Annotated in this window: 54 protein-coding genes and 2 pseudogenes (1 of these 56 running past the window's edge); 26 read left to right on the forward strand and 30 right to left on the reverse strand. The window is 65.0% G+C overall.

The genetic code is table 11. The annotated features are described in order from the left end of the window. Window positions 1-428 precede the first annotated feature (428 nt). The 11 genes and pseudogenes from CXY73_RS15625 (at window position 429) to CXY73_RS15670 (ending at window position 10,421) form a co-directional block, all read left to right on the forward strand. Entirely contained in the window at window positions 429-968 is a 540-nt protein-coding gene (locus CXY73_RS15625) for a hypothetical protein (protein ID WP_146071780.1), read from the forward strand. A gap of 68 nt (window positions 969-1,036) precedes the next feature. Beyond that, the gene (locus CXY73_RS15630) at window positions 1,037-1,345 is read left to right on the forward strand and encodes a hypothetical protein (RefSeq protein ID WP_104178209.1); all 309 of its coding nucleotides are present in this window, start codon (window positions 1,037-1,039) and stop codon (window positions 1,343-1,345) included. A gap of 242 nt (window positions 1,346-1,587) precedes the next feature. Then, window positions 1,588-2,250: a GntR family transcriptional regulator gene (locus tag CXY73_RS15635; RefSeq protein WP_104178210.1), complete on the forward strand. Its 663-nt coding sequence runs from the start codon at window positions 1,588-1,590 to the stop codon at window positions 2,248-2,250. Window positions 2,251-2,310: 60 nt separating this feature from the next. Continuing rightward, window positions 2,311-3,273, forward strand: coding sequence for a tripartite tricarboxylate transporter substrate binding protein (locus CXY73_RS15640; protein ID WP_104178211.1), 963 nt, complete (start codon window positions 2,311-2,313; stop codon window positions 3,271-3,273). 2 nt (window positions 3,274-3,275) lie between these two features. Continuing rightward, window positions 3,276-3,767, forward strand: a complete 492-nt coding sequence (locus CXY73_RS15645) for a tripartite tricarboxylate transporter TctB family protein (RefSeq protein WP_104178212.1) — start codon at window positions 3,276-3,278, stop codon at window positions 3,765-3,767. Further along, entirely contained in the window at window positions 3,764-5,272 is a 1,509-nt protein-coding gene (locus tag CXY73_RS15650) for a tripartite tricarboxylate transporter permease (protein WP_199185402.1), read from the forward strand. Before CXY73_RS15645 ends, CXY73_RS15650 begins: the two co-directional genes overlap by 4 nt. Window positions 5,273-5,278: 6 nt before the next feature. After that, complete coding sequence (locus tag CXY73_RS15655) at window positions 5,279-6,160, forward strand: dihydrodipicolinate synthase family protein (RefSeq protein ID WP_104178213.1); 882 nt, start codon at window positions 5,279-5,281, stop codon at window positions 6,158-6,160. A 2-nt stretch (window positions 6,161-6,162) separates the two neighbouring features. Beyond that, window positions 6,163-7,869 (forward strand): dihydroxyacetone kinase family protein, encoded by a 1,707-nt coding sequence (locus CXY73_RS15660; protein WP_199185403.1) that lies wholly within the window; start codon window positions 6,163-6,165, stop codon window positions 7,867-7,869. A gap of 270 nt (window positions 7,870-8,139) precedes the next feature. Beyond that, window positions 8,140-8,661 (forward strand): annotated as a pseudogene (locus CXY73_RS22920) (GntP family permease); the annotation flags it as partial. Window positions 8,662-8,848: 187 nt separating this feature from the next. Then, window positions 8,849-9,592, forward strand: coding sequence for a GntP family permease (locus CXY73_RS22925; protein ID WP_369831255.1), 744 nt, complete (start codon window positions 8,849-8,851; stop codon window positions 9,590-9,592). A gap of 4 nt (window positions 9,593-9,596) precedes the next feature. Then, window positions 9,597-10,421, forward strand: coding sequence for a DeoR/GlpR family DNA-binding transcription regulator (locus CXY73_RS15670; protein ID WP_104134900.1), 825 nt, complete (start codon window positions 9,597-9,599; stop codon window positions 10,419-10,421). Window positions 10,422-10,432: 11 nt separating this feature from the next. Here the strand turns inward: CXY73_RS15670 and CXY73_RS15675 are convergent, their stop codons facing one another. From CXY73_RS15675 to CXY73_RS15690, 4 genes are all read right to left on the reverse strand, one after another. Further along, a complete protein-coding gene (locus CXY73_RS15675; protein WP_104178215.1) occupies window positions 10,433-11,890 on the reverse strand; it encodes a four-carbon acid sugar kinase family protein in 1,458 nt (485 codons plus the stop codon). Further along, window positions 11,887-12,660, reverse strand: coding sequence for an SDR family NAD(P)-dependent oxidoreductase (locus CXY73_RS15680; protein WP_104134898.1), 774 nt, complete (start codon window positions 12,658-12,660; stop codon window positions 11,887-11,889). The genes CXY73_RS15675 and CXY73_RS15680 overlap by 4 nt, the downstream gene beginning before the upstream one ends. A gap of 82 nt (window positions 12,661-12,742) precedes the next feature. After that, window positions 12,743-13,447 carry a FadR/GntR family transcriptional regulator gene (locus tag CXY73_RS15685; RefSeq protein ID WP_104178216.1) on the reverse strand — a complete coding sequence of 235 codons (705 nt, stop codon included), beginning with the start codon at window positions 13,445-13,447 and terminating at the stop codon, window positions 12,743-12,745. 255 nt (window positions 13,448-13,702) lie between these two features. Then, on the reverse strand, window positions 13,703-14,200 hold the full coding sequence (locus CXY73_RS15690) for a hypothetical protein (RefSeq protein WP_104178217.1): 498 nt from the start codon (window positions 14,198-14,200) through the stop codon (window positions 13,703-13,705). A gap of 529 nt (window positions 14,201-14,729) precedes the next feature. On the opposite strand from CXY73_RS15690, the gene CXY73_RS15700 reads away from it, so the two are divergent. Both CXY73_RS15700 and CXY73_RS15705 read left to right on the forward strand, forming a co-directional pair. Beyond that, the gene (locus CXY73_RS15700) at window positions 14,730-15,110 is read left to right on the forward strand and encodes a HipA N-terminal domain-containing protein (RefSeq protein ID WP_104178219.1); all 381 of its coding nucleotides are present in this window, start codon (window positions 14,730-14,732) and stop codon (window positions 15,108-15,110) included. Further along, entirely contained in the window at window positions 15,067-15,501 is a 435-nt protein-coding gene (locus tag CXY73_RS15705) for a HipA domain-containing protein (RefSeq protein ID WP_233198402.1), read from the forward strand. The genes CXY73_RS15700 and CXY73_RS15705 overlap by 44 nt, the downstream gene beginning before the upstream one ends. A 108-nt stretch (window positions 15,502-15,609) precedes the next feature. Here CXY73_RS15705 and CXY73_RS15710 read toward each other — a convergent pair whose 3' ends face one another. Continuing rightward, window positions 15,610-16,278 (reverse strand): nucleoside/nucleotide kinase family protein, encoded by a 669-nt coding sequence (locus CXY73_RS15710; protein WP_104134893.1) that lies wholly within the window; start codon window positions 16,276-16,278, stop codon window positions 15,610-15,612. 149 nt (window positions 16,279-16,427) lie between these two features. Here CXY73_RS15710 and CXY73_RS15715 point away from each other — a divergent pair, with 149 nt between their 5' ends. The 9 genes from CXY73_RS15715 (at window position 16,428) to CXY73_RS15755 (ending at window position 26,433) form a co-directional block, all read left to right on the forward strand. Next, complete coding sequence (locus tag CXY73_RS15715; protein WP_104178221.1) at window positions 16,428-17,702, forward strand: sugar ABC transporter substrate-binding protein; 1,275 nt, start codon at window positions 16,428-16,430, stop codon at window positions 17,700-17,702. A gap of 13 nt (window positions 17,703-17,715) precedes the next feature. Next, on the forward strand, window positions 17,716-18,672 hold the full coding sequence (locus tag CXY73_RS15720) for a carbohydrate ABC transporter permease (RefSeq protein WP_199184238.1): 957 nt from the start codon (window positions 17,716-17,718) through the stop codon (window positions 18,670-18,672). Further along, on the forward strand, window positions 18,669-19,499 hold the full coding sequence (locus CXY73_RS15725; RefSeq protein WP_104178222.1) for a carbohydrate ABC transporter permease: 831 nt from the start codon (window positions 18,669-18,671) through the stop codon (window positions 19,497-19,499). Before CXY73_RS15720 ends, CXY73_RS15725 begins: the two co-directional genes overlap by 4 nt. Further along, complete coding sequence (locus CXY73_RS15730) at window positions 19,496-20,977, forward strand: glycoside hydrolase family 3 N-terminal domain-containing protein (RefSeq protein ID WP_104178223.1); 1,482 nt, start codon at window positions 19,496-19,498, stop codon at window positions 20,975-20,977. The genes CXY73_RS15725 and CXY73_RS15730 overlap by 4 nt, the downstream gene beginning before the upstream one ends. Then, a complete protein-coding gene (locus tag CXY73_RS15735; protein WP_104178224.1) occupies window positions 20,974-22,221 on the forward strand; it encodes an anhydro-N-acetylmuramic acid kinase in 1,248 nt (415 codons plus the stop codon). The genes CXY73_RS15730 and CXY73_RS15735 overlap by 4 nt, the downstream gene beginning before the upstream one ends. Further along, on the forward strand, window positions 22,218-23,180 hold the full coding sequence (locus CXY73_RS15740; protein ID WP_158254143.1) for an N-acetylglucosamine kinase: 963 nt from the start codon (window positions 22,218-22,220) through the stop codon (window positions 23,178-23,180). The genes CXY73_RS15735 and CXY73_RS15740 overlap by 4 nt, the downstream gene beginning before the upstream one ends. A 1-nt stretch (window position 23,181) precedes the next feature. Further along, window positions 23,182-24,153 carry an N-acetylmuramic acid 6-phosphate etherase gene (gene murQ, locus CXY73_RS15745; RefSeq protein WP_104134916.1) on the forward strand — a complete coding sequence of 324 codons (972 nt, stop codon included), beginning with the start codon at window positions 23,182-23,184 and terminating at the stop codon, window positions 24,151-24,153. After that, window positions 24,146-25,027: a MurR/RpiR family transcriptional regulator gene (locus tag CXY73_RS15750; protein WP_104134886.1), complete on the forward strand. Its 882-nt coding sequence runs from the start codon at window positions 24,146-24,148 to the stop codon at window positions 25,025-25,027. Before murQ ends, CXY73_RS15750 begins: the two co-directional genes overlap by 8 nt. Before the next feature lie 407 nt (window positions 25,028-25,434). Continuing rightward, window positions 25,435-26,433: a leucine-rich repeat domain-containing protein gene (locus CXY73_RS15755; protein ID WP_158254144.1), complete on the forward strand. Its 999-nt coding sequence runs from the start codon at window positions 25,435-25,437 to the stop codon at window positions 26,431-26,433. 12 nt (window positions 26,434-26,445) lie between these two features. Here the strand turns inward: CXY73_RS15755 and CXY73_RS15760 are convergent, their stop codons facing one another. The 8 genes from CXY73_RS15760 to CXY73_RS15795 all read right to left on the reverse strand — a co-directional run bounded on the left by CXY73_RS15760 (window position 26,446) and on the right by CXY73_RS15795 (window position 34,561). Next, window positions 26,446-26,769, reverse strand: coding sequence for a hypothetical protein (locus CXY73_RS15760; protein ID WP_104134884.1), 324 nt, complete (start codon window positions 26,767-26,769; stop codon window positions 26,446-26,448). 248 nt (window positions 26,770-27,017) lie between these two features. Continuing rightward, on the reverse strand, window positions 27,018-28,022 hold the full coding sequence (locus CXY73_RS15765) for a hypothetical protein (RefSeq protein ID WP_104178227.1): 1,005 nt from the start codon (window positions 28,020-28,022) through the stop codon (window positions 27,018-27,020). After that, the gene (locus CXY73_RS15770) at window positions 28,022-28,651 is read right to left on the reverse strand and encodes a low molecular weight phosphatase family protein (protein ID WP_104178228.1); all 630 of its coding nucleotides are present in this window, start codon (window positions 28,649-28,651) and stop codon (window positions 28,022-28,024) included. The genes CXY73_RS15765 and CXY73_RS15770 overlap by 1 nt, the downstream gene beginning before the upstream one ends. Further along, entirely contained in the window at window positions 28,648-30,084 is a 1,437-nt protein-coding gene (locus CXY73_RS15775) for a polysaccharide biosynthesis tyrosine autokinase (protein WP_104178229.1), read from the reverse strand. The genes CXY73_RS15770 and CXY73_RS15775 overlap by 4 nt, the downstream gene beginning before the upstream one ends. Window positions 30,085-30,191: 107 nt before the next feature. Further along, window positions 30,192-30,716, reverse strand: a complete 525-nt coding sequence (locus tag CXY73_RS15780; protein ID WP_104134880.1) for a hypothetical protein — start codon at window positions 30,714-30,716, stop codon at window positions 30,192-30,194. Between the two features lie 50 nt (window positions 30,717-30,766). Continuing rightward, the gene (locus CXY73_RS15785; protein ID WP_104178231.1) at window positions 30,767-32,566 is read right to left on the reverse strand and encodes a DUF4012 domain-containing protein; all 1,800 of its coding nucleotides are present in this window, start codon (window positions 32,564-32,566) and stop codon (window positions 30,767-30,769) included. A gap of 8 nt (window positions 32,567-32,574) precedes the next feature. After that, window positions 32,575-33,024 (reverse strand): hypothetical protein, encoded by a 450-nt coding sequence (locus CXY73_RS15790; RefSeq protein ID WP_104134878.1) that lies wholly within the window; start codon window positions 33,022-33,024, stop codon window positions 32,575-32,577. Between the two features lie 103 nt (window positions 33,025-33,127). Then, window positions 33,128-34,561: a polysaccharide biosynthesis tyrosine autokinase gene (locus CXY73_RS15795; protein WP_104134877.1), complete on the reverse strand. Its 1,434-nt coding sequence runs from the start codon at window positions 34,559-34,561 to the stop codon at window positions 33,128-33,130. A 132-nt stretch (window positions 34,562-34,693) separates the two neighbouring features. On the opposite strand from CXY73_RS15795, the gene CXY73_RS15800 reads away from it, so the two are divergent. After that, complete coding sequence (locus CXY73_RS15800) at window positions 34,694-35,665, forward strand: CPBP family intramembrane glutamic endopeptidase (protein ID WP_104178232.1); 972 nt, start codon at window positions 34,694-34,696, stop codon at window positions 35,663-35,665. A gap of 321 nt (window positions 35,666-35,986) precedes the next feature. Here CXY73_RS15800 and CXY73_RS15805 read toward each other — a convergent pair whose 3' ends face one another. The 5 genes from CXY73_RS15805 to CXY73_RS15825 form a co-directional block, all read right to left on the reverse strand. Next, complete coding sequence (locus CXY73_RS15805; RefSeq protein WP_104134875.1) at window positions 35,987-36,517, reverse strand: hypothetical protein; 531 nt, start codon at window positions 36,515-36,517, stop codon at window positions 35,987-35,989. Between the two features lie 225 nt (window positions 36,518-36,742). After that, window positions 36,743-37,372: a thymidine kinase gene (locus CXY73_RS15810; RefSeq protein WP_104178233.1), complete on the reverse strand. Its 630-nt coding sequence runs from the start codon at window positions 37,370-37,372 to the stop codon at window positions 36,743-36,745. Next, window positions 37,372-38,781, reverse strand: coding sequence for a hypothetical protein (locus CXY73_RS15815; protein WP_104178234.1), 1,410 nt, complete (start codon window positions 38,779-38,781; stop codon window positions 37,372-37,374). The genes CXY73_RS15810 and CXY73_RS15815 overlap by 1 nt, the downstream gene beginning before the upstream one ends. Beyond that, on the reverse strand, window positions 38,778-40,103 hold the full coding sequence (locus CXY73_RS15820; protein ID WP_146071782.1) for a sensor histidine kinase: 1,326 nt from the start codon (window positions 40,101-40,103) through the stop codon (window positions 38,778-38,780). Before CXY73_RS15820 ends, CXY73_RS15815 begins: the two co-directional genes overlap by 4 nt. 316 nt (window positions 40,104-40,419) lie before the next feature. Next, window positions 40,420-41,631 (reverse strand): Rv2578c family radical SAM protein, encoded by a 1,212-nt coding sequence (locus CXY73_RS15825; RefSeq protein WP_104178236.1) that lies wholly within the window; start codon window positions 41,629-41,631, stop codon window positions 40,420-40,422. A gap of 142 nt (window positions 41,632-41,773) precedes the next feature. On the opposite strand from CXY73_RS15825, the gene CXY73_RS15830 reads away from it, so the two are divergent. From CXY73_RS15830 to CXY73_RS15840, 3 genes are all read left to right on the forward strand, one after another. After that, window positions 41,774-43,066: a DNA topoisomerase IB gene (locus CXY73_RS15830; protein WP_104178237.1), complete on the forward strand. Its 1,293-nt coding sequence runs from the start codon at window positions 41,774-41,776 to the stop codon at window positions 43,064-43,066. Between the two features lie 89 nt (window positions 43,067-43,155). Further along, complete coding sequence (locus tag CXY73_RS15835; protein ID WP_146071783.1) at window positions 43,156-43,584, forward strand: hypothetical protein; 429 nt, start codon at window positions 43,156-43,158, stop codon at window positions 43,582-43,584. Window positions 43,585-43,599: 15 nt separating this feature from the next. Then, window positions 43,600-43,827 (forward strand): hypothetical protein, encoded by a 228-nt coding sequence (locus CXY73_RS15840; protein ID WP_104134868.1) that lies wholly within the window; start codon window positions 43,600-43,602, stop codon window positions 43,825-43,827. Between the two features lie 286 nt (window positions 43,828-44,113). Here CXY73_RS15840 and CXY73_RS15845 read toward each other — a convergent pair whose 3' ends face one another. The 12 genes and pseudogenes from CXY73_RS15845 to CXY73_RS15895 form a co-directional block, all read right to left on the reverse strand. Then, a complete protein-coding gene (locus CXY73_RS15845; protein ID WP_104178239.1) occupies window positions 44,114-44,422 on the reverse strand; it encodes a hypothetical protein in 309 nt (102 codons plus the stop codon). A gap of 426 nt (window positions 44,423-44,848) precedes the next feature. Then, a pseudogene (locus CXY73_RS15850) lies at window positions 44,849-46,378 on the reverse strand (malate:quinone oxidoreductase); the annotation flags it as partial. Window positions 46,379-46,405: 27 nt separating this feature from the next. After that, the gene (locus CXY73_RS15855; protein ID WP_158254145.1) at window positions 46,406-47,104 is read right to left on the reverse strand and encodes a SpoIIE family protein phosphatase; all 699 of its coding nucleotides are present in this window, start codon (window positions 47,102-47,104) and stop codon (window positions 46,406-46,408) included. A 76-nt stretch (window positions 47,105-47,180) separates the two neighbouring features. Beyond that, on the reverse strand, window positions 47,181-47,348 hold the full coding sequence (locus CXY73_RS22055) for a hypothetical protein (RefSeq protein WP_158252961.1): 168 nt from the start codon (window positions 47,346-47,348) through the stop codon (window positions 47,181-47,183). A gap of 62 nt (window positions 47,349-47,410) precedes the next feature. Continuing rightward, window positions 47,411-48,487, reverse strand: a complete 1,077-nt coding sequence (locus tag CXY73_RS15860) for an aspartate-semialdehyde dehydrogenase (protein ID WP_104178241.1) — start codon at window positions 48,485-48,487, stop codon at window positions 47,411-47,413. A gap of 244 nt (window positions 48,488-48,731) precedes the next feature. Continuing rightward, on the reverse strand, window positions 48,732-50,009 hold the full coding sequence (locus CXY73_RS15865) for an aspartate kinase (RefSeq protein ID WP_104134294.1): 1,278 nt from the start codon (window positions 50,007-50,009) through the stop codon (window positions 48,732-48,734). Window positions 50,010-50,223: 214 nt separating this feature from the next. Then, window positions 50,224-50,823: a recombination mediator RecR gene (gene recR, locus CXY73_RS15870; protein ID WP_104178242.1), complete on the reverse strand. Its 600-nt coding sequence runs from the start codon at window positions 50,821-50,823 to the stop codon at window positions 50,224-50,226. Window positions 50,824-50,826: 3 nt separating this feature from the next. After that, complete coding sequence (locus CXY73_RS15875) at window positions 50,827-51,234, reverse strand: hypothetical protein (RefSeq protein ID WP_158254146.1); 408 nt, start codon at window positions 51,232-51,234, stop codon at window positions 50,827-50,829. A gap of 37 nt (window positions 51,235-51,271) precedes the next feature. Further along, complete coding sequence (locus CXY73_RS22930; RefSeq protein ID WP_104178244.1) at window positions 51,272-53,554, reverse strand: DNA polymerase III subunit gamma and tau; 2,283 nt, start codon at window positions 53,552-53,554, stop codon at window positions 51,272-51,274. A gap of 333 nt (window positions 53,555-53,887) precedes the next feature. Then, window positions 53,888-55,093, reverse strand: a complete 1,206-nt coding sequence (locus CXY73_RS15885) for an acetate/propionate family kinase (protein ID WP_104178245.1) — start codon at window positions 55,091-55,093, stop codon at window positions 53,888-53,890. After that, entirely contained in the window at window positions 55,090-57,306 is a 2,217-nt protein-coding gene (gene pta / locus CXY73_RS15890; RefSeq protein WP_104178288.1) for a phosphate acetyltransferase, read from the reverse strand. Before pta ends, CXY73_RS15885 begins: the two co-directional genes overlap by 4 nt. 109 nt (window positions 57,307-57,415) lie before the next feature. Then, window positions 57,416-57,671, reverse strand: partial view of a phosphoketolase family protein gene (locus CXY73_RS15895; RefSeq protein ID WP_104178246.1) — the 3' portion only. Its footprint extends 2,216 nt past the window's final position; the window shows 256 of its 2,472 coding nt (coding positions 2,217-2,472); the start codon falls outside the window, past its right edge; its stop codon occupies window positions 57,416-57,418.

Raw genomic sequence — 57,671 nt, forward strand, 5'->3', positions numbered from 1 at the left:
CGCACCACCGCTGGCTCTCTTCGGCACGAACGGTGGCTCTGAACCGCACGATCGGGTGGCTCTCACCGCATCAAATACTCATTTACGACTTCAGTCCAACGCCACGCCAATGAGCGCGGCGTTCCGCGCCTCGTTCGAACCGCTCGTGTGTACACGTTGATTTTCTCGAAAATTGAGGACGATTTACAGTTCCGATCGACAAAACGGGCAGGAATCCGGGGAGTCAGAGCACAACCCCACCGTCCATGTCCACACCCCTGGTGTCAGCGAGATTTCACTCGGTGCCCGCCATCAACCATCGCCTCACCAAAGATCTGCACAATATTGACAGATATAGTCCCATATGGGACTGTATCTGTATGCATTTATCCACGTCTCAGGCCGCGACGGAGCTGGGAGTTACCGCCCGGCAGGTGAGGCGAGCGGTCGTGAGTGGTCGCATAGTTGCCACGAAGTACGGCACCTCACACGCAATCTCCCAGCGTCAGGTTCAGGCCCTGGAACGCACAGCGCACCGAGGTCGCAACTGGACAGATGCGGTTCAGAAGGCCGCTCTGGACCTGCTCGCCACGGGGAAGACTCCCGAGCTGAGCAGCACCGAACGAAGCCGACTGAAAAACCGCATCCGGAGCTTGGACGTTGGCGCGCTCGCGGGCCAGATCCTTCGGGGCCGTGTGTCGCTGAGACGAGCTGCAAGCGACGAGGCCACGAGGCGTTTCGTTTCCGTGCTGGCCAGTGAGCTTGGCCTCTCCGCTGGAGGTGGACTGGGCGTATTGGTCACACATGACGCCAGCCGCGTGGTCAGAAGGTCTCGTCTGGGCCTCGATGACTCCGGCGATATTGCTGTCGTTGAAGGCGACGAGGTGCACCGCCGAGTGCTTGAGGCCCTAGCTCTGTACACCTACGGCGATGCGCGCGAATGCTCAGCCGCGACCCAATGGATCACATCTGCCCAGGAAGCCGTATAAACGACCGCCCGCTGTTCGGAATCCCCGGAGGCACCCGCGCACTGCAGCAGACAATCAACATTGATGTATTGACCGAAGCAGACACGGTCAGGCTCGTTATCTCGACTGTCCGTGGCGCGCTGGTGCTCAAAGGAGCTGCCTATCTGGAAGACTCCCGAGATCGAGGCCGTCACGCTGAAGACGCAGTGGTGCTTCTCGCCTGTATGGATGATGCCCGCGAGGCGCTGATCGGGCTGAGCCAACGAAGCCGCCGACGGGTGCGAGCACTTGTCAAAGCACTGACCGAGCAGACAGGTCCCTGGGCCAACCATGATGACGTCGTTCAGGCGCTCGGACGGGAAACCCTCGACGAGTTATCGGAACTGCTTGGCAAGTAGTCAGGCGTGAAGCTGCACGGCATCGTCGGTGTACGCCTCACTGCATGGTCGACAGGGATCGACGAGGTCTCGGCAGGCTCGACCGACGGTCGGGGTATTTCGCAGGAGCGCTTGCCGTGGCCTGAGTCTGAAGAACGCGCCTCGACCAGCCACAGGGCCCCGGCGCTCGATTGACACCGACGCAGCGAGTACGTAGACTTCGATAACCGTTTACTGTTTACTGTAAACAGATCGAGGAATCAATGACGCAACCTCTGCTCCCGCAGCGACCAGCCGGACTCGGCGACCAGGTCGCCAATGAATTACGTCGGCAAATTATCACCCAGAGTCTGCAGACGGGTGTACTCCTCGTTGAGGAGAAACTGGCGACGGATTTCGGCGTCAGCCGGGGGCCCATTCGTGACGCAATTCGCATCCTCACGCAGGAAGGCCTCGTCATCTCGACCGGCCGCAGCGCCAGCGTCGTGGGCCTCAGCGCGGCCGACATTGACGAGCTGTTCACGTTGCGAGCCTCACTCGAACTTCTCGCTTTGCGGGTGGCGCTCGGCGAGCATGCAGATGAACTCGACCAAAACCTGGCTCGGTCGCTCGCGGCCATGACTCGTGCGGCCGAGACTGGCGACACGGCCGCATTCACTCGAGCCGACGTGCAATTCCACAGCTCATTCTACGCAGCGTCACATCACCGCCGACTGTCAGACGTTTGGTCGCAGTACCAGCCGACCATTGAGAATTTGCTCCTCGTGGCCAACCTGGAGCACACAGGCCTACCGCTCGCCCTGCAGAGTCACGTGTACCTCGCCGGACTCATCCAAACACGGGCTTTCCAACCAGCATCCATCGAACTCGAGTCTCATCTCGACCGCTCAAGACTGCGCGTACGTCGGGAATACGCCGGAGGGTAAGGCTCGTTTCACCAGTTTTTTCTCGCATGACCAAAGACACAATGACGTGAAAGGAACACCATGAAAAAATTCATCATTCCCATCGCTACTGGAGCTGCAGTTCTAATGACGCTCTCCGGATGCGCCAACCGCGACGCCACGACAGAACCCAGCGAAGATTATCCGACCAAGTCCATCACGCTCGTGGTGCCCTATCAGGCTGGAGGCGCTTCGGACCTCTCGGCACGCACCCTGGCCGCTGCGATGGAAGAGTCTCTGGGCCAGTCCATTATTGTCGAGAACCGCACGGGCGGCGCCGGCTCCGTCGGGCTGTCTTTCCTCTCCGGTCGCCCCGCCGACGGCTACTCCATCGGCTATCTGCCGGTCGAAACCGTCATGCTGCAGTACCAGGGCTATGACTTAGACCCCGCCGCGTTCGATGTACTGGGCCAGATCGTGGCCGTGCCAGCAACGATCGCCGTGAGCGCCGACAGCCCTTATCAAACCTTGCAAGATCTGCTCGATGCCGCCGAAGCCAACCCCGGCACGATCACCGTCTCCAACTCCGGCGCTGGATCTATCTGGCAGGCCGCTACGACAGCCCTCAACGACGCCGCCGGAGTTGAGCTCAAGGCCGTTCCATTCGACGGCGGCGCTCCCGCAGTCACCGCGGCCATCGGCAGCCAAGTAGATGCCGTGATCGCCGGAATCTCCGAAACCTCCGTCGCAGCGTCCGACGGGCGTCTGCGCGTTCTCGCGATTCTCGATACCGTCGCCTCCGATGCCCTCCCTGGCGTGGAGACCGCTCAGGATCTCGGCATCGATGTCACGATCGGCGGCTGGGGCGCCATCGGCGCACCGGCCGGGCTGCCGGCATCCGTTCGAGAAAATCTTGCTGCAGCCGTCAAGATTGCCGCCGAATCTGACGCCTTCCGCGACATCATCAATGCCTCGGGCAACCTGCCGGTGTACAGCGCACCGGATGAATTCTCGAGCTTCTATAACGCTGAGTCCGAGCGCTTCTCGAATCTGTTCGCGGAGTAGTTATGACAGCCTCCGAAGTGCAGGTTGGAGCACCCGCTCCGGCTGACGGCACTGGGCGATTTCACCGACTCATCGGCCCGGGCGTTGGATTGGTGATTGGACTCGCCATCGTCGCTCTCGCACAGCACATCGTGGAGCCCTCGATCGCCACGAGCTTTAGCCCGCGGTGGTGGCCCCAGATTCTCGGAGGCATCGTCGCCGCGCTCAGCTTGAGCGTGCTGGTCAAGGAGGTCGTGGCGCCCAGCGCCGCAGACGACGAACTCGAGCGCCCCACCACAGCTGGGTCCGTGCGGGTGATTGCCGTCTTCGTGGTCATCGCAGCCTATGGCGTCATGTGGTATTTCATCACCTTTCCGATTGCCACCTGCGCGCTCTTCGTGGCGCTCGCCTGGTTGCTCGGTGCCCGAGGATGGAAGCCACTCACCATATTTCCGATCGTCTGCACGACCGTGCTCTACGTTCTGTTCGGACTACTACTGAAGGTGCCCCTGTGAACGCGGTTGCAGAAGGACTCGTCCAAATCGCCGATCCATTCGTCTTGCTCTGCATTCTCATCGGTGCGGCGATCGGGATGCTCGTGGGCACCTTCCCCGGTGTCACAGCCACAATGGCCGTCGCCCTGGCCAGCAGCTTCACGCTGACCATGGATCCGGTTCCCGGCCTGGCCGTGCTGCTCACCATCTATGTGGCGGCGAACTTCGGCGACCGGGTACCGGCAATCCTGGTGAATACACCGGGTACGCCGGCATCCATCGCCACAACGTTTGACGGCTACCCGATGGCCAAACAGGGGCGTGCGGGAGTGGCGCTGACGACCTCAGCATTTTCCTCAGCCATCGGCACCTTCGGCGGGCTTATTCTCCTTGTCTTTGCCGCGATTCCGCTCGCCAGTGTGGCCCTAAAATTCGGTCCGGCTGAAATGTTCGCCCTCGTCGTTTTCGGCCTCACCATGATGGTCGGCGTCTCCGGGGGCACGATCGGCAAAGGCCTCATCGCCGGCGCGCTAGGGCTTGCCCTCGCTACCGTTGGACGCGACCCGATCACCGGCACCGACCGCTTCACCTTTGGCGTGCTCGAGCTGAGTGACGGCATCCCCTTTATCGCCGCCATTATCGGGCTCTTCGGCATCGCCGACGTTCTCGACCAGATACTCACGCATCGTCCCGAGAAATTCGCCGCCATCACGCAATTCGGGCGCTGGTGGCCGAACATGAAGGAACGCCGTTCCATGATCAAGCCGCTGGCACTCGGTACCGGCGTCGGCGTCGTGGTGGGCGCTGTGCCAGCCGCTGGCGGTGACATTGCCGGCATCATGTCCTGGGCTGCGGCTAAGAAGGCGTCCAAGCACCCCGAGCAGTTCGGTAAGGGATCACTCGAAGGCCTCACCGCCTCCGACACCGCCTCCAATGCGACGCTTGGACCATCCGTTACGACGACTCTCGCCCTCGGCATACCGGGCGACTCGGTCATGGCCGTGCTCATCGGTTCGCTCGTGGTCTGGGGCATTCAACCAGGACCAGCGCTGTTCACCACCCGACCAGATCTGGTCTATACGATCGCGGGAATCATGGCCGTCGCGACCCTAATCGCCCTGGGTCTCAGCCTGCTTCGGCTGCGCGGCGTTACAAAGATTCTCGAGCTCAAGCCCGCTTTTCTCTGGACCGTCATCATCGTGTTCTGCATGGTGGGCACCTTCGCCGTGAACAACAGCATTTTCGATGTGGGCATCATGCTCGTTTTTGGAATCGTGGGCCTGTTCCTGCGCCGCCACGGTTTTCCGGCCGGACCTGTCGTGCTTGGGCTCATTCTCGGCAAACTCGCGGAGGGCAACCTTCGACGAGCCCTCGAGATCGGTGGGGTCGAAAATATCCTCACCAGCCCGATCGCCATGACGATCCTGGTCATCAGTTTGAGTGCCATCACGCTGCCCCCATTGCTGGCTCGTCGACGTCGCAAGGTCGCCGTATCCGCCGCTCCCAAATCCCTCATCAGAAAGTAGATCTCTATGACTGTTCCCAGCCTGCCCCTCGTCATCACCGCCACCCCCACGCTTTTCAAAGCGGATGAATCGCTCGACATACCCGCTATTCGCGCGCACCTGAAATGGTTGCAAGCAAAGGGTGTCGACGCTCTCTTCCCGGCTGGCACCACTGGGGAATTCCCGAGCCTGACCAATGACGAACGCATCCAGATATTGGACCTCGCCCTCGAAGTATTTCCGGCCGACAGCGTCTACCTGCATGTCGGCGCGGCAACGGCGCGTCAGGCCGAGGACCTCGTTCGGCGCGCGGTCGAGCATGGCGCAACCCGCCTGGCAGCAATCACTCCCTTCTTTCAGCCGGCCCCCGAGAACCAGGTCGTCGAGTACTATCGTCGCCTGGTTTCCGCTGCCGGCACCGCTCAGGTCTTCGCCTATCTGTTTGAAGAACGCACCACCACCGTCTCAAACGCGAGCATTCTTGCCCGGCTGATCGAGGTCGGTGTGGCCGGCGTCAAGCTCAGCGGAGAAACGGATGCCTCCGTACAGACCTATCTGGACGCCGCGCCCGAAGGTTTCACCGTCTTCTCCGGCAACGATGTCTCCTTCGGCTGGCTGGTCGAAGCCGGCGGCCACGGCATCATTTCGGGTGTGTCTTCCGCCTACCCGGAGCCCTTTGTGAACCTGCGGGACGCCCTGATCGCGGGAGACGCAGACCAGATCGCGCTCTGGCAGCCCCGTGTAAAGGCGGCCGTCGCTGCGGTCAATGGCGGCAGCCTGACGCATCTGAAGGACGCGATTGCGTCCCGTGGATTCGAGGCCAGCCCGGTGCGTTCGGCCGTGGCGTCGGCGAGCACCGCGGAGCTTGACGTAATCAACGCTCTCGGCAGCTCGTACAACGAGAGCTGACCATGCGCAAAATCATCAACGACCCCCAGGCTTTCGTCGACGAGGTGATGGAGGGCATCTTCGCCGCTCACTCGGACGAGGTTCGTCCCGCGACAACGGACAATCGCACGCTCGTTCGCGTTGACGCTCCGGCTCCGGGTCGGGTGGGCATCGTCACGGGCGGAGGCTCCGGCCATCTCCCCTTCTTTCTGGGGTATGTTGGCCGCGGCTTGCGCTCGGCCGTCGCGATCGGCAATGTCTTTTCGTCGCCATCGTCAGCGCAAATCTATGCGGCCTCGCGAGCCGTCGCATCCGATGCTGGTCTGCTGTATCTCTACGGCAACTATGGCGGCGACGTCTACAACTTCGATCTCGCTGCCGACCTGTGCCGGGCCGATGGTCTCGAGGTCGAAACGGTGCTCGGCACTGACGACCTGCCGTCTGCTCCCCTGAACCAGAAGGACTCGCGCCGGGGTGTCGCCGGACTCGTTCTTGTCTATAAAGTCGCCGGGGCCGCCGCCGATCGGCTGTGGTTGTTACCCGAGGTAGCCCGCGTCGCGCAGAAGGCCGCGGATAACACCCGCACGATGGGCGTGGGTCTCTCCGCAACTATCCTGCCCGCTGCGGGCGAAGCCACGTTCACGCTCGGCGACGGCGAGATGGAAATTGGCGTCGGGATTCACGGCGAACAGGGCACCCATCGCGGGCCGCTCGAAACCGCGGACGAAATTACGGACCGATTTCTCACAGAGCTGGCCACCGAGATTCCCCTCGTGTCGGGATCTCGGGTTGCAGTATTGGTGAATGGACTTGGGGCGATTCCGCTCGAGGAACTGTATGTGATGTATCGCCGGGTGCACTCCGTTCTCGCGGCGAAAGGGGTGACCATTGCCCGGCGCTACGTCGGCGAATATGTCACGAGCCTTGAAATGGCGGGGGCGTCACTGTCGATCATGAACCTTGATGACGAGCTCGAAGAGCTGATCCACGCGCCGGCTTCGTCGCCGTTTTTTCGGCAGGGGTCGTCCGAGCCGGTCGTCACCGCGGGCGCTGCGCCGGAGTTGGTTGTCGCTGCGCCACCGGCGTTGGTCGATGGCTTCGCGCTGGTCGTCACTCTGATGGCCACACCGAGCCGGTTGCGAACTGTTCTCCTGGCGAGTCTCCCCGACATGCAGTCGCACATCGCCGAGCTGCGCGATCTTGATGCGGCGGTGGGCGACGGCGACCTGGGGATTACCGTGGGCGCGGGTAGCCTAGCCGTCATCGACGCGCTGACCGCGCTCCCCGAAAATGCCGATGACGCCAGCGTGTTGCGCGCTGCCGGTGAGGCGTTTTCATCGGCGAATCCATCGACCTTCGCGGCGCTCGTGGGCAGTGGGATCCTCGGCGGCGCCGCGACGCTGGCGCCGGAAGCCGAGTTCACCGCCGCTTCGACCGTGCCGTTTCTGCAGGCCGTTTTCGACCGAATCAGCGAGCGCGGCGGCGCTGCCCTGGGCGACAAGACGCTGCTGGATGCGCTTCACCCGGTGATCACCGTTCTGCGCCAGGCACCGGCCGGTAGCGATTCGCTGAATCTGGCACGGTCTGCTGCGTTGGCGGGCGTCGAGTCGTCCACCGCTCTGCGGGCAGCGCGCGGACGTGCCGCCTGGCAGGGCGACCGCACAATCGGGCAGCAGGACCCCGGCGCGGTCGCGGTACTGCGTTTCATAGAGAGCCTGCGCCTCGACTAGCTATGCCGATCGAGGAACGAGTTTGGAGCGATCGAGATTCAGAAGTTGGCGGGCCGCGATCGCTCACCCCGAACTTGCGTAAATAATCCGATTTAGTGGACGAAATGCGCAATACGACCCATTAAGTCGCTTGCATTGCGCATCTTCACCCGACATACTGAAAAGGTCCGCGCACTGCTGCCCGGGCTTCGCCCTGCTCAAGGAGATATCACCGTGGATATAAGACTCATCACCGCTCTCGTTCTAGGGATTGCGACGATCATCGTTCTGGTGCTCCGCACCCGCTTGGACGCCTTTGCGGCCCTCCTCGCGGCGGCCCTGGTTACCGGCTTCGTTGCTGGTCAGCCGGCCCTCGAGATCGTCACCGCCATCACCACTGGGTTCGGCAATACACTCGCGTCGATCGGCATAGTGATCGGTCTGGGAGTCGGAATCGGCAAGATTCTCGAAGTCTCCGGCGCGGCGAAATCACTGGCACAGGCATTCCTCAAGCTCTTCGGAAAAGGCCGGGAACCCTGGGCCATGGGCAGCGTTGGCGCCATCGTGTCGGTTCCCGTATTCTGCGACGCGGGCTATGTCATCATGAACCCGCTAGCCCGTTCAATCGCGCGGGTCAAGCGCGGGGGCTATGTGACCATCGCCCTCGCCCTCGGCGCCGGCATGACGCTTACCCACCACCTTGTGCCCCCCACCCCCGGTCCCCTCGCGGTCGCCGGCATTCTGGGCGCCGATCTCGGTATGGTGATCATCGTCGGCGGCATCTTCACAGTGCTACTGCTGCCCGTCGTGGTTATGTATGCCAAGTGGGTCGGTCCCAAGCTTGAGTCCGCGGTGACCCCGGCGGTTCGCCAGGCCGTGTACGGCACTGCGGCCGTATCACAGCAGTTGCACGGCGGCAGCGCGACCACGACCACCGCGACACTCGACCGTAATGCCGACTCGACCGACGCCGACTCACTCTTTGCTGACCTCGACGCCGATGAAGAGCCCGACCTCGGCACGCCGCCCGCCGGCGCCAAGCCGCATCGCGTCAACGCTCTGCTCGCTGCGCTCCCCCCCCCCCCCCCCCCCCCCCCCCCCCCCCCCCCCCCCCCCCCCCCCCCCCCCCCCCCCCCCCCCCCCCCCCCCCCCCCCCCCCCCNGACTACACGCCCTCCGACTGGGTCATTCCCCTCGCCTTCATCGGCAACCCCGTGATCGCACTCATCATCGGTATGCTGCTCGCCGTCTACGTGCTGCTCCCCCGCTGGACGCCGCGCGGCAAGGTCAACGGCTGGCTCGCCGAGGCCGCCGCATCCGCTGGACTCATTCTGCTCATCACGGGTGCCGGCGGCGCACTCGGCCAGGTTCTGCGCACCTCCGGAGTCGGTGATGCCCTCGCCGAAGCAATCGGTTCTACCAACCTGCCGGCCTTCCTCATCCCGTTTCTCATCGCGACCGTCGTGCGCATTGCGCAGGGTTCCGGTACCGTCGCCATGATCACCGCTGCAGCCGTCTCCGCTCCGCTGGTCACTACCCTTGGCATCGACCCGGTCATCGCCGTCCTGGCCTGCACGGCCGGTTCCATGGTGTTCAGCTACTTCAACGACTCCTACTTCTGGGTCGTCACCACCTTCACCGGCCTGGAAGGCACAAGCGCACTCAAGGGCTGGTCGGGCATCACCACCGCCATATGGGCCGGATCCATCCCGCTCTTGTTCCTCGCGAACCTGATCCTCGGCTAGCACTATGGCGACCAGGCACAGCAAAACGGATGCCCCGGCGCCGACCGATTACCGCCGCGGCACCCGGGCGAGGCACGAACGACTCCTCGCCCTAGTGCGCGCCGGATCGACGGGGGTCGACGAGCTCGCGACCGCACTCCAGATCTCACGGTCCACCGTGCGGCGCGATCTCGCCCACCTCAACACCACCGGGGCGATCACCCGCACCTATGGCGGCGCCAGCTCTGCCCCGCCGTTCAGAGAGCGTGAACTCAGCGACCGCGTCACCGTCGAGCACGCAGCAAAAGTAGCAATCGCTGCCCGCGCCGTCGAACTCGTGCCGCCCGGCGCGACCATCTTTCTCGATGCCGGGTCTACCTGCGGGGAAGTCGCGCGGCAGCTCTGGCACACCGAAGGACTCACCGTGGTCACCCGCAGTCTCGATAGCGCGCTGTATCTCGCATCCGCTCCCGGCGTCGATGTCGTCGTCACCGGCGGCCGGGTGGCCCGCACCAGCCACGGGCTCGTGGGGCCACTCGCAGATCTCGCCCTCGGACGCTACATGGTGGACGTCGCCTTTCTCGGGGTCGATGCCGTTGACCCCGTCGATGGCGTCGGCGAGCCGACCCTCACTGAGGCTCAGGTGAAAGACACCGCGGCCCGCCGTGCGCGCCGCGTCGTCGTGCTCGCCGATGCGAGCAAGCTCGCCCGCGGGGCGGTGCCAGCCTGGGCGCCACTGCCGCACGGGTGGACCCTCATCACCAACGAGGTCGACGACGACATCCTCGATCGTTACCGATCGGAGGGCGTCGCCGTCATCTCGGCCGAAGTGCGCGCCGAGCCTCGCTGATCGAGGCGGGATTACTCCGGCGCCACACCAAACGCGCTGAGCGTGCGTACGACGGCGAGGAGTGACGCATCGTCGCCGACGTTGCCCGCGAACACGATGTAAGGGATGCCGGCGGCCGGGCCATTCACCGGCTGCCAGAGTGACACGATGCCGGGCAACATGGGCCCGCGCACGATCGCGTGGCGAATCTGAAGGCCGAGCGCGGCGACATCCGAGGAGGTAATACCGCCCTTGGCGATGACGAACCGCGGACGGGTGCGCGCAACCACGCTCTGCACGACCTCGACAACCGCGGCGGAGACCCTTCGGGCGATCCGCAGACTGTCGGCCGGGTCGGTCGAGCTCACGAGTACCCGGCTCGTCTGCAGGATGACGTCAGCGCCCGCAAGGGCGTCGACCACACGAGCGACAACCACACCCAGGTCGGCCGGCGAATCGGGCGAGAGGAGCCCGGCGACGTCAATCTCAACCACCTGGGCCGCCGAGTGCGCACTCGTGAGGGCGTCTAGCTGCCGAGTGGTCATGGCTACATGCGAGCCCACGACGACCAGGCCGCCCGCACGGACCGGGCTAGCGTCGCCAAAGGCATCCGCTGCGCTGAGCGGTTGGCGTACGTCCTGGCCGATGCGCGCCCGCACGAACGGCGGGCCCACCCGGTAGATCAGTCTTTTGCCGCGTCGCTCTGCCTCGTCAAGGCCGAGGGCCAGCAGGCGCAGGTCGTTTTCGGTGGCAGCGTCGACGACGATTGGAGTTTCATCGGTGGCAGGCTCGATCGCGGCTGCGATCGCCCTGGGGCCGGCGCGCAGAATCGCCAGGTCGATGCCGATGACAGTCGAGGCCCGCAGCCGGCCGCCGCTCTTTTCTTCCACATAGTCGGCCAGACGCGAGTGCGCGAATGCGAACGTTGCGTCTCGGGCGAACTCGGTATCGGCGATGGGAGTGAGCTCGTCGGCCGCGGATCGCATGTAGTGCACCCCGCCGATGGTCACTCGCCCGGCATCGGGAAAAGCGGGAACGATCACCACACCATCGGTCTGTAGTCCGGCTCGGCTCCGCAGCGTCTCGGCGATGACGTCGGGTTCGAGCGGAAAGTGACCACGCAGGGTTGAATCCCCCCGACTGACGAAAGCCAGCGCGGCCCCGTCGGCGGCGGCGAGCGCATTGGTGACGACTTGGCGGTTGCGTTCGGCAGCCTCGCTGGGTTCGAGGCTGCGCGTATTGGTCAGCACATAGATCGCCCGCGCCCCGAGGCCGAGTGCCCAGCGAAAGTCCTCGGGCTCCCATTGGGTGAGTACCGGCAGGTCGGCTACCGACTGGGTTCCGGTGGGGTCGTCATCGAGCACGATCAGAACGCGACCGGTTGCGGCCACCGCGGCCGCGACATCCTGAGCCAGCACGGGCACTTCAGCGGGAAACCCCGCCAGCAGCTCCCTGGAGAGCTGCCGCCGCACACCGTCGGCGGGGCTCATGAAACCTGCAGCCCGCCGTTGATGTCGTAGGTCGCTGCGGTGATGTAGCCGGCGTCCGCACTCAACAGAAAGGCGATAAGCGCGGCGACGTCGTCGCGGGTGCCAACGCGTCCCATGAGAATATCGGCGGACATGGCGCTTTTGCGCTCGTCCGAGAGTGTGCCGCCCATAATATCGGTGTCGATCGGGCCGGGAGCCACCGCGTTCACGGTGATGTTGTGCTGACCCATTTCGCGGGCCAGGGCGCGCGTGAAGCCGATGATGGCAGCCTTGGAGGCACTATAGGCGACCTTGGAGTAGGTGCCGCCACCACGCTGGGCGGAGATGGAGGAGATGCTCACTATGCGGCCGAGTTGGCGCTCGATCATGCCGGCAAGCACGCGCTGGGAGACCAGGAACGAGCCGCGCATGTTGATCGCGAAGACGCGGTCCCAGGCCTCAACGGTTTCGTTCATGAATTCGGTGGGCGAGCTGATGCCGGCGAGGTTCACGAGGCCCACGATCGGCGGCATCGCTGCCTCGATTTCGGTGATGGCCGCGTCGACCGAATCCTTGTCCGAGACATCGGCAGCTACGCCGATCGCACGGATGCCGCGAGCCGCCGTAATCGCGGCGGCCGCTACTCGCGCTGCATCGCCGTCAATGTCGACAATGGCGATCGACCAGCCGAGCGAGGCAAGCTTATCGGCCGTTGCCCGGCCAATTCCGCGTTCGGAGGCGGCACCGGTCAAGACTGCGGTGCGGTCGGTGGGAAAAGTGACGTCGCTCATAAGGGCCATTCCTTCGGTCGAGGGCCCACCTCTGTGTGGACCGCATCACCAGTCTAATAGATATCTGACGTCTGATGTCTAGTTATGACTGCGCCTGGATGAAGTGCTCGTAGTCCGTAAAGGTCTGCTGAATATGCGCTTCCATAGCGCGCCGCGCCTCATCGGGGTTGCGGCTCGCAATTGCCGAACGCACGATTTTGTGATGCGCGATGGCGTGTTCCTGCACCTCAGTGAAAGCGGATGTTTCCCGGCGCAGCGTATAGAGCAGCTGCCCGAGTTGTCCCACCAGAGCGGGCACGAAGGGATTGCCGCTGGCCGCGAGGATGATGTTATGGAACGCGAGATCGTTCCGGGTGAGGCGGTCGAGGTCGCCGTCCACGTAGGCGGCTTCCATTTCGGCGATCGTCGCGTCAAGCGACACGAGGTCGCTGTCCTGGTGGTTGCGCGCTGCCAGCTCGGCCGAGCCGGTTTCCACCATGCGCCGCACCTCGAGCAGCCGCAGCGGCACCTCGGAACTGCCCAGGTCGTGCGCGGCGGCGCGCAGGATCGCGTCGAGGCTCGACCAGTCCGAAGATGGGTTGACAAAGGTGCCGAGCCCGCGCCGGACTGAAAGGATCTTCTGTGCTTGAAGGGTCTTGATCGCCTCGCGGGCCGTCAGGCGGCTGACGCCGGCTTCCTCGGCCAGAACCGCCTCCGGAGGAAGCATCTCATGCGCCGCGAACGCCCCCCGCAGGATCCGGTCGAGGAGGCTTTCCACCAGGTCATCGACCAGCGATTTTCGACTCATGAAACCTATTCCTTCGTCCCGGCGCGGCGTCGGACTCTCGGTTCAGTGTATCGAGCCCTCTGAATGCTCGTCGATCGAGGCGCGCGCTTGCTCCCCCAACATGCAAGGCTGGCCTCGACCAGCGGAGGGGGCGTTTCGCAGGCAGGGTCGCGTTGACAGCGGGAAGGCGTCGGACTGCCACGATTGGTGTCTGTTGCCGGGGAGCATGGGCCTTCGGGAATCGTGGCGGCGGCACCATCTGGAGGGTGGCATCCGCTACCGGAAGTTTTTCATTCTTGACCGGCCTCGGAACGGCGATGCCTCCTTTTTCGGCCATTTACGGTCGATCAACCCGGACCGGCGCGGTGAGGAATTCGATCGGCCCCATCGGTTGTATGCCCATCGCGTAAGCCACGGCGGTCTCCTTCCATTCCTGCTGCGCACGCAGCAGGCGCTCGAACGTTCCCAATTCGCTGGCCGCAGGACCAGCCGCTCGATCTGCGCGGCGTAATCGGTGAGTTCGTCAGCGCTAAATTCGCCAGCCCAGGCAAAGAGGTCGGTGAGAGCTACGGTGATGTTGCCCTCGTTTCGGCCGATCGCCCGGATCAGCTGACTCGACAGCGCAACGCCGTCTTCAAGAATGGCCAGATCGTGACCGCGCAGGATCACAAGATCATCACCGTCTCGGCGCGTGATGTGCACCTGGCCCTCGTCAATGTGAGCCAGAACTTGCTTGGGCTTGCGCAGGAGGTCGGTAAAGGTTGCTGTACTCATGCACACACTGTTCATCAGATAAATAACAGATGTACGGGTGGGCCTGCGGCGTTTGTAGGGTGCGATTCCCCGGCCGGGTCGCTCTGGTCGATGGCAGTTTTCTTCGCGCCTCGACCAGCGGTGCGGAGCGAGGCAGCGCAAACCGGAACGCCGCATACGGCAATCGGGTTGTGATGGCAACCCGGAATAAGGTGCCCGCGGTCCCGAGATTCGGGGTGTGCACGATCATGCACTTGCTGAATTATGGATGATCGTCCACTGAGGCGGTTGCAATGTTTACACGCTCCGCACAGGATCTTGGCGCGCTGGCGCACGCGAGACCTTGGGACTCCCCCAGCAACACGTAGCCGACCGCGCGAAGGTTTCTCGGGAATGGCTCGTCAATTTCGAGTCCGCCAAAATAGGCGTATCCCTCTTTCGCGTTTTCGACGTACTGCAATTCTTGCAACTCGCTGTAGACGTCAGTGACCGGAAACCAGAACCGCACAATGTACTGAACGATGTCTTCACCGATCTGGGGCAATGACCGGTGAGCTCTGAGCTGTGCGTATTCCTCGACGGCGAACGTGTCGGCGCCCTCGCCCAGACCAGGCGGGGCAATACAACCTTCACCTACGACGATCGCTACCGACTCGATAGCCGATCAACTCCCCTTTCGCTCTCCATGCCGCTGTCGAGGAGCCAGCATCCCTCACAGGTCGTCACGGCCTTTCTGCAAGGCCTTTTGACCGACAGCCCAACCAAGCTGGCCGAGCTGGCCGCCCCCAACAATGCCGACCACGCACATTCTGAAGCCGGCTATCGCGCCGTATTCCAATCACGACGGCGGCCCGGGCGTAAGGACCATAGCGCAGCTGCTGGGCAGGCTGCCGTTAAGCGATCGGGAGTCAAGCCAGAAGCGCTTCTTTGATGCCCTCGTGTTCAACGTTTCGGCCGCTTGCACGGAGGCGCACGCTAAGAACTTTTCGATCCTGCTGCGTGCAGACCGTGCCACGCTCGCCACGCTGTATGATCTCGGGACCCACGCGCCATACCCGGCAATCGGTGCGCTGCGCTCAGCCATGAAGGTCGGCAATGAATACCGAACGGATGCCATCGGTCTGCGCGATTTTCTCACGGTGGCCACGAAGCTGCAGATCGCCGAGGGTTACGCCGAGGAGCGCGTGCTACACATTCGCAGTAACCTGGCCAGCGCGTTCGCGGATGCCGCAGCGGGTATCGGTGGCTCTTCTAAAGATCAGGCGTTCGCAAACACGGTTTCGAACTCGATTTCCAGCCTTGTGCACGAACGCGGTTGGTGACGCTGGCTGGGCTTCGCCGATCGAGGCGCGAGCTTGCGAGCGATCGAGATCCCGGAGTTGGCGGGTCTCGATCGCTCGTTCCTCGCGCCTCGACCAGTGGCGCGGGGGCTATTGGCCGAAGATGATGCGGGTGGCTCGGGATCGGGTGGCCTCGATGAGGAGGGCGTTGGTGCCGTCAACGGACTCGGCCCAGGCGAGGGCGGCCTCGGGGCTGCGGCCGTGACGCTCGTGCCGGTCGACGAGGCGGCGGAGGCGCTCTGGCTCGCTGGTTTCGCAGAACCAAGATTCGACGAGGAGTGTGTTAACCTCTGCCCACGGGTCGGTGTCGGCGAGCAGATAGTTTCCCTCGACCATGACCACGCGAGCGCTCGGCAGCACGGCGATCTCGGCCGCGATACCCTCGTCGACGTTGCGGTCGAAGCTTGGCGCGTAGACCGTGTGGTCTTGTTCGGCGAGGAGGCGGCGGAGCAGGGCGACGAATCCCCAGCCGTCGAAGGTGTCGATAGCCCCCTTGCGATCGTGCCGGCCGAGGTGATCGAGGGTGGCGTTGGCGAGATGAAAGCCGTCCATGGGCAGGTGCACGGCGAAGGCTTCGGTGCCGAGCAGCTCGTTCACCTTCGCGGCGACCTGCGCGGCGAGGGTGGTTTTGCCGGCGCCCGGACTGCCGGCGATTCCCACCAGGATGCGGCCGTTCTCAGGCAGGAGCGCGATGACGCGGCGCGCGAGTTCGGTCAGTTGAGCGGATGCCGGCGGATCAGTCAGCGTATTGGTCGGCATAAGACGACTCTAGGGCGGTGAGATGGGCGGGGGTTGCCGGAGGCGGGCGACATGTTAGAAAATGATTTGCATCTGACTGAGGGTTGATGGATACTGATTTTCAAGGACAAGGCTGTCTGGCCTTGTGACATTTTTCTTGAGGGGACTCCATGAAGAAGCGTTATTTGCCGATTGCGATGTTTGCGATCGCTGCACTGGGCCTCACCGCTTGCTCCGGCGGTGGCACCGATTCGCCAACGGACGACACCCTGGACGTCTGGATTATGCAGGGCACCAACCCCGACACCGAGGCCTTCTTCGACACCGTCGGCGATGCCTTCACCGAGAAGACCGGCGCCACTCTCAACGTTGAGTTCGTGCAGTGGGCCGACGCCCACGACCGGTTTGTCACCGCCATCGCCGGCGGCACCACGCCCGACATCGCCGAGACCGGCACGACCTGGACCGCCGAATTCGCCGACTCCGGCGCACTCGCGCCAATCGACGACTATGTGGCAGAAGCCGGCCTCGAAGACGACCTCGTGCAGGGTCTCGTCGACTCCGGCACCTACGATGGCAGCCTCTTCGGCATGCCCTGGTACGCCGGCGTTCGCTCGATCATTTACCGCACCGACGTGTTCGCCGAGCTCGGCCTTGCCGCTCCCACCACCTGGCAAGAGATCGTCGACGCGGCCACGGTGATTCAGGCCGAACGCCCCGATCTCATTCCCTTCCCAGTACCCGGTGACGCCGAAATGCTCACCTACCCCTGGGTGTGGGGCGCTGGCGGCGAGGTGTCGACGCTCGAGGGTGACCAGTGGGTCTCCGGTCTCGACGCGGACGAAGCGCGCGAGGGCATCCGCTTTTATACCGGTCTTGCCACCGAGCACGGTTTCTCGTCGGCTGGCGCGACCACCTGGAAAGAGACCGACCTGCTCGACAACTTTTCCCAGGGAACGGTAGCCATGGCCATTTCGGGCTCATGGACCCCCGCGACCGTGCTGGAGAAGGCGCCAGAGCTCGAGGGCAAGATCGGCGCGATCGCGATTCCCGGCCAGAACGGTGGAATCAGCCCGTCGGTGCTCGGCGGTTCTCACCTGAGCATGTTCGAGGGCTCCGAGAATAAAGACCTCGCTTGGGACTTCATGGAACTCATGACGACCGGCGACTTCGCCCAGCAGTGGGCAGACCAGACCGGCTACTTCGCCGGCACCGAGTCGCTGCTGCAGCCCACCATCGAGTCGGATGACCCGCTCGTGCAGCCCTTCGCCGAGCAGATGGTTGACGGTGGCGCCTCGCTGCCGGTCACCCCGACCTTCGGCGCAGTGCAGGCCAAGAAGACCACGAACGCGATGATTCAGTCCATTCTGTCTGGCCAGAAAACGGTCGACGAAGCCACGACCGATGCCGCGGCCGAGATGAACGACATCATGAACGGCAACTAGAACCGTGACCGTATTGCTCGAACGAGAGGCCAAGAAGGGCACGGCACCGGCCCGACCGCCGCGACGGCGTTCCCGCGCGCTGGTCATTGCCCAGGCCCGGCCGTGGCTGCTGCTGACGCCCGCGCTGATTCTGCTGGGTGCGCTGCTGCTCTGGCCTCTCGTTCGAGTGTTTTTATTCTCGCTGCAGGACTACGGCCTGCGCGAGATCGTGAGCGGGGACAGCAACTACATCGGTTTCGGCAACTACGCCGAGATCTTCTCCAACTCCACCCTGTGGACCGTCGTTCTGCCGAACACCGTTGGCTTCGCCCTCGTGTCGGTCTCGGCGACCGTCGTGTTCGGCACCCTCGTGGCGATGCTCATGGCCTCGCTCAGCCCGGTCTGGCGCACCATCGTGGGCAGCGCCGTCATGGTCGCCTGGGCGATGCCCGCCGTCACGGGCACCTACGTGTGGATCTGGATCTTCGACGCCGATCAGGGCCTCGTGAACGAAACCCTCAAGAGCCTTGGCCTCATGAACGAGTCGTTCAACTGGTTCACCAACCCGTTCACCTTCTATGCCATCGTGGCGTTGAACATTGTGCACCACGGTTTTCCCTTCGTGGCCATCACCGTGCTCGCCGGGCTGCTCGGCGTACCCAAGGAGATGCTCGAAGCGGCAGAAATGGATGGCGCCGGCCCGGTTCGCCGGTTCTTTGCCATCATCTACCCCACGCTCAAACCGGTCTTCTCGGTCGTGATCATTCTCTCGACCATCTGGGACTTCAAGGTCTTCGCGCAGATCTACCTGATGCCCGGAGGGTCTGGCTCAAACCGTGAAGTGCTCAACCTCGGCGTCTGGTCCTACGTCGAATCGTTCGGGCAGAACCGGTACGGCTTCGGCGCGGCGATCGCCGTGCTGCTCACCGTGCTGCTGCTGATCATCACCGCGATCTATGTGCGCACCCTGTTCAAGGAGGAGAAGGAATGAGACGGACTTTCGGGCCGCGCACCCTCGGAAAGGGCCTGCTGGTTGCGATACTGCTGATCTTCACCCTGTTTCCCGCCTATTGGATGATCTCCAGCTCATTCGACGCCCGCGCCTCCAGCGGTGGGCAATCGCTCATTCCGCAGGAATTCACCCTCGACAACTACCTCTTCGTGTTCGAGGAAGGCCAGTTCGGGTTGTTCCTGAAGAACTCGGCGATCGTGGCGTTCTTCACCGTGCTGATCTCAGGCATCGTGGCGCTGCTGGCCTCGGTGGCCGTGGCCAGGTTCAAGTTCAAATTTCGTACGGCGGTGCTTATCTTGGTGCTGACCGTGCAGATGGTGCCGCTCGAAGCGCTCGTGATTCCGCTGTTCGTGCAGGTGCGTGACCTGCAAATGCTCAACACGCTGCTCGGCCTCGTTGTGGTGTACCTCGCCTTCTCGTTGCCCTTCGCCATCTGGATGCTGCGCGGCTTTGTCGCCGCCGTTCCGGTGGAACTCGAAGAGGCCGCCTACCTCGACGGCGCCAGTTGGGGCCGCATGTTTCGCTCGGTGCTGCTGCCATTAGTGGCGCCAGGGCTGGTGGCCACGAGTATCTTCTCGTTCATCGTGGCCTGGAACGAGTTCATCTTCGCCATGACTCTGCTGGGCGGCGCGGCCGACAAGTACACCGTCGCCATTGGGCTCAAACAGTTCTTCGGCGTGCACTCCAACGACTGGGGGCCGGTGATGGCCGCCTCGACCATCATTACCATTCCGGTCATGATCTTCTTCATTCTGGTGCAGGGCCGCCTCAGTGGCGGGCTAGTCGCCGGGGCGGTCAAGGGATGAGCGCGGCTGACCCCGGCCTGCTGCGGCTGGTCAACGCGGTGCTGTGGCCGGGTTTTCTCGGTACCGAGGTGCCGTCGTGGCTGGCCCACGCCCTGGATGACGGCCTCGCCGGTGTCGTCTACTTCGCCCAAAACATCGACCAAGCAGATGCCGACCAGCCGGCCAGGCTGTCGGCGCAGCTGCGCGGCATCCGCTCTGATCTGCTAATTGGCAGCGACGAAGAGGGTGGCAACGTCACCCGGCTCAATGCTTTTCGCGGATCGCCGCACCCGGGTCACGCCCAGCTGGGCCGGGTCGACGACCTCGCAGCGACCCAATCGGCCGGCCGGGCGATCGGCGCGGCGGCCCTGGCGGCGGGCGTGAACGTGGTGCTCGGACCGGTGGCCGATGTCACCACCCAGCTTGCGAACCCGGTGATCGGCATGCGCTCGTTCGGGTCGTCGACCGAACTGGTCAGCCGGCACGTAGCCGCGATGATCGACGGGTTGCAGGGGGCCGGGGTTGCCGCCTGCGTCAAGCATTTTCCGGGGCACGGCGACACCCACACCGACTCACACCTCGCGCTGCCGCGGCTCGATTTGTCGTGGTCCGAGGTAAAGCGCGTGCACCTGCCGCCGTTTCTGGCAGCGGTGCAGGCGGGCGTGCGCGCCGTCATGACGGCGCACATCGTGGTGCCCGACCAGGGTTCAGCGCCGGCGACCCTGAATGCGCGGGTGCTTTCTAGCCTGCGATCCACCGGGTTTACCGGAACCATCGTGACCGACGCGTTGGATATGGCCGCGATTCGCGAGACCGTTGGGGCGGGCCCAGGCGCGGTGCAGGCGTTGCTGGCGGGCGCAGAACTGCTGTGCATCGGCAACCCGGCGAATGTCGGCGGGGCCGGGCAAGACCTCGTCGACTACCTACAGATTCGCGACGCACTGCTCGCGGCGGTGGCAGACGGCGTTCTCGGGGTTGACGTGTTAGAACTGGCCGGGGCGTCGGTTGCGCGGTTGGGGGCTGGGCTGGGAGGTGCGCCGACTGACTATGTTGCGGCTTCGAGTTCGGGGGCGATCGTGCGGGCGGCGATCACGGTGCGCGGCGCCGTGCAGCTGCCACAACGCTCGCTGGGCATTCTGGATGTGCGTGCGCGCCCGTCCCTCGCGGTGTCGTCGATGTTCGACCCGTTCTCGCAGGAGCTCGCTGCGTCATTCGACATTGAGCGGCTGACTCCTGGGCCGTCGGCGAGCGCCGCCCGCGCCGCCGCGATCTCGATTGGCGCCGACGCCGGCGTGGTCGTGCTCGCCGATCGCATCGCCACGCCGGGTGCGCAACGCGATGCTGTCGAGGCGATTGTCGCCATGCGCTCAACTGCTGTCGTGGTGAATGCGGGGCTTGCCGCGCCCGAGCCGGGGTCGTGGGCCGGGATTGACGCGCTGGCCGCCTCCCGGGTCACGGCGCAGGTCGTGCGGGATCTGCTGAGCGGTGGCGCGCGATGAGGGTTCTGGCGCTGCAGTCGGGAACGTCGGCTGACGGCATCGACGTGGCCATCGTCGATGTGCAGGCCGAGACAAATGTTCCCGAGCCGTGGCTGACCCTGCGTTGCGTGCTCGCACGCACGGTTCCGTGGCCGCCAGCCTTGCGGGAGCGTATTCTTGCGGCCGCGTTGAACTCCCCGGTGACGGCCGAAGAGATATGCCAGCTCGACACCCTGCTCGGGCAAGAATTCGCCGCAGCAGCCCGCTCAGCGCTCGACTCCCTCGGCGGCACCGTCGACCTCGTAGTCTCGCACGGGCAAACCGTGCATCACTGGGTGAGCGATGGGCGGGCTCGTGGAACCTTGCAACTCGGGGAAGCCAGCTGGATCGCCGAGGCGACGCGTGCCCCCGTGCTGCGCAACCTGCGCGCGGCCGACATTGCCGCCGGCGGCGAGGGCGCTCCGTTCATGGGTGTGTTCGATGCGGCCTGGCTGGGTGAGTGCGCCGCCGCCAGCGGGCGGCCGCAGGCCACCCTCAACCTCGGCGGAATCGCCAACCTCTCGGTCGTCGATCCCGACGGCAGCGTGCGGGCCTGGGACACCGGCCCGGCCAACGCGCTCGTAGACGCGGTGGTGTTCCGCGCCACCGACGGCGCCACGGCCTTCGACGACGGCGGGCAGTTGGCGGCGGCGGGCACGATCGACGCTGGCCTGCTGCGGGAGTTTCTGGGGCATGCGTTTTTTGAGCGGTCCGCTCCGAAATCAACCGGTCGGGAGACGTTCGGCCTCGCGATGGTCGATGCCGTTACCGGGAGCACTCCCCCGCTGCTGGCCGATCTGGTCGCGACGCTGACGCGGCTCACGGCCGAGACCATCGTCGCCAGCCTGCGCGCAGAGTGCCCGGTGCTGCCCGAGCGCGTCATCGTGTCTGGCGGAGGCGTACACAACGCCACTCTGCTGGCCCTGCTGCGTTCGCTGCTGCAAGCGGATGCCATCACCCTCGTTGCCAGCGACACCGTCGGCATCGAAGCGGGCGTCAAGGAGTCGCTGCTCTTTGCCCTGCTCGGTTTTCTCACCTGGCACGGCGTGCCGTGCACCTTGCCAGGGACCACGCCCGGACAGGCTCGGCTGGCCGGGCAGCTGGTCTTCGGGCCAGACCCCGTTGTCTTCGCGCCGCGCCTGACTGGAATTCGCGGGCTGACCGTTGTTGGTTCGGCCATCGTGCCTGTTGGCGCGTCACTCGCCGGTGCGCGGGTGCCCTCGTGAACGCGGCGCCGACGACGCTGGCCGTGGATCTCGGCAAGACCTCGTGCCGCGTTCGTGTGAGCACCGGCTCGGTCGTGGTCAGCGCGTTCGACGGCGCGGGGGCTCCTGGCCTCGCCGACGATGACGGTGTCGACCTGGCTTTTCGGGCCATTCTTGGGGCCGTCGCTGGTCTCGGCGCCGGTCTCGGCGCCGGTCTCGGCGCCGGTCTCGGCGCAGGCCTCGGCGCCGGCCTCGGCGCCGGCCTCGGCGCCGGCTTCGCTGGTATCTCGCAGTTCGGGGTCGGCGCTGCCGGGGTGGAAGCTGCGCCTGAGGCGGCTCGGCGATTGCTCTGGCTAGTGCGCGAGCGCTTTGGCGTGCCAGTGGCCATGATCTCGGACGGACTCGCCGCACACCTCGGCGCCTTCGACGGCGGGCCGGGAACCGTGCTCATTGTGGGCACCGGCGCCGTCGTGTTCTCGGTCGACGCGCAGGGCGTTCGGCAGGTAGATGGGAACGGCCCGTGGCTCGGCGACGACGGCAGCGGCCGCTGGATCGGGCAGCAGGGTCTGCGCGCCGTCCTGCGCGCCCATGACGGCCGCGGGCCGGCGACCCTCCTCACCGGCGAGGCGGCGCGCCTGGCCGGCAGCGTTGAGGCCCTCCCCGGCTGGGTGAGCGCCGCCGGCACTCCCGCTCGCACCCTGGCCTCTTTTGCTCCGGTCGTGCTGAACTTCGCCTCGGCCGGCGACGCCGTGGCGATGGCCATAGTCGAGGAGGCCTGCCAGTTGCTGGCTGCAAGCTGCGCGGCGGCCGGCTCCTTGAGCGTCTGCGCCGTCGGCGGCCTCACCGCCCACCCCTACTTTCTTGAGCGTTTGGCTTCTGGGCTGACGCTGGTCCCTCCTCTCGGGGACGCACTCAGCGGGGCCGCGCTCATCGCCGGCCGCCGCGATCTACTGCACGAAGAGAGGACCATTCGTGGTTAATCTGCCCGTTTCCGTCGGCTCCGCTGCCTCCCCCGGCGCGCTCTCGCCCGACGCGGCCCTGCGAGACGTGCTCGCGACGCTGTCGACCGAGCGGGTGAACACCAACTACCCCGACCTCGACCTGCTCACGACCGCTGAGCTGGTCGCGGCGATGAACCGCGAGGATGCGACCGTGGCCAGCGCGGTCGGCGTCGCTCGCACGTCGATCGCGGCGGCGGTCGACGGCATCGTCGACCAGCTCAGGGCCGGTGGACGCCTGCTCTACATCGGAGCGGGCACGGCCGGTCGGCTCGGAATTCTCGACGCAAGCGAGATTCCGCCGACTTTTGGCACCGACCCGGCCTTGGTCGTCGGGCTGATCGCTGGTGGGCCGGGGGCGATCCAGACGGCGGTTGAGAACGCGGAAGACGACTTCGCCGCCGGCGCCGCCGATCTGCAGGCGCTCAATTTGGGCGGCCATGATGCGGTCGTGGGGATCTCGGCATCCGGTCGCACACCCTACGTGCTCGGGGCACTCGCCTATGCGCGGAGTCTGGGCGCGTTCACCGTCGGGCTCGCCTGCAATGCCAACTCGCCGCTCAGCCGCGCCGGTGACGTCGCCATCGATGTGGTCGTCGGGCCGGAGATTCTCACCGGGTCGACACGGCTGAAGGCCGGCACCGCGCAGAAAATGGTGCTCAATATGCTCAGCACCATCACCATGGTTCGGCTGGGCAAGACCTATCGCAACCTCATGGTAGATCTGAGGGCCACCAACGAGAAGCTGCGTGCACGGGCCGAACGAACCGTTATTCTGGCAACGGATGCGGAACCGGCCATTGCCGTCGAGGCGCTCACCGCAGCCCACGGCTCGGTGAAGGTGGCGATTCTGATGATCTTGACCGGGCTGGATGCAATGACGGCCGATGTCGTGTTGGAGCAGCACCGGGGCAATCTTCGGGCTGCCGTTACTGAAGGAACCCCGCATGGCTAACGCCCTTCTCACGCTGCGCCAGGCCCTCCCCGGGCTGAGCGCCGCCGAGTCACGCATCGCCCGCGCCGTCATCGATGACCCGCTGCTCGTGGTGGATCGCACCATCAGCCAGCTGGCGAGTATCTGCGATACCTCGGCGGGAACGGTCGCGCGGTTCTGCCAAAAGCTCGGCTTCGCCGGATTTCGCGAGTTTCGGGTGGAAGTCGCTGCTGCCGCCAGCCGGGAGCAATCGGAGCGCGATCGTTTCGCGGTCGCCGACGGCGAGATCGGCCGCACCGATTGCGCCGAAGAGGTCGTGGCGAAAATCGCCTACCAAGAGGTTCTAGCGATCGAAGAAACGGCCAAGTCCCTTGACCTGGTCACCCTGGACCGTGCCGTCGGCGCGATTGCGGGGGCGGGGCGCATCGACATTTACGGGTTCGGTTCCAGCGGACTCACCGCCCAAGACCTGCAGCAGAAGCTCTACCGCATCGGTTTGTCCGCCACGTACTTTGCCGACACGCACCTGGCCGTGGCCTCAGCCGCCCTACAGAAACCCGGCGGAGTCGCCATTGCCATCTCGCACTCCGGGCTGACCTTCGAGACGAATCATGCGCTCGAGGTGGCACGCCTGGCCGGGGCGACAACCGTGGGCGTGACGAACTTTCCAGATTCGCCGCTCGCGGCCCACTGCGATTTTCTACTGACGACGCAGGCACGGGAGAACCGGTACCGGTCGGGCGCCATGTCGAGCCGCATTGCGCAGCTGGCCCTGGTGGACTTTCTGTTTGTGCGCATAGCGCAGTCTATGTACGACGACGTGACCGAGGCGTTGCGCCGCACCTATGAGGCAGTGCAGCATCGACGACTGCCGGTCGCTGAGTCAGGCGAGTAGACGGGTCTCGAGGCTCGGAGTACACGGGCGACGATGGCCGAATCAGCGTGCCGGCGAAGATGATGATGCCGAGCAATCCCACCCACGCGAGAATGGGACGCACTCGGGCCCGCATGTGGTCGAAGATCACGGCCCCACGACGGCGAGCTTGTAAGCGATTGAGATCGCTGAACTAGCGAGTCTCGACCAGCGAGGCCCCGGGGCACCGTTGGTTAAGCAGCCACCCAGTAGCCGATCGAAGTGGCCTACAGAGAACCCAGCGTTTCGCCGATGAATCTCAGTGTTGCCACCACCAACACACGTGTACATCACGAAGTAGAATCAAAATTCGGCGTCTGCCGCGGTGCTTCTGACCGCGGAAACCAGCCGCTGTGCGAGCAGTCGAAGTCAACTACTGGGAGGACACCGTGTCTACAGCTTGTTCTTCTCCGCCAGAAATTCCGTCGGGGGTGACGGCGGCATCCTTTGTGGGCCTGCCAGTCACGTCTCATGGCGCGCCGACAGCCGGAGCGTTTTTCACCGCGCACAACGGCATCACCTATGCGTATGGCACGGAGGACGGCACGGTGACTGCCGTCGGCTATAACGGCCCCTCGACGGTTGTCGTGCCCGAGACGGTGTCGAACGGCGTCGACGAGTATCTCGTGACCGCCGTCGCTGATGAATTCTTCAGTTCGATTGTTTTGGACTCGGTCTCGATCGGCGAGAACGTGACGAGCATCGGTAGCTGGTGCTTCGTCAATGACAATCTGACGACCATAGTGTTCGCGAACACACTGACCAACATTGGGCAGGGTGCGTTCGCCGGGAATGCCCTGACGACAGTCGATATCCCAGAGTCGGTCACGACTGTCAACGATGGCGCATTTGCTAGTAATCCCCTCACGTCGGTCAAGCTGCGGGAAGGACTCACCGAGATTGGCGCGTATGCGTTTGAACAGACCGAGCTGACATCCATCTCCATTCCGGCATCGATGACCACCATTGGACGAGGTGCGTTCTCCGGCGCGCCACTCACCTCGGCCACGTTCGCTGGTGCTGCGCCGTCGATCCATCGATCACTCACTTCCGACACACCGACTTTCGATGCCGAAAGCGGTCTGGTCGTGCATTACCTGTCGCAATTCGGAGTGGAGGGAGGGTTCACCTCACCGACCTGGCTGGGTTATGACAGCGTGATCGATCCGATCGTTTCCTTCGAATTAAACGGACACGGCACAACCGACGAGCAACGGCTCGTGGCCGGCAATTCTCCCGGCCAACCTGTTGCCCCGGAGGCTGCGAACGTTGTGTTCTGTGGCTGGTATCGGGATGCCGCACTGACTGTGCCGTTCGATTTCACGGCAACCGTACCTGATGACGTGACCGTGTTCGCGAAATGGGCCGCCAACCCAGTTGCTACCTGACAGCGCTTCCGATCAACGAGAGTTGCGGGGCGGCCAGGTGCCGTCGCATCCGTTTTGGAGACAGACGAACCGCCAGGTCTCTTCGTCGGGAACGGCCTCCATGCGCATGAGGCAGCGAGGACAATTGGGCGGGCCCAGCTCGAGCGGAGCATCGCTGGCCAGCTCGGCCTCAGAATAGGGAGGACCGAAGTAGAGCTGCGTGCAGCCGAGGTTCGTGCAGCCGTAGTCGTAGCCGTCACCGTGCCAGGCGACCTCCATGGCGTCCCCGCACTGCGGGCAGAGGCGCGGACGCTCCACATCTTGCTTCTGGAACAGCCACGAGACGTTGTCGTCCATGAAGTGAGACTAGTCCAGCTGGCAGGGGTGTGCTGCGGATTCTTTGAACTGTGGAGAAGTGGGCGCGCGCATACTCGAGGCCCCGTTCATGACGGTGCGGAGATTCGGAGGCCGTGGGGTCGCTACAGCGATTTTTCGAACGTTGTCGAGCGGGAATCTTCGCAGTTGTTCGGCGGGTGGCGATGCAAGAAGCGGGGCTGAACGGCGGGTGGCGGGGCGAGAACTATGACCGGCCAGCGTCGGTGGAACTAGAGCCAGGATTGCCCGGCGTCGGTGGAACGCAGGGTGAGGTCGCCGATCCAGAGCCAGAGGGTGTTCTCGGCGGATGCGACAGCGATGTTTGCGGCCAGCTCGGCGGGCGTTTCGTCAGTGGCGTAGCAGCCCGTGGTGCTCGCGCTCAGCGCAGCGGGTTCGGCGGCAGGATCGATCACGCTGACATCGACGACGCTGAGGCCGAGGCACGCGACCGAGGCGGTCTCCGCCGACGAGGCGGCCGGGTGCCCGGCGGCCACGGCGATGTAACCCAGGTCGCTCGCGGTGAGGGTGAGCACTCCCGGGACGGTCAGGGGCGCTGACCAGGAGGCGGCGGCCTCCGTTGTGGCGAAGATGCGTGCGTCGGCGCAGAGAACGGCGGCGGAGTCAGCGTCGGCCGTGCTTGCAGCGAGGGCGACAACCGCGTCGCACGGCGCCGCGGCGAGGCCATCGGGCCCGTGCACGGCGGCGCGGTCGGCCGGGTCGACGTACCACGTGTCGACGAGCTCGTCGGGGTAGCTGGCGTAGTTATCTCCGGCGACGAAGGTCTTGATGAACTGCGGGGCGCAGTCTTCATCGAGGCCGATGAACTCGGCGACCGATTCGCTCTGGGCTGCGATGGATTGCAGGGCGGTGACTCCGGAGCGGCCGGTGGCGTCGGTGGCGTTCCAGCTGGTTCCGGAGTCGGTGCTGAGTTCGGGTGCGGCCGGTGTCGCACAAGGTCCGGTGCTGGCCCGCCAGGCGGCGGTGGCCGACACCGCAGAGAGCAGACGGGTGGCCGGCACGGGCATCACTGCTGGTGCGGCTGTTGGCGAGGCTGTCGGGGTGATACTCGGCACTGGAAAAGCGGATGCCGTAGCGGCCGGCTTCGAAGATGCGTCGACGGCAGCGTCGACCGAGGTCGACGTGAGTGCGCTCGTGATGAGCACGGCGTCGATGAGAAGGAAGAGTGCGATAGCGGAGAAGGCGATGATGCGACGCCGGCGGGGCTGCTGGGTCATCAGGCTCCCGCCGCGATCAGGGCGGCGGTGATCGTGGCGACGGAGGCGTTGATCGCGGCGGCGGCGCGGTCGTAGACGGCCGCCGACTGGCGGTAGGGGTCCTCGACGTCGTCCAGGGTCGGCGGGTTGGGCGAGGGGTGGAGTCCGCGGGTCGAGGCGACGGACGCGATGAAGGCGGAGAAATCGAGGGGTGGCCGGGTGGCCGAGGTGGGTTTCGACACCGGGATTGCGGTCTCGGCAGGCTCGACCAGCGGATGGGCGTCTTCGGCATCGGCCGGGGCCACCAGGCGGGCGAACTGATTAAGCGTGAAGGTGTAGCGGGTGGCTTTGGGCAGCAGAGTGACGACATCGCGACGGTGATCGCGGGTGGCGGTGAGCACGAGGTCGGCGTCGGCAATGAGCTTCTCGGTGAGCTGCCGTGCGACGTGCTGGGTGTTTGACGCGCCGTATTGCGTTGACAGAGCGGCGGCCTCGGGCGTCATCGCACTACCCGTCATGGCGTGGGTTCCGGCGCTCGTGACCACGGCGTCGATACCGGCACTGCGCAGGTTTTCACGCAGCAGCTGCTCGCCCAACGGCGACCGGCAAATGTTTCCGGTGCAGACGATGAGAATGCGGGGGGCCGTCATGTTCGGGCCCTCGATCGGCGGGAGTAGGCGGGAGCGATGACCTCGGGGGTCGGACCGGTGTCGCCGTAGGTGTGTCCATAACCGTACTGGCCGTAGTGGCCGTAACCGTAGGCATCCGGTCCCTTGGTCGGCAGCATCGTCATGACGACCCCGCTGATCGGAGCGCCGACCTTGTCGAGCGCTGCGATGGCCCCGGTGAGCTGGTTCTTCTGGGTGCGGCCGGCGGCGACGATGAGAATGGCGCCGCCGACGCTCTTGGCGAGGATCGCGGCATCCGTTACCGGAAGCAGCGGCGGGCAGTCGAAGATGACCACGTCGAAGGTGCGGTTGAAGTCCTCGATGATTTGCGCCATGCGCGACGACCCGAGCAGCTCGCTCGGGTTCGGCGGAATGTGCCCGGCGGGCAGCACGAACAGCTGGCCACGGCCCCAGGGCTGAATGACATCCTCGAGTTCGGCGCGGCCGACGAGCACGTCGGTGAGGCCGACACCGCCCTCGATGTTCATATATTCGGCGACGCGGGGTTTGCGCAGGTCGGCGTCGACGAGCAGAACGCGAGTGCCGGCATCCGCTAGTGAAATAGCCAGGTTGGCGCTTGTAGTGCTCTTGCCCTCGCTGCCGATCGAGGAGGTGACCACGAAGGAGCGGTCCAGGCGCTCCACGTCGAGGTACTGCAGGTTGGTGCGCAGGGTGCGAAAGGACTCAGCGCGCGGGCTGCGCGGGTCGGCGTGCACGATGAGGGGCCGCTCGGAGGCCTGCGGATCGAAAACGATGCCGCCGATGATGGGCAGCTCGGTGATCTGTTCCACATCGCGCTGACTGCGGATGCGAGTGTCGAGCGTTTCGCGCAGCACCGCGAGGCCAACGCCGAGGGCGAGTCCCACGAGCGCACCGAGGGCGATATTGAGGGGCACGTTGGGGGACACCGGCACCGACGGCACGCTCGCCACCTGCACCCGGGTGAGTTTCACGGAGGGGCCCCCGGTGACCGCGTCACGCTGCTCGATCTGCTGCACGCCAACGGCGAGGCTCTCGGAGACCGCGTTGGCGATGTCCGCTGCGCGGCGTGGGTCGGCGTCGGTGACGGCAATGCCGATGATCGAGGTGTCGAGGGTTGCCGACACCTCGATATTCTTGGCCAGTTTGGCTGGCGTCTGGTCGAGCTGGAGGGTCTCGATGACCGGCAGCAGCACCAGCGGTGTGATGGCGATACCGGAGTAGGTTTTGACCCGAGCCACCGTGAAGCTCGCGCCCTGCACGAGATCGCTCGCGCTGCCGCTGGACTGAATCGATACGAACACCTTGCTGGTTGCGCTGTAGGTCGGTGTTTTCAGAATCGAGAAAACGGATGCCGCGGCGACGGCCACGAGGGTCAGCGCCACGATGAGCATCCAACTCTTTTGCAGAATGCGGATGTAGTCGCGGAGTTCCACGCTGCTACCTTTCGTTGCGATACAAAGTTGCCAGCACTTAGCTTGCCACAGGTGGTTGGTGCATTTGGTGGAGTACGCGGCCCGCGATCAGGGGACCGGCAGTCAAATCAGGCAGTGGCGGCGCGGCGACGCAGGGTAACGCGCAGGGTGATGACGAGGGCCAGGCCGAGCAGCAGGGCGCCGGCAGCGCTGTAGATGAGGGCGATCGGAACGTCTAATCCGGCGGTGGCGAGGCCGGTTCCGTCGGCGGCGACGACCGTGAACGTGACGGTGCCGATGTTTTGCGAGTTGCGTCCGATAGCGGTGAGTGTGTAGGAGCCGGTCGCGTCGCTCGGCAGGGTGACGGTGAGGTCGAGGGCGCCGGCGCTCGTAGCGGTCTTTTTGGCGTTGACGGTTGCAGCCTGCAGTGCAGCCAGGGTGGCCGAACCTTCACCGGAGACCGCGAGAGAAACCTGTTCGCTGTCGGTGAAGGCGCCGTCGTCAAACACGACGCTGACCGTGCTGCCGGCGGTCTGGCTGCCGGAGATGGTGATGAGATCGGCGGCCACATAGCCGGCAGCGTGGGCGGCAACCGGGCCGCCCAAAACGGCGACACCAACGAGCGCGAGCGTGGCAAGAAGTTTTCTAAGCAAGGTAAATCCCCCGGAGTGCATTGTGTGGCCTGATCGCTGCGGGCGAACCCTTAGCACTTGAAGTCTAGTGATGATGTGTCGTGCAACGCGATCAGTGGCGTACTGCGCAGCTCGAGCTCGCCGCTGAACGGCTCCGGGCCGAGCCAGTTGAAGCGCAGCACGGTACTTTCGCCGGGCGCCAGTTCGATCGCGATCGTGCTCACCGGATAGGTGGCATCGGTGGCCGGATGGTACGGGGCCTCTGCACCGTCACGGGTGAGGCCGAGGTTTTGCAACTCGGGGGTGCCGTACGCCGAAACCACGGTCTTGATGCTGCCGAGGGGCACGTCGTACGCGCCGCCGCCGGTGACATACGCGGGGAGGCTGGTGGCGGCATCCGCTGGTGCGGTATTGCTGAGGGTGATCTCGAGCGCGTACTGCGGGCGCAGGTCTTTACGGCAGGTCTGCTGGCCGAGGGCGGTGGCGACGTCGAGGTAGAGGTCCATTTTGGCGCCGGTACCGTCGTTGAGAAAGAGGCCGAACCGGTTGGTCTGGTCGTCGCTGACCGGTCGGGCGCCGGCCAGGGTAGTGCCGGCAAGAACGGTCTGCTCGGCCTCATCGGCGTTCCAGATCAGCACGCGATGTTCAGCTCCGGCGCGGGCGAGCGCGGCGATGAGCTTGGTCGGGTCGGCGCGGCCGCTCTTCACGGCGTCAAACACGGCGCCCGCCGCGACCGCGAAGAAGGCGTCCTGCTGGGCCGGCACCTCATAGCGCGCGTACACGTCGCTCAGCAGAAGCTGCACCGCGTTGTCGGCGGTCAGCTCGTCGCCGGTGGCGAGGGTGATCGGGCCGGTGGCATCGAGCAGGTAGCTCAGCGCAACCGGGTCGACCGAGAGCACGCCATTGGCTTCGAGGCCGAATTCGAGGCGCCACATTTCGCGGGCGAGCGCCCCGGTCTCTGCGAAGTCTGGGGTCATCGTGACGTTTTGAATGAATTCGCCGGTGATGTCGCCGTAGATGGACCGGGTGGCGTCGCTCAGCGGCAGCACGGGGGCTTCGTACTGCGGAAAGGAGCTCGAGCTGGCCTGTTGGGTGAGTTCGATGCTTCCGTTGTCGGTGTGCAGCAGGGCGAGCGCGCCGGGGATGCCGCCGGTGGAGCGCAGCTCGGCGGGGTTCTGAAACAGCAGAATGTAATCGCGCGGTTCGGTCGTGCCGAGCATGGCTGGCAGCAAGGTGACGGCGCGGTCCATGACGTCGAGTGTGACCGCGGTGTCGTCGGCAACGGTTTGCAATCGGGTGACGGCGTCGCGCACGGCGTCGTGCACACCGTCGGTGTTGATGGCATTAACGTCTTCTGTGGCGCGGGCCAGAGCGGCATTGGCCTGCTTGACTGGCGGCTGCGCGTCGAGCAGGGGTTGCAGGGCGATCGATCCGTCGACGGGCTTGAATGCGTTCAGGTCGAGAGTGCCGGCCAGCGTGGCCAGCGGGGTGACGGCGTTCTGCGCGACATCATCGACGACGGTAGAGAGTTCACGCACGGCCGTGAGATTCGGTCCGAGAAACGGCAGCAATTCATAGCCGCGCCAGATCGGGTCGCTCGTGCGCGACCGCGCTGTTGCCGCGAATTCGGCAACGTCGGCGGCGGTCTTGGCAGCTTGGTCACCGTCACCGGCCAAGATTTGGTCTTGGATGGCCGATGCGAGCGGCACGGCAGCCTCGAGGGCGTCCTTGGCCTGCAGACCGCGAATGCCGACCCAGGCGGTGGCCGCCACGACGAACACGAGCAGCCCGAGCACGACCAGCCCGACGATGGTTCGTGCCTTCTTTGGCTTTTTCACGGGTGCGGCGTGCGCGGAACGGGACGAAGACATTGCCCTATTCAAGCAGAGTGCACCATCCGGTTAGCGCCCGCACAGTGAATCGCGAGCCCGGGGCGTAGTCGACGCTCACAGCTGAGGTCGAGCGAATCGGTCTCGTGCAGCGCGATTAACGGTGTGCTGCGCAGTTCGAGATCACCGGTGAACGGCGCCGTGCCGAGCATGGCCGGCAGCAGGGTGACGGCGCGGTCCATGACGTTCAGGCTGCTCGCGGTCTGCTCGGCGACGGTTTGCAGCCGGGTGACGGCGTCACGTACCACGGCGAGTACGTTGTCGGTGTCGATGTCGATCGCAGTGACATCTTGTGCGGCGCGGGCCAGGGCTACGTTGGCCTGCTTGACTGGCGGCTGCACGTCGAGCAGGGGTTGCAGGGCGATCGATTCGTCGACGGGCTTGAACGCGTTCAGGTCGAGGGTGCCGGCCAGCGTGGCCAGCGGGGTTCTGCGCGACATCGTCGACGACGACGGCCAGTTCGCGCACGGCCTTGAGATTCGATTCGAGAAATGGCAGCAATTTGTAGCCGCGTTAGATCTGGCTGACTGGCTGGCTGGCTGGCTAAGCCTTGGCGCGCGTGCCACGGGCGCGGGCCGGCTCGGCGGGAATCGAGGGCGTGATGGCCTCGGGGTCGCCGTAGCTGTAGCCATAGCCGTAATGGCCGTAGCCGTAGGCGTCCGGTCCGCTGGTGGGGAGCATGGTCAGCACGAGCCCGGAGATCGGCGCCCCGACATTGTTCAAAGCGGCGATGGCTCCGGTGAGCTGGTTCTTGTGCGTGCGGCCGGCCGCCACAACGATGAGGGCGCCACCCACATTTTTGGCGAGGATGGCGGCATCTGTTACCGGCAAAAGGGGCGGTGCGTCGAAGATGACCACGTCGAAGGCCCGGTTGAACTCGTTGATGAGCTGCGTCATGCGGGTGGAACCAAGCAGTTCACTCGGGTTAGGCGGCACATGGCCGGCCGGCAGCACGAACAGCTGCGCCTTACCCCAGGGCTGAATGACGTCGGCCAGGTCGGCGCGGCCGATGAGAACGTCGGTGAGGCCGACAGCGCCCTCCACGTCCATGTAGTCGGCGACCTTGGGGCGGCGCAGGTCGGCGTCGACGAGCAGCACGCGCGATCCGGCGTCGGCCAGGGCGATGGCGAGGTTGGCGCCCGTCGTGCTCTTTCCCTCACTCTCGATCGAGGAGGTGATGACGAAGGAACGGTCGACCCGCCCCACGTCGAGATACTGCAGGTTGGTGCGCAGGGTGCGGAACGATTCGGCGCGGGGGCTGCGTGGGTCGACGTGCACGATGAGCGGTCGTTCCTTGGCCTTGGGGTCGAAGACGATGCCGCCGAGAATAGGCAGGTCAGTGAGCAGCTCAACGTCGTGGGTATTGCGGATGCGCGTCTCGAGGGTTTCGCGCAGCACTGCGATGCCGATGCCGAGGGCCAGCCCCACGAGCGCTCCGAGGGCGATGTTGAGCGGCACGTTGGGACTGACCGGCGCGATCGGAACCGTCGCTTCCTGCGTGAGGGTGAGCTTGACCGGCGAGGTCGCGTCAGCTATGTCGGGAGTTTCAATCTCTTCGACGACGAGGGTAAGGCTGTTCGAAATGGCGTTGGCCGTGTCGGCGGCCCGAACCGGGTCGGTGTCGGTGACGGTGACGTCGATGATCGAGGTTTCGAGCTGCGCGGCGGCGGCAACCTTCTTAGCCAGCTCGGCGGCGGTTATGCCCAGATCGAGGCTGGCGATGACGGGCAGCAACACGATCGGGGTGGTCGCGAGCTCGGCATAGGTCTTGACGCGCGCGACCGAGAAGTTGTTGCCCTGGGCGAGGTCGGCAGTGGACCCGCTGGACTGCGTCAGGGTGACCACCTTGGACGTGGCGCTGTATTGCGGCGTCTGCAGAATTGAATAAGTGGATGCCGCGCCAACGGCTACCAGCGTGCACAGCACGATGAGTACCCAGCTCTTGCGCAGAATGCGAATGTAGTCGCGAAGTTCCATGCTTGGGTGATCCCCTCATGTCGAGGAATACAACCCGTACTTCACCGCACGAATGCGCGGTTCCCCTCTTCTGAGGGTACCGAACTTTGGGGCTCGTGCCGACCGGCGGTGGGTGCCGGTAGATTGGGATTTATGGGGAAAGTGGTTGCGCGACAGTCCGTGAACGTTCTCATGCCGACGGGCTTCGGTCTTGTGGTGGCCATTGTGCTGCTGGAATCGGCTAATTCCACGTCGTTTGGGGACGCGAATGTGGCCAATTTATTGGGCTATCTGTGCGTGTGGGTGCCTCTGTTGGTGGCGATTGGGGTGGCCGGGGGTGGTGTGGCGCGCGGCGGCTGGGGCTCGTCGCTTGATGGGCCGGGTGCGGCGATTCTTCACGGCTCGGCTGCGACTGCTGGGGTGAGCGGCGCTGGATCAAGCTCGGTTCTGACTAGCCCCGACTCGGTATCTGGTGGAGACTCGGCTGCTGCCGGTTCGGTTTCAAACCTGGCGCTGGGTAGCGACCGTGCTCCTGACCGTGCTCCTGACCGTGCTCCTGACTGTGCTCATGCTGGATCTGTCGACGACGACGCGGGGAACGGCATCCGCTCTGGAAAAAGCCTGCTGCGGCTGTCGATTCGGCCGATCGACCTGGTCTGGGGGCTCGGGGTCGGTTTGCTGGCTCGCACAGTGGCGAGCCTGATCGAGATCTTGGGCTACGGCAGCATCGGAACTGCCGGCGCCACCTTCGGCGAGACCGTGCACGACGGCTGGTGGCTGTTCAGCGCATTGCTGGCCCCGGTGCTGCTGGCTCCGTTCGTGGAGGAACTGTTCTTTCGCGGGCTCGTGCTGCGCGGCGTATACCGGCAGGTTACAACGCTCGGCGCCGCGCGCTGGGCCGGGCCAATCGCGGTCGGAGTGAGCGGGCTGACGTTTGCACTCATGCACCTCGTGACAATCGACCCGGGAAATACTTCGACCGTGGTCGTGGTCGGAGTCTCGACTTTGATTTTTGGGCTCGCCGCGGCCTCGCTCGCGCTGGCGACCGCACGAATCGGCGGCGCAATCGTGGCGCACGTGACGTTCAACGGGCTCGTCATTGTGCCGGCACTGCTGGGTTTCTGAGCCTCTCAGCTTTGAAGCACTGAGGTCCCCAGCCTCTGAGCTCTCGACACGCGACGGGACCGCTGGCGAGTCGAGTGGCTAACGCCGGAAATTGGCGACCCTCCGGGCCCGGCCTCGGGTCAGCACGGCGTGTCCCAGATTTACCGGCACTGCGTACCGGGCCGACCTGGCACTGGGCGCAGGCTGCGCGGCACAGAACACAGGCACACGCCACGCACTTTCGCCCTTGCGGGCGGGCTCGGGGATACGCGAAACGCCCCAACACCGAAGGGTGATCGAGGCGTTTCGGTGAGCGGCCCGGAGGCTACTCGAGAAAGCTAATTACGCAGCAGCGTGCTGACGACGAACCGAGACGCGCACGAGAACGAGTGCGAGGCCGAGAACGAGAACGCCAACGGCACCCCAGATGACGAGGACCGGAGTGTTGAAGCCGGTGGAGGCGAGGCCCTTGTCGGCGGCATTCGTTGAAGCGGCAACGATGTCCAGGGTGACGGTGTAGGCCTGCGTCGCGGACTTAGCGGTGACCGTGTAGTCTCCGGTTGCGTTGCTGGGAATTACCACGTTGACGAACGAGGAACCGTTGAGTTCCGCAGTCTTGGTGAGTGACTTGGTGACAGCGGTCTTGACGACGCTGAGCGCGGCCTCCTGATCGCCCGTGACGGAGTAGAGAACGCTCTCCTCAGAAGCGAAGGCGTTTGCGGCGAAGGCCACGACGGCGGTTTCGCCGGCGATGGGCGCGCTCGTGATAGTCACCTTGGAGTCGGACACGTAGTCAACCGCGTTGGCGGCCGGTGCGAAGGCGAATACGGCGATGACGGCGAGTGCTGCCGTAGCCAGGCTTTTCTTGAACATGATGAGGGTCCCCCCGGTATTTGGATGGTTTATACGCCGTAGACGGCGAGTCCCGGCAGATCATCTTGAAATACCTAGGTGACTCTCAGGCTAGCGCGCGATTGGAGCATTACGTAGCCCGATCGGCGTTAAACCTGGGCCTATCACGGTCGAATCGCCGTTATCACACCTGAACTGGGGGTACGCACGGTCGACGCCGAGTCGAATTTGCGGCCCATTTCGCCGCTACGGCACGTCGTGACGGCTGCGGTTATTGAGCACGCCGTGGCTCTCTTCGAGGTAGCAGCTTCCACAGAGCGACTCATAGGTGATCTCTTCGCCGTCGATGGCTACCTGGTCGCCGTCAAACACATAGACGCCGCCGATCTGGCGCCCGTTGAACACGGCCTTGCGTCCACAGCGGCAGATGGTCTTGAGTTCTTCGAGGCTGTGGGCCACTTCGAGCAGACGGCGACTTCCAGGAAAGGCGACGGTTTGAAAGTCCGTGCGGATGCCGTAAGCCAGCACGGGCACGTTTTCGAGAATGGCGATGCGCAGCAGATCGTCGACCTGGGTCTCGGTGAGAAACTGGGCCTCGTCGAGCAACAGGGCGCTCACGTCACGGCCGGACTCTTGCAAGACCTGCGCGCGGTGCTGCTGAAACAGGGCGTAGGCATCCGTTTGCGGAGTGAGGAGAAAATCGACGGCGCGGGTCACGCCGAGACGGGAGAGAATTCCGCGGTCGCCCTTGGTGTCGACCGACGGTTTGGCGAGCAGCACGTGGTGGCCGCGTTCCTCGTAGTTATATGCCGCCTGCAGCATCGAGGTGCTTTTGCCGCTGTTCATGGCGCCATATCGAAAGTACAGTTTCGCCATTAGGTGCCTTTGGTTGAAGTTGAGCTGCTGCGGTCAGCGTCAAATTCTAGCGTGAGAAGCGGATGCCGGCTGGTCACGCGCACCTGGGAGAAGACAGCGCGGAGCACGCTGAGGTACGGGCGCAGGGCCCGCCGGCGCTGGTACGGGGGTAGCGAGATTCCCGCCTGGATGGTGATGGTGTCGACGGCGCGTTCACCGGTTCTGCGCGATCGGGTCGTCAGCTGCGCTTGCGCCTGCGCCAGGGTGCGGGCCTGAGCTGCAGCTTGATCCTGGGCGGCGGTGACGATGGCGATGGTCGTGGTGTCGGTGGCCGGGGTGGGGAGCGCACCGCGCGCGCCGAAGGCCTGGGTAACCTGGGCGGTGTCGACGGGGGCGGGGCCGGTTCCGTCGATTTGCACGACGAGGCTGGTCGGATCGAAGCCCTTGAGGGTGCAGAGCGCCACGAGGATAGCGCCAGCGGCGGCGCGCTGGTCGGAGTCGAAGGCGGTCGCGCGGCGCTCGGGGTCGGCGATGACGCAGAGTGGGTTGAGTCCGCGCTCGGTCAGCGCGGTGCGTTCGCGTTCGATCAGGTCGTCGAGCCAGGTATGGTCGACCTCGGCAACGAGCACCCGGCGCACCTGAAAGGCGAGGGAGCGGGCCCGCTTCACGTCGGCGACGGTGAGCGTATCCCGCTCGAGCACGTCGGCCAAAAACGGCAGAACATCGGCGCCGAGGTTTCTAACGCGATGGTCGACCACCTCGTGCGCGAGGAGGTCACGACTCTCTTCGGTGCGCGCGCGGATCGCACGGCGGGCATCCGTTTGCCAGCGGTGAATGGAGTTGACGACCTGACGAGAGAACGCGGCCGCGGCGAGGGTGGGCGCGAGCACCTGAGTCATGGCGATGATCGCGAACAGTGCCGGCGGAGTTTGCACGCCGAGAAAAGGCGATTGCACGAGGGCAGTCGCGCCGACGATGATCGCTGAGGTTCCGCCGAGCACGAGGATTTCTTTCCACGGCCGAAACGGGGCGAGGGCGAGCAGTAACAGGCCGAGTCCGATCGGGGCAAAGTCGTCCTGGACCATGCCGTTGTACTGCCAGGCGCTGGCCGCGGCGAGCAGGTGGGCGACGAGCCCGAGGGCCACGACGATGATGGCGCGAGCGCGGGTGAACGGGGCCAGGTCGGGGCGGGCCGACCAAACGAGCACAGCGGCCGCGATGATGAGCGCTGCGACGGCGGAGACCGCAACCTCCTCGATTTGAATCTCGTGCGGACGCGACACGGTCGAGGCGATCGCGTAGGTCACCACGATCAGGGCCACGACCGGGGCGATCGGCCAGACCGCCAGACCTCCGATGGGGTCGAGGCGCTGCTGTGAAGCGGATGCCGGCGCGCGCGGCCGGCGCGGCGTGGGGGTCGCGCGGGTCATCGGGCGGGCCTCGAGTTCGGGTTCTTCGTCGCGGCTTTCGGGCTGGCTTTCGCTGCGGCTCTCAGGCTGGCTTTCGTTGCGGCTTTCGTTGCGGTCTTCGTTACCGCTTTCGTTGCGGCTGGCACGGTTAGGCGCACGCTCGTACCGGCGCCCGGGCGGCTCCAAATGAGCACCGAACCGCCAAGCTGCTCGATGCGTCGTCGCACGGACTGCCGTAGACCGAGCCGGTCAGAAGCGGATTCCGATTCGGTGAAGCCGCGGCCGGCATCCGTTATGAGGAGTGAAATTGTGCTGCTGTCGGATTCGATGGCAACTTCGGCGGAGGTGATTCCGGCGTGCAGGATGACGTTGACCAGGCACTGTTGCACGGCGAGGCCGACGTCGCGGTCACTGCCGGCCTCGAGGCGGGCGAGGGCATTGCGGTCGCCCGTGACTTCGACGGTCAGCCCACGGTCGCGGCAGCGTTCGATGGCTGTGTAGACAGCGCTGGAGACCCAGGCCGGGTTTGGTGTTGACGCTTGCTCCTGAACCGTTGATTGCGGTGTGATAGTTCTGCGAGCGTCGATATCAGTAAGCCAATTGGTGTCGTGCAGGGTGGTGAGAGTGTATTTCAGACTGGCTTTGAGACCCGGTGAGAGAGCTCCGGGTTCGGCCAGGGAGAGCGCGACGAGCTGGGAGACGGTCGTGTCGTTGAGCAGGGCGATGGCGCGGGTGTCGAGGGCATCGCGCAGCTGGCGGTTGGCGCCGTCTTGTACCGCGCGGTGGATGGCGGGTTGGGCTGCATTGCTGGCGCGGCGATCGATTCCGGCGAGCACCATGACCCCGACAAGTACGAGGTAGGTCGAAAGGGTGAACAGGTCGGGCCGGTAGGGCACGGTCGTGCCGACGATAGCGACGAGCGCGGCGGCCTCGGCCAGCAGAAAGGCCGCGGTGCTCCAGAGCACGCCGGCGAGCGCGGTGGATCCCGCGCCACCGACCATGACCAGGGCCATCTTGGGCAGGGCGACGAGGAACATGTTCGACGCGGGGAATACGTCGGGAACGCCGAGCACGGTGGCCGTGAAGACGCAGACACCGAGGGTGCCGACGAGCAGATAGGCGACGGCCAGAAGGATGCGGCGGTGCCGGGTAAAGAGGATGAGCAGGGCTGCCATCGCGGCCACGACCACGATGGTAATCCAGAGTTCAGGGGTTCTGAGGCTGAGGATACTGACTGAGACGATCGCGGCGCTTATGCAGGTCAGCGCAAACCAGTGCGCGGCCCTCGCGATGGCGCGCGCGAGCGTGCGCTGCACCAGGTAGCCGGGTAACCCTAAAGACATATTTCCCCCAATAGGTAAGTATGCCATCGGGGTGGGTGGGGGTCTTGGTTCGGTGGCCTCGGGCGATCAGGTGCTCGCCGGGCAGGTGAATTGCAGGTTGTGTCTGGCAACGGGTCGAGACTCACGGCTCGGTGGAGCTGGCGTCGCTTATGAACGGGCGGCGACGGGCTCGGGGCTGCGAGCTCGGGCTGGGAGCTCGGGCTGGGAGCTCGGGACTGCGGGCTCCAGTCTCGGGCCCGGTCTACCTTGTAAGCGCGGGCCGAATTCAGACACTGGGCCCACGTTCCGAGACCGGGCCCCGAACGCGATGATGAGGTCAGAACAGGGTCGGGGCCAGGTCGGGCGGGAGTTCGGCGGCGATCAGGGAGCGGGGTGCCTCCGCGCCAGGGTCCAGCTTCAGGGAACCGGGCCCATGATCGATCGTGGGCCACGTTTCCGGGCCCGGGCCCGGTGCACGAACAGGGGTGAAGGTGGGCGACAGGTGGGCGGCGGGCGGGGGCATCCGTTCTGGGGAAGACGGGAGAGCGCTGGAGCGGAGGCCGCCGGTCGAGGGGTCGACGATGCCGCGTTCGAGGCCGTGCGCGCGAATGAGCGGTTTGATGCGCGCGGCGAGCCAGGTGCGGTACTCCTTGGGCGCGTATTGACCGCCAGCGTAGAGCTCGAGGTAACGGGCCACCAGCTCGGGATGCTCGCGGTCGAGCCAGCGCAAGTACCAGTCCTTGACGGCGGGCTTGAGGTTGAGACCGGAGTAGAGAACGCTCGTGGCTCCGGCCGCCTTGGCTTGCCGCAGCGCCTCATCGAGGTGCGCGCGTGTGTCGGTGAGGAACGGCAAAATGGGCATGAGAAAGACGCCGCAGTCGAGTCCGCGTTCGCGCACCGCGGTCACAGTGGCGAGGCGCGCCTTCGTCGTGGGAGTTCCCGGCTCGACCGACTGCTGCAGGTCGTCATCGCGCAGTCCATCGTCATAGATCGCGATCGACATGGCCAGGTCGACCGGAACGTGCTCGCTCGCCTCGGCGAGCAGGTCGAGGTCGCGGCGCAGCAGTGTGCCCTTGGTGAGAATGGAGATAGGGGTTTTACTGTCGGCAAGGGCCGCGATGATGCCGGGCATGAGTCGATAACGTCCCTCGGCGCGCTGATATGGGTCGGTGTTGGTACCAAGCGCCACCGGATGCCGCCCCCAGGTTGGCTTGGACAGCTCTCTTTTTAGGACTTCGGCCACATTGACCTTCACGATGATCTCGCTGTCGAAGTCCTTGCCGGCATCGAGGTCGAGGTACTGATGGGTCGGTCGGGCGAAGCAATAGGTGCAGGCGTGGGAACATCCGCGGTAGGGATTGATCGTGTAGCCGAATGGCAGCGCACTCTGACCCGGCACATGGTTGAGCGCCGATTTGCACAGGATCTCGTGGAACGTGATTCCGGCGAACTCGGGCGTCTGTACGCTGCGTACGAGGTTGTTCAGGCGGGCGAGTCCGGGCAGGGCGCCGACCTGTTCGGTCTGTAGTTCTTGCCCGCTCCACCGCATAGCTATAGTCGAACACAGGTTCTAGCAAAACACAAGTACCACCTAGAAAACCCGCACTAAAGCGGATGCCGCAGGTCGTGCCACGCGCGTCGCCGCCCGTCACTGGCGCATCGCGGCACTCGCTCGGGAGGCGGGCACTCCTATGCAGGAGTGGCAGCGAGCGCGCTGCGGGCGGGCAGCGACATCCGCTTTCGGGCAGACAGGGCGATTCGCAGTACTGTTGCGGCATGCGCACACCGACGGCATCCGCGTGACTCGGCTGCGGCGCAGCGACCCGACCCGGCCGGGGTATTCCCGGCGGCGCGCGGGCAAGGGCTTCAGCTACCGCGACCCGGGAGGGCTGAAGGTCAGCGAGAAGCAGCTGCGGCAGCGATTCGCGGAGCTCGCGATTCCACCCGCGTGGACCGACGTGTGGATCTCCCCGCACCCGAACGGGCATATTCAGGTTATCGGTCTCGATGCGGCCGAGCGCCGCCAATACATCTACCATCCGGCCTGGCGTGAACAGAAAGACCGCCTCAAGTTTGAGCGCGCGTTGGAGCTGGCCGCCTCCCTGCCCCGGGCGCGTGGTCAGGTGACCCGGGATTTGCGCGGGGACGGCGCGCCGCGCACGCGGGCCCTCGCCGCGGCATTTCGCATGCTCGATCTCGCCTCGTTGCGCATCGGCAGCGAGCGTTACGCCGACGACTACGGCAGCCACGGGCTCTCGACCCTGCTCTGCTCGCATGTATCGGTGCGGGGAGACGTGGTGCGACTGAACTTTCCCGCCAAGAGCGGGCAACAATTTCAAGGCGTGATAACGGATGCTGACCTCGCGACCTATCTGCGCGCCCGCCTGCGCGAACGCCCGGCTGCACCGCTGCTGTCCTGGGTGGTCGACGGGGAGGAGAGTGCTCTCTCGGCCGCCGATGTCAACGAGTTCATCAAGGAACGCACCGGCGGCGAGTTCAGCGCGAAGGACTTTCGCACGTTACGCGGCACGGCCGCTGCGGCTCAAAGTCTGGCCCAAAGTCTGGCGCAGAATCTGGGGGCAGTGGCTTCCGTCAGGACCGCGCATGAAGTTGAGGCGAGCAGCCACACGAGGACAGAATCGGGCGCCGCCGGGAGCGGGGCGAAGGCAGGCCCCGCCGGAGTTGGCACGAAACCCGGCACTACCGCCACTGGCGCAACGGTGACCGACGTTGGGGAGCCGGCAGCATCCGCTTCACGGCAACCGCGGGCGGCGTCGCGCAACCGCCGCGCCGATACCCGCGCCATTGCCGAAGCGATGCGGCAGGCGGCCGCGGTGCTCGGTAACACCCCGGCCATCGCTCGAACGAGCTACGTCGACCCGCGTATCGTGGATCTGTTTCGCACCGGCGAGACCATCGACCCGGCCGGGCGCGTCTCGGCCGAAACGGCACTGCGCGCACTCGTACTCGGTGACGATGTTTGAGAAGCGGCGCTTCAGAATGTCGCACGTTCGCGGTATAACTTGAGTGCCGCGCAGCTGATCCGACCGCTGTCTATAAGAAAGGTATGCCCGTGTCCCACGACTCTGACCCCATTGAAGAACCGCCCCTGGACATTCCTGAGCCGCCCAGTACTCCCACGAACCCCGACCAGCTGGTTGGACCCGACGGACCCGATGGCCCGGCTCAGGAACACACCGGTTCCGCCGGTTTAGTTGATAAAAGCACCGAAGCGGCCGTTCCGGTCGCCAGCGCCGATACCGGACCAGACGGGCCCGCACCGAGCGATGACGGCTCAACGGCTGGAGAAGCCGCCACAGCCACTCCGGTCGAGCCCGACAGCAACAGCGACACCGACACCGACACCGAAGATGACCAGGACAACGCCGACAACGAACCGAACCTCGACGATGCCGACCGCGCCGAGGACCCGTCGAACCCTGATCTGGTCGGCCACGATGTCGATGAAGAAGACCCCAACCTCGCCGAACCAACCGCCTAAACCCGAGGAGCCCCCATGAAGGGTAAGTTTCTTTTTCTCGCCGGCACCGCGACCGGTTTCGTACTCGGATCCAAGGCCGGCCGCCAGGCTTACGACCGCATCGCCGCGAAGGCCCGCCAAATGTGGGGCGGCCCTGGCACCCAGAAGGTCATCTCGCAGGCCGAAGGCCTCGCGCGCGACGCCGCCACCGTTGCGCAGACCAAGGTAAGTGGTCTGCTCGACCAGGCCGCAGGCATCCATTAAGAAGAAGGAGCGCACGGTCAATCCGACCACGGATGCCGACAGCCACGACCCGTAAACAGCCTCACTCCCCCCGACACCCCGGCCGGCGCCTGGTCGCGGTGGCGAGCCGGGTGGTCTCCCCAGCGTCCGCGCCCATGATTTATCCCGGTGTCGGGCTCGATATCCGGCTGGCGCCCCGGTCGCCTGCCGGGCCGAGCGCCTGGTCGCCTGCCGGGCCGAGCGCCTGGTCGCCTGCCGAAGACCGGACGCTTGAATCAAACAGAGCGACCGCCTCGGCGACGGGGTGCTAGTCGGTGACGCGTGAACTCACGGGCTCGGTGGACCCAATTGTGGCGGGAAGCTCGGGCGCACCCGACACCAGAAAGGTGGCTTGGGCGCGGTCGAACGAGAAGTAGAACCAGCGCGTGTTGAGTACGCCGAGCTTGGTGACTCCGTAGGCACCCTCGATGTGTTCGATGACTCCCATCAGGGCGGCCGGGTCGCCGTCCGGTAGTGCGGGATCTCGAACGAGCCATTCGGTGGGTGTGAGCTGGAGGATGCCGAGTTGCGATACGCGCAGATTCTCCGCATTCGAAACGCCATTGTTAGGGTTCACTTGCCGCCTCCGGGCCGCTTTTGGATTACTCAGAAGACCCCGGCCCGCTCACTCCTTCAAGGGGTTGACAGAGCACTCCTACCCAACTCACACCAAGCCCGAAGGCTTTAGCCGGGAACTGACCCGGTCAGACCACCTGTCGGTCGACTCACCGACCCGCCGACCCGCCGGGGGCTAAATCAGGAAATCCCGGCCGCTGGCCAGGCCAGAGGCACTAGATTCCGGGCCAACAGTTGACTACACCGGAGAATTTCCTGAATTAGCCACACACGCGACTCGGGCAGCACCGCCCCGACGCGCCTAACTCGTGCAAATCGTTCCGGGCACGACCGGGAACCCGCGGAAACACGCACAAGTTCACATTCGTACCCACAAATAGCAGGAGCTATGCGCGGCGTCGGCTACTTACCGACCGCCGGGACGCGCCTAGTTCGTGAGGTGCAGAACCTCAGCCGTCGCGGCGAGCGACGCTGTGGCAGCTGCGGGGTCGTCGGACAAGCGGGTGCCGTAGCTCGGAATCATCTGGCGGATGCGCGGCTTCCAGCCCTCAATGCGGTCCGGGAAGCAGCGCGCCAGCAGGTCCACCATGATCGGCGCGGCCGTCGAGGCTCCCGGCGAGGCACCGAGCAGCCCGGCGATCGAACCGTCGGATGAGGTGATGACTTCGGTGCCGAACTGCAGCACTCCGCCGAGCTTGGCGTCTTTCTTCATGACCTGCACGCGCTGGCCGGCCGTGATCAGTTCCCAGTCACCGGAGACGGCGGCGGGAATGAACTCGCGCAGCGCCTTCAGCTTGGTCGTGCGCGAGGCGAACACCTCGCCGATCAGGTATTTCATGAGGTCGAAGTTGTGCCGGGCTACGGCGAGCATCGGGCCGAGGTTGTGCGTGCGAATGGAGAACGGCAGGTCGAACCAAGTGCTGGTCTTTAGGAACTTCGGGCTGAACCCGGCGTATGGGCCGAACAATAGCGACATCTCGCCGTCGACCACGCGGGTGTCGAGGTGCGGCACCGACATGGGCGGGGCGCCCTTAGCCGCCTTACCGTAGACCTTGGCCTGGTGCTGGGCAACGAGCTTGGGGTTGGTCGTGCGCAAAAACTGCCCGCTGATCGGAAAGCCGCCGAACCCTTGAATTTCGGGGATTCCGCTCTGCTGTAGCAGCGCGAGCGCGCCACCGCCGGCGCCAACGAAGACGAACCGCGCGTTGATGTTGCTGCGGGTCTGCCCGACCTGACGCAGCAGCTTGAGGTTCCACGAGCCATCCGCTTTGTGCTTGAGGCCGACGACCTGCTCGTTCATGTGCATGCTGACCCCCTGCTTCGCGAGGTTGTCGAACATGAACCGGGTGAGGGCGCCGAAGTCGACGTCGGTGCCGCTCGCGATGCGCGTGGCGGCGATCTTCTGGCCGGCCGGACGCTTGCGGGTGAGCAGCGGGGTCCAGGTGCCGATCTTGGAGGCGTTGTCGCTGAACTCCATGCCGGCGAACAGCGGCTCAACCGCGAGCACGGCGTGACGCTTGCGCAGGTATTCGACGTTGGCCTTGCCGTGTACGAACGTCATGTGCGGAGTGGAGTTGATGAACTTGCTCGGCTCCGGCAAGGCACCAATAGAAACGAGATGCGCCCACAATTGCCGGCTGATCTGGAACTGCTCGTTGATCACAACGGCCTTGTCTGCGGTGACCGAACCATCCGCAGCCTGCGGCATATAGTTGAGTTCACACAACCCGGCATGCCCGGTGCCGGCGTTGTTCCACGGGTTCGAGCTCTCTTGGGCCAGTTCGCCGAGGCGCTCGTACACCTCGATGCGCCAGTTGGGCTGCAACTCCTTGAGGAGCGTTCCGAGGGTGGCGCTCATGATGCCGCCACCAATGAGGACAACGTCGACAGTTTCCTGAGAATTCACACTTTCGAGTGTATCGCTGCAAGCGGATGCTCCCGACCCGACCTCCGCTCCGTGCGGCTCACCACGATGACAATGACATCATCGGGTACCCACCGGGCCGGCCTGGCTCATAATGTGGTCGACAGCAGCCTGCGCACTCACTGACGCCCGAACTATCTCTGCCACTTTGCCGAGCGCCCCGAGTGTGCCGTCGAACAGGTCAAGAACACCGTCGCTGACCGAGACGAGACTGTCGCCGTACCCCGACTGCACGGATTCTTCGATCCGTTCCTGTTCGACCTCAGCCCCAAGAGGGCGACCGCTGGTGGCCATGAGTCGACTGGAAGCGTCTGCCCGAACAAGCGACAGTGCACGTCCGGCATCGATGCAGTGCACGCCGGTGTCCATGTCGAGACTGGCATGAAACAGGCAGACAAAGCTGCTCGCTTCTTTCAGGTCTGGTTCGAGGGTCGTCGCGGCCACCTTCACAACATCTTGAATATCGTCGAGCCTGGATCCAGCCCGCAATACCGCGCACCCGTCATAGCGGTGACCGCCGCACCCGGTGCACAGCTCGCGCTGGGCGCGGTTGACGAAGTTCGATTTGGACTCGCGCTTGAACCCGACCACGCTGAAATCAACGGTGTTGAAGATGGCGTCGACGGTGCGCTCCTCGCGGCGGGATTCGAGCAGCGCAGCCTCTCGAACAGTTCCGATTGCTGGATGCGGAGCACGCGGACCGAGTGCGAATCTTCGGCGACACCCGGCACGGCCGACCGTTCGTTGAATTCGAGACAAGGTCGGGTTTTCGGATATTACAGGCGCAGATCCTCGAAGAACCCACCTAATGGTTCGGGCTCGATCTGCTCGACATCTACATTGACGGCCATACAGTCGATGGCGAGTCGGGCCAGCCGAAGCTCAGCACGGTGATGGCCAGAGCGATGGCCAGAGCGATGAAGACAAGCGCCCGAATATCGGACACGCCGAAGGAGACGCACTGCAGCAACCCCAAAAAACTTTCTTCGGCCCACTCAGTCAATGCCCACGCTACTTACCCCCAAGGGGCCGAACTGGGGGTCTTGGTGCGGGTGATTGTGGGAGTCAGGCCTGGGGCACGAGGCGGTCGGCGGCGATAAGCTCGGCGATCTGCACGGCGTTCAGCGCTGCACCCTTGCGGAGGTTGTCGTTGCTGATGAAGAGGGCCAGGCCACGGCCATCCGCTACGCCTTCGTCCTGACGGATTCGGCCGACGAAGCTCGCATCCTGCCCGGCTGCCTGCAACGGGGTGGGGATGTCGGTCAGTTCGACGCCGGGCGCGGTCTTGAGCAGTTCCTCGGCGCGGGCGACACTGATCGGCTTGGCGAACTCGACGTTGATCGAAAGCGAGTGGCCGGTGAAGACCGGCACGCGCACGCAGGTTCCGGAGACGAGCAACTCGGGCAGCCCGAGGATCTTGCGACTTTCGTTGCGCAGCTTCTTCTCTTCGTCAGTCTCGAACTGGCCGTCGTCGACGATGCTGCCGGCCAGGGGGATCACGTCGAACGCGATCGGGCGGGCGTAAATGGTGGGCGCGGGCAGGGTGACGGCGCTGCCGTCGTGCACGAGCTGGAACAGGTTCTCGTCTTGCGCGGCGACGCGTACCTGGCTGGCGAGCTCGAACGCTCCGGCGAGGCCACTGCCGGAGACCGCTTGGTAAGTGCTGACGATCAGGCGCTTGAGCCCGGCCTCGTCGTGCAGCACCTTGAGCACGGGCATGGCGGCCATGGTGGTGCAGTTCGGGTTGGCGATAATGCCCTTGACGGCGAGCTTGATGGCTTCGGGATTAACCTCGCTGACGACGAGGGGAACGTCCGGATCCATGCGCCAGCCAGAGGAGTTGTCAACGACGGTGACGCCGGCAGCGGCAAAGCGGGGGGCCTGCGCCTTGGAGAGGGTGGCGCCGGCCGAGAAGATGGCAACGTCGATTCCGGTCGGGTCGGCGACGGAGGCGTCTTCGACCGTGATCGGCTCGCCGCGAAAGGTGAGGATGGTACCGGCCGAGCGTGCCGACGCGAAAAAGCGAATGCTCTTGACAGGAAATTCGCGCTCCTCCAGCAGACGACGCACGACGGCACCGACCTGTCCGGTGGCTCCGACGACGCCGATGTTGATTGCAGAAGTGCTGGCTGAGGTGGTCACGTGTGTTTCCTAACGTCGTTGAGGCTGTCTTCCGTGGCTAATTCAGGAAAACCGGCGATCCTGCCGATATTTGCTGCCCAGAGCGGATACTGCGGGTCGATTTCCTGAATTAGTCACCGAAAGGTGGGGTGACGAGATGGTGCGGGTGGTGAGGCGGGGCATCCGTTCGCCGAGGTGTGAGTTTTGGCCGGTTTCGGCCGGTAACGGGTGCGAAACTCACATCTCGAGGCGGCATGTGCCGGAGCTAACGGCCGGAGCCGCCGTGCACGATGGCTTCGGCGTCGCCATCGAGCCCGAACGCGGTGTGTACCACGCGGAGGGCTTCGTTGATGGTGTCGGCTCGGGTGACGACCGAGATTCGGATCTCGCTCGTTGAGATCATTTCGATGTTGATCCCGGCTTCGTAGAGCGCCTCGAACAGTTTCGCCGAGACACCCGTGTTGGTGCGCATGCCGCCGCCGACCAGGGCGAGTTTGGCGATCTGGTCGTCGTATTGCAGGCCGGCGAATCCGATGCGGTCGCGCTCATTGGTCAAGGCCGTGAGCACCTGCTGCCCCTCCGACTTGGGCAGGGTGAAGGAGATGTCGGTGAGTCCGGTCGACGCAGCAGACACGTTCTGTACGATCATGTCGACGTTGGCGTTGGTCTTGGCCACGATCTTGAAGATCAAGGCAGCCTTGCCGGGAATGTCGGGAACGCCGACGACAGTGACCTTCGCTTCGCTCAGATCGGCGGCGATCCCGGCGATGATGGGCTCTTCCACAATTTCTCCATTTTCTCGCGCGGTTGCAGCGTTGTACACGACGGTGCCGGTGTTGTTGTTGAAGGATGAGCGCACGTGCAGCGTGACGCCGTGGCGCCGGGCATATTCCACAGCACGAATATACAGAACTTTGGCTCCAGCGGCTGCGAGTTCGAGCATCTCTTCACTCGTGACCCGCTCGAGCTTGCGAGCCTTGGGCACGACGCGCGGATCCGCGGTGAAGACGCCATCGACATCCGTGTAAATCTCGCAAATGGCGGCGCCGAGAGCCGCAGCCAGTGCGACGGCCGTGGTGTCGGATCCGCCGCGCCCGAGGGTGGTGATGTCTTTGGTGTCGCGATTGAAGCCCTGGAACCCGGCGACGATCGCGACGGCACCCTCATCGAGAGCATCACGGATACGCCCGGGCGTAACGTCAACGATGCGGGCTGAGCCGTGGCTCGCGTCGGTGATCATGCCAGCCTGGCTGCCGGTGAAGGAGCGGGCGTCGTAGCCGAGGCTCTTGATTGCCATCGCGAGCAGCGCCATGGAGATGCGTTCGCCCGCAGTCAGCAACATGTCGAGCTCGCGCGGGGCGGGCAACGGCGTGACCTGGTGGGCGAGGTCGAGTAGCTCGTCGGTGCTGTCGCCCATCGCCGAGACGGCGACGACGACCTCGTTGCCGGCCTTGCGAGTGTCTACAATGCGCTTGGCGACCCGCTTGATACTTTCGGCATCGGCGACGGATGATCCGCCGAACTTCTGCACGATCAAGCTCATGTGACTCCTGAGATGGGGGTTTCGCAGGCCTGTCTGCGGGCTGCGTCCAAGTTCCCATTCTAAATGCTGGTGCTTGCGCGTGGGTGCCATGTGACACTGTGCGGCGGCGTTCGGCGGATGCGCGGGCGGGCGAGGCGGGGCAGCGCGGCGCGGAGCAGGTGCGGGGCAGGTGCGGAGCACGTGCGGGGCGGAGCAGGTGTGGAGCGGCGACTAACTAGTGCGTGACCTCGCGGCGACCTTCGAAGGCGCGGCCGAGAGTGACCTCGTCGGCGTATTCCAGGTCGCCGCCGACGGGCAGGCCAGAGGCGAGACGCGTTACCTTGATCTCGAGCGTCGTCAACAGACGCGAGAGGTAGGTGGCAGTCGCCTCCCCCTCCAGGTTTGGGTCGGTGGCAATAATGACCTCTTGCACGGTGTTGTCCGCGAGGCGTTGCATGAGTTGGCGAATGCGCAGATCGTCGGGGCCGACGCCATCGATCGGGCTGATGGCTCCGCCGAGCACGTGGTAGAGGCCCTTGAACTCGCGGGTGCGTTCGATCGCGACGACGTCCTTGGACTCTTCGACCACGCAGATCGACGAGGGATTGCGGCGCGGGTCGCGGCAGATCAGGCAGGTCGGCTGCTCAGACACGTTGCCGCAGATGTCGCAGAACCGTACCTTGTCGCGCACCTCGAGCAGTACGTTCGCGAGCCGAGTCACGTCGAACTTCTCGGTTTGCAGAATGTGGAACGCGATACGCTGCGCCGACTTCGGTCCGATTCCGGGAAGCTGGCCGAGCTCGTCGATCAATTCCTGAACAATGCCTTCATACATGATCTAGTAGTCGTTTCTGGTTCGGGGTGCCGCGGTGTACGGCTGTTCTTCGATGAAGGTCGCGCCCAGGATCTCGCGCACCACGGCCTCGCCATAGCGCTGCTTCTCAGCGAAAGACGGCGCGCGGGACGGGTCTTTCGCAGCTCCGCGCTGGCCGGACGAGTTCGGGCGTTGGCGCTGTGCCGGCTGCTGAACGTTCGGCTGGCTCGAAGTCGACTGGCTCGGCGTCGGCTGGCCAGAAGTCTGCTGGCCAGAAGTCTGCTGGCCAGAAGTCTGCTGGCCAGAAGTCTGCTCGTAAGGGGAGTGCGCGTTCTGCTGCTCTTGACCGTTTGCGTGACTACTCTGCTGCGAAGCGGATGCCTCAGCGTGCGTCCCGTAATCTGGCACGCGTTCCTCGACGGGTGCGTCCACTTCGGGGGGAACGTCGTCGTCGAACGGCGGGGGTACGTCATCGAACGGGAGTTCGTCGTCGCGAGATCGCGATGCGAAAGCAGTCGCGGGCACGGAGCCGTCGGGTGACACTCCCCCGGGGGCCTCCGGGGTGCGAAGGGACTGCGCTCGAACGGGCGACGGAGAATCGGGGGCTGCCTGGTCGTTCGCTGTAGATGCAACGGACATGCCGGGAGACACGGTATGCGTTGTGTCGTCTTCGACAACGGTTAGTACCGGACCGTTGGGCGAGCCGGGGATGGCGACGGTGGCCCATCCGCTGGTCGAGGCAGCCACGGGCGAGGCAGCCACGGACGAGGCTCCTGCCGTTGTGGCGGGGGCCGCGGTCGCCCGTACTGTAGCGGTGGCCCGTGACGAAGGCACAGACGCGGGAGACACCGACGTGGTCGGCGCGGTCGCAGACGCNCACAGACGCGGGAGACACCGACGTGGTCGGCGCGGTCGCAGACGCAGAGGGTGCTGATGCCGCCGCGGAAATTGCCGACGTCGGCGCGGGCAACGAGGCCGACGCTGTCGCGTCGGGTGTCGGCACGGTCGCGGCCGTCGAGGCGCTCGAATCAGCGTCGGCTCCAGCGAGTGGCGACGGGGTCGGATCACGCGTGAGTGCGGCTGGCGCAGGCTCCGCGGCGACGGCCGTCGAGCCGCCGGACGATGCACTCGGCGAGGATGTTTCGCGGCCGGAATCGACACGCGCGATGAACTTGACCTGAAGTCCGAGTACGGCGACGATCGCGGTGCGCAGAAAGTCGCTCGTTCCCATTCCGGGAACCTTCTGCTGCTTGAAACTGTCGACGTCGGCCTGGCTCGGGAACGACAGAGCGAGCACGTCACCGTTCAGGCTGAGCACGTGCGCGGTGTAGACGACCAGCCACGCGGTGGTCTTCTCGTTCTTGACGACTTCGACAATTTCGGGCCAGGCATCTTTGAGCTGCTGAAGCGTGACGGGAGCGCCGGGAACCGCCGCCGGTCGTACCGACACCAGCGCTACAACAGGCCCAGCAGTCGAAACAGGCCCAGCAGTCGAAACGGGCACAGCAGTAGCAGCGGGCACAGCAGCTGCAACGGGGGCGACGATTGCAGTAATAGGCGCCACCGCAGCGACCGCTCCGACTCCGTCGACTCCGATGCGACGCTCGAGCCGCTCGACTCGGGCGAGCGCGCCGCGCGTCGTGTCATCGGTCGCGGGAATCAGGGCGCGTGCGATCATGAGTTCGAGGTGCAGGCGCGGCGAGGTGGCCCCGCTCATTTCGGTGAGCGCGGCGTTGAGAATGTCGGCGGTGCGCGAGAGTTCGGCCGGTCCGAAAGCGGATGCCTGCACGCTCATGCGCTCCAGCTCGTCCTGCGGTACCCCGCGCAGCACCGCTGCAGCTCCCGCGACGCTCGTGGCCGCGACGATGATGAGGTCTCGCATCCGTTCCAGGAGGTCTTCAACAAACCGGCGCGGATCTTGCCCGGTTTGAATGACCCGGTCGACGGCGTCGAACGCGGCAGCGGAATCGCGAGCTCCGATGGCGTCGACGGCTTCGTCGAGCAGCGAGGCGCTCGTGTATCCGAGCAGGGCGACAGCGCGTTCGTACTCGATGGACTGCCCGTCGGCCCCGGCCATGAGCTGGTCGAGCAGCGACAGGGTGTCGCGCGGCGAACCTCCGCCGGCACGCACGACGAGCGGCAGCACGCCGGGAGCGACGACCATCTTCTCGACGTCACACATCTGCTGCACGTATTCGAGCATCGGACCCGGCGGCACCAGCCGGAACGGATAGTGATGGGTACGCGAACGGATGGTGCCGATCACCTTTTCGGGTTCGGTCGTCGCGAAGATGAACTTCACGTGTTCCGGTGGCTCTTCGACGATCTTGAGCAGTGCATTGAAGCCCTGCGGCGTCACCATGTGCGCCTCGTCGAGGATGAAGATCTTGTAGCGGTCGCGAGCGGGCGCGAAGATGGCGCGCTCGCGAATGTCGCGGGCATCGTCGACACCGTTGTGGCTCGCCGCGTCGATTTCAACGACGTCGAGCGACCCCCCGCCGTCGCGGGCGAGCTCGACGCAGCTCGGGCAGACGCCGCACGGAGTGTCGGTGGGGCCCTCGGCACAGTTCAGGCAGCGGGCCAGGATGCGCGCGCTCGTGGTCTTGCCACAGCCGCGCGGGCCACTGAACAGATAGGCGTGATTCACCCGATTGGTGCGAAGCGCCGTCATCAGCGGATCAGTCACTTGGGACTGGCCGATCATCTCGGCAAAGGTCTCTGGCCGGTAGCGGCGATACAGGGCGGTAACCACGCTCTAATGGTACTTGCCCGCACCGACACTCGCCCGCCCGCAGGCGTGCGCCTGAATGTCAAGACCCCCGCACCCACGAATGACGTGCGCGGCCGGGCGTGCTTGAGTGCGAAGATCGCGCGCGCTTAGGCCCAGTTCAGCGTCAAATCGGCCTGAGCGCAGTGACATTTCTCTGCTTTCTGCTGATCGTGACCTGGCTCATAAACAACTTGATGCAGACGGTCATACCTGCACGGCTCTGAGCGTGCTCGTGTCGCTCAGTCTGCTGCCGTACACGGCACCGAGCGCACGCCGAGGCCGGCGTGGGCGCCGCTAGCTCGCGGCAGCCGCGAGCTAGCGCACCGTAGCCAGGGTCTGGCGGGCTATTTCCATTTCTTCGTTGGTGGGGATGACGAGAACGGTGACCGCAGAATCGTCGGCCGAGATACGCCGCGCACCTCGATCCGCAGCGGCGTTGCGCTCCGGATCGATCCGGATTCCGAACGCCTCGAGTTCACCGACCGCGCGAGCACGCACCATGGGGTCGTTCTCGCCAACTCCCGCCGTGAACGTGACCACGTCGACCCGACCCAGCTGGGCGAAGTAGGCACCCACGTAGTGCTTGAGCCGATGCACATAGACGTCAATGGCGAGCTGGGACGGACCATCACCGGACTCCGCTGCCACGATCACGTCGCGCATGTCGCCGCGACCGGTGAGGCCGATCAGCCCGCTTCCGCGGTTCAGCAGGGTGTCGAGCTCGTCCATGTCGAGACCGGCTCGACGGTGCAGGTGAAACAGCACGCCCGGGTCGATGTCGCCCGAACGGGTGCCCATGACGAGACCCTCGAGCGGGGTCATGCCCATGCTCGTCTCCACCGATCGGCCGCCGCGCACCGCACACACCGATGCGCCGTTGCCGAGGTGCAGCACAATCTGGTTCAGGTCAGCCAGCGGACGCTCGACGAATTCCGCGGCGGCACGCGAGACGAAGCTGTGGCTCGTACCGTGAAACCCGTAGCGACGAATGCGGAACCGCTCGGCCAGGCCCACGTTGATCGCGTAGGTGAACGCCTCTGGCGGAAGGGTCTGGTGAAAGGCTGTGTCGAAGATGGCCACGTGCGACACCGAAGGAAAGGCGATCTCAGCGGCCACGATGCCCTGCAGCGCGCCCGGGTTGTGCAGCGGCGCGAGCCCGGAGAGCTCGTCGATGTCGCGTTCAACCTGCGGTGTCACGAGTGTCGGCTCGTGAAAACGAGCCCCGCCGTGCACGACCCGGTGGCCGACCGCGACCGGCGCATGGGTGCTGAGCGAGGGGCCGTGCGAGTGAAAGGCCTCGAGCATGACAGCGAAGCCCACCGTGTGGTCGGGAATGGGCAGTTCCTGCCAGGTCTTGGCACCGTCGGCGTCGTCTATGCCGGTTACCGAATGAGACGAGTGCCCCATGAGCTCGCCGATACGCTCGACCAAACCGCTCGCGAGGGTGGTCTCGGTGTCCATCTCGATCAGCTGATATTTGAAGGAGCTCGACCCCGAGTTAACGACCAGAACAGCGGTCATCGGATGGCTCCGGCCGGTGTCGCATCCACTACGGCCGCCAGGGCGGCGGCATCCGTCAGTCCGGCCGCCTGGATGGCGGTAATCGCCACAGTGTTCACGATGTCCTGCACGAGGGCTCCGCGCGACAGGTCGTTTATCGCCTTGCGCAGACCCTGCAGCACCGGTCCGATCGCGACGGCTCCCGCGCTGCGCTGTACCGCCTTGTAGGTGTTATTGCCGGTGTTGAGATCGGGAAAGATGAACACCGTGGCGCGGCCAGCCACGTTGGAACCGGGTATCTTGGTGGCCGCGACCGCGGCATCCGCTGCTGCATCGTATTGAATCGGACCCTCGACCAGCAGGTCGGGCTGGCGCTCACGCACGAGGGCGGTGGCGGTGCGCACCATTTGGACGTCGGCGCCCTCACCAGAGGTTCCGGTGGAGTACGACAGCATCGCGATGCGCGGCTCGATGCCGAACTGCACGGCCGTCGCCGCGGCCGAAATGGCAATGTCGGCGAGCTGCTCGGCTGTCGGTACCGGAATAACGGCGCAGTCGCCGTAGACCAACACGCGGTCGGCGAGCGCCATCAGGAACACGCTCGACACCACTCCAACACCGGCCTGGGTCTTGATGATCTCGAAGCTTGGCCGGATGGTGTGCGCAGTCGTGTGCGTTGCACCGGACACCATGCCGTCGGCGAGGCCCAGCTGCACCATCATCGTGCCGAAATAGCTCACGTCGGTGACGGTTTCATTGGCTTGGTCGAGCGTGATTCCCTTATGTGCTCGCAACTGCATATATTCGTGGGCGAACTTGATTCGCAGCAGATCGTCGTACGGGCTCACTACGTGGGCTTTGGAAATATCGAGGCCGAGGCCGATCGCGCGCGAGCGCACCTCGAATTCCTCGCCGAGAATGGTCAGCTCGACGACGTCGCGGGCCAGCAGGGTGGCGGCGGCGCGCAGCACACGGTCATCCTCACCCTCGGGCAGCACGATGTGCTGGCGGTTCTGGCGCGCGCGCTCGAGCAGGGCGTACTCGAACATGAGCGGCGTGACGACCTCGGCCCGGCTCACATCGAGCCGGTCGAGCAAAGCGGATGCGTCGACGTGAGTCTCGAACAACGCCAGTGCGGTGTCATGCTTACGCTGCGAGTCGGCCGCGAGACGTCCGCGAGCGCGCGTGATGCGCATGGTCGTGTCGTAGGAGCCGAGTGATGTTCTGATGATCGGCAGCGAGGGAGCGAGACCCTCCACCAACTGTTGGATCGCCTCGGGCAGCTCGAAGCCGCCATTGAGCACGATGCCGGCGATCGACGGGAAGGTTGCGGAGGCGTTGGCCAGCAGCACGGCGAGCAGTACGTCTTCCCGGTCGCCCGGCACGACGACGACGGCGCCTTGAATCAGGCGCGGCAGCACGTTGACCATCGACATCGCGGCCACGACGACGCCGAGCGCCTCGCGAGCCAGCAGGGCAGGGTCGCCCTTGATCAGGGTTCCCTCGGTGGCCTCCATGATGCTCTGCATGCTCGGCGCGACGAGGTATGGGTCTTCGGGAATGGCCCAGATCGGCACGCCGAAAGCTCCGCCGGACCGCGCCGGCTGGGCATTGGTGGTGACCCGCACCGCGTCAATGATGGCCGGCAGCGCATTCTCGTCGGCCCGATTGATGATGACCGCCAAAACGGATGCGTGTTCGTCGCGCAATTCCGCCAGCGCCACGTCGGTCTGCTGGGCGATGTCCGTGCAGGAGCGGGCGTCGCTCTGACCAAGACGTTCGCCCTCGCCCGGGCCGATTCGGCCACCGAGCACGAGCAGCACGGGAGCGCCGAGGTTTGCCGCGATGCGCGCGTTGAAGGCGAGTTCGGTGGGGCTGCCGACGTCGGTGTAATCGCTGCCGATGACGACGACGGTGTCACAGTTGGCCTCGATTGCTTTGTACCGCGCAACGATGCGGGCCAGTGCGGCGTCTGGATCGGTGTTGACGTCGTCGTAACTGACACCGATGCTCTGCTCGTAGGTTTGTCCGGCGGCGGCGCCGGGGCCGGCGTTCGCATGCAGGTGTCGAAGAAGAAGCTCGACGACATAGTCGGGCTCGGTTGCGGTGCGGGCGACCGGGCGGAACACACCGACCCGCTCCACGAGATGGGTGAGCGTGTCGAGCACGCCGAGCGCGATCGTCGACTTGCCGGTATTGCCTTCTGCGCTGGTGATATAGATGCTTCGAGCCACGGTGTCCATTCAAGCTTATTCAAATTGGGAGTGCGCCGGCGAGATCATAGAGGTAAGTCGTGATCCACGCTATACCGAGTTTGGGTTGGTCGATGGCGGTCGAGTTGGGTTAGACATTGTCGCTACCGGTCGAGGTGGCGCGGGGGGCGGCATCCGCTCGGGAAGACCAAGACCAGTCGGTGATGGCGGGCAGGTCTTCGCCGTGGTCTCGGGTATATTGGCGCGCGGTCAAGCGGGCGTCTTGCATCCGCTGTCGGAGGAGGCCGGCACGCGCGGCGAGACCGGGGGTGCGGTCGATGACGTCCATGACGAGGTGATAACGGTCGAGGTCGTTGAGCATGACCATGTCGAACGGAGTCGTCGTG

The organism is Cryobacterium sp. Y50 (genome assembly GCF_002929805.1).
Classification (GTDB): domain Bacteria; phylum Actinomycetota; class Actinomycetes; order Actinomycetales; family Microbacteriaceae; genus Cryobacterium.

Excerpts from the sequence above, each read along its gene's own strand:
- CXY73_RS15635 (WP_104178210.1), top strand. The coding sequence starts at position 1,588 with ATGACGCAACCTCTGCTCCCGCAGCGACCAGCCGGACTCGGCGACCAG.
- CXY73_RS15640 (WP_104178211.1), top strand. The coding sequence starts at position 2,311 with ATGAAAAAATTCATCATTCCCATCGCTACTGGAGCTGCAGTTCTAATG.
- CXY73_RS15645 (WP_104178212.1), top strand. The coding sequence starts at position 3,276 with ATGACAGCCTCCGAAGTGCAGGTTGGAGCACCCGCTCCGGCTGACGGC.
- CXY73_RS15655 (WP_104178213.1), top strand. The coding sequence starts at position 5,279 with ATGACTGTTCCCAGCCTGCCCCTCGTCATCACCGCCACCCCCACGCTT.
- CXY73_RS15660 (WP_199185403.1), top strand. The coding sequence starts at position 6,163 with ATGCGCAAAATCATCAACGACCCCCAGGCTTTCGTCGACGAGGTGATG.
- CXY73_RS15670 (WP_104134900.1), top strand. The coding sequence starts at position 9,597 with ATGGCGACCAGGCACAGCAAAACGGATGCCCCGGCGCCGACCGATTAC.
- CXY73_RS15675 (WP_104178215.1), bottom strand. The coding sequence starts at position 11,890 with ATGAGCCCCGCCGACGGTGTGCGGCGGCAGCTCTCCAGGGAGCTGCTG.
- CXY73_RS15680 (WP_104134898.1), bottom strand. The coding sequence starts at position 12,660 with ATGAGCGACGTCACTTTTCCCACCGACCGCACCGCAGTCTTGACCGGT.
- CXY73_RS15685 (WP_104178216.1), bottom strand. The coding sequence starts at position 13,447 with ATGAGTCGAAAATCGCTGGTCGATGACCTGGTGGAAAGCCTCCTCGAC.
- CXY73_RS15690 (WP_104178217.1), bottom strand. The coding sequence starts at position 14,200 with ATGAGTACAGCAACCTTTACCGACCTCCTGCGCAAGCCCAAGCAAGTT.
- CXY73_RS15710 (WP_104134893.1), bottom strand. The coding sequence starts at position 16,278 with ATGCCGACCAATACGCTGACTGATCCGCCGGCATCCGCTCAACTGACC.
- CXY73_RS15715 (WP_104178221.1), top strand. The coding sequence starts at position 16,428 with ATGAAGAAGCGTTATTTGCCGATTGCGATGTTTGCGATCGCTGCACTG.
- CXY73_RS15725 (WP_104178222.1), top strand. The coding sequence starts at position 18,669 with ATGAGACGGACTTTCGGGCCGCGCACCCTCGGAAAGGGCCTGCTGGTT.
- CXY73_RS15730 (WP_104178223.1), top strand. The coding sequence starts at position 19,496 with ATGAGCGCGGCTGACCCCGGCCTGCTGCGGCTGGTCAACGCGGTGCTG.
- CXY73_RS15735 (WP_104178224.1), top strand. The coding sequence starts at position 20,974 with ATGAGGGTTCTGGCGCTGCAGTCGGGAACGTCGGCTGACGGCATCGAC.
- CXY73_RS15750 (WP_104134886.1), top strand. The coding sequence starts at position 24,146 with ATGGCTAACGCCCTTCTCACGCTGCGCCAGGCCCTCCCCGGGCTGAGC.
- CXY73_RS15760 (WP_104134884.1), bottom strand. The coding sequence starts at position 26,769 with ATGGACGACAACGTCTCGTGGCTGTTCCAGAAGCAAGATGTGGAGCGT.
- CXY73_RS15765 (WP_104178227.1), bottom strand. The coding sequence starts at position 28,022 with ATGACCCAGCAGCCCCGCCGGCGTCGCATCATCGCCTTCTCCGCTATC.
- CXY73_RS15770 (WP_104178228.1), bottom strand. The coding sequence starts at position 28,651 with ATGACGGCCCCCCGCATTCTCATCGTCTGCACCGGAAACATTTGCCGG.
- CXY73_RS15785 (WP_104178231.1), bottom strand. The coding sequence starts at position 32,566 with ATGTCTTCGTCCCGTTCCGCGCACGCCGCACCCGTGAAAAAGCCAAAG.
- CXY73_RS15790 (WP_104134878.1), bottom strand. The coding sequence starts at position 33,024 with ATGTCGCGCAGAACCCCGCTGGCCACGCTGGCCGGCACCCTCGACCTG.
- CXY73_RS15795 (WP_104134877.1), bottom strand. The coding sequence starts at position 34,561 with ATGGAACTTCGCGACTACATTCGCATTCTGCGCAAGAGCTGGGTACTC.
- CXY73_RS15800 (WP_104178232.1), top strand. The coding sequence starts at position 34,694 with ATGGGGAAAGTGGTTGCGCGACAGTCCGTGAACGTTCTCATGCCGACG.
- CXY73_RS15805 (WP_104134875.1), bottom strand. The coding sequence starts at position 36,517 with ATGTTCAAGAAAAGCCTGGCTACGGCAGCACTCGCCGTCATCGCCGTA.
- CXY73_RS15810 (WP_104178233.1), bottom strand. The coding sequence starts at position 37,372 with ATGGCGAAACTGTACTTTCGATATGGCGCCATGAACAGCGGCAAAAGC.
- CXY73_RS15815 (WP_104178234.1), bottom strand. The coding sequence starts at position 38,781 with ATGACCCGCGCGACCCCCACGCCGCGCCGGCCGCGCGCGCCGGCATCC.
- CXY73_RS15820 (WP_146071782.1), bottom strand. The coding sequence starts at position 40,103 with ATGTCTTTAGGGTTACCCGGCTACCTGGTGCAGCGCACGCTCGCGCGC.
- CXY73_RS15825 (WP_104178236.1), bottom strand. The coding sequence starts at position 41,631 with ATGCGGTGGAGCGGGCAAGAACTACAGACCGAACAGGTCGGCGCCCTG.
- CXY73_RS15830 (WP_104178237.1), top strand. The coding sequence starts at position 41,774 with ATGCAGGAGTGGCAGCGAGCGCGCTGCGGGCGGGCAGCGACATCCGCT.
- CXY73_RS15840 (WP_104134868.1), top strand. The coding sequence starts at position 43,600 with ATGAAGGGTAAGTTTCTTTTTCTCGCCGGCACCGCGACCGGTTTCGTA.
- CXY73_RS15865 (WP_104134294.1), bottom strand. The coding sequence starts at position 50,009 with ATGAGCTTGATCGTGCAGAAGTTCGGCGGATCATCCGTCGCCGATGCC.
- recR (WP_104178242.1), bottom strand. The coding sequence starts at position 50,823 with ATGTATGAAGGCATTGTTCAGGAATTGATCGACGAGCTCGGCCAGCTT.
- CXY73_RS15885 (WP_104178245.1), bottom strand. The coding sequence starts at position 55,093 with ATGACCGCTGTTCTGGTCGTTAACTCGGGGTCGAGCTCCTTCAAATAT.